General features: G+C 67.2%; 50 protein-coding genes (2 of these 50 cut by a window edge). 17 read left to right on the forward strand and 33 right to left on the reverse strand.

The annotated features are described in order from the left end of the window. Together WS61_RS14950 and WS61_RS14955 are read right to left on the reverse strand one after the other, a co-directional pair. A protein-coding gene (locus WS61_RS14950) for a hypothetical protein (protein ID WP_059501155.1) crosses the window boundary here: on the reverse strand, positions 1-260 show its 5' portion. The gene continues 139 nt to the left of window position 1, outside the view; the window shows 260 of its 399 coding nt (coding positions 1-260); the start codon lies at positions 258-260; the stop codon falls past the left edge of the window. A 175-nt stretch (positions 261-435) separates the two neighbouring features. Continuing rightward, positions 436-1,821, reverse strand: coding sequence for an MFS transporter (locus WS61_RS14955; protein WP_059501156.1), 1,386 nt, complete (start codon positions 1,819-1,821; stop codon positions 436-438). A 204-nt stretch (positions 1,822-2,025) separates the two neighbouring features. On the opposite strand from WS61_RS14955, the gene WS61_RS14960 reads away from it, so the two are divergent. After that, positions 2,026-2,940 carry a LysR family transcriptional regulator gene (locus WS61_RS14960; RefSeq protein WP_059501157.1) on the forward strand — a complete coding sequence of 305 codons (915 nt, stop codon included), beginning with the start codon at positions 2,026-2,028 and terminating at the stop codon, positions 2,938-2,940. Positions 2,941-3,032: 92 nt separating this feature from the next. On the opposite strand, the gene WS61_RS14965 is transcribed toward WS61_RS14960, so the two are convergent. The 5 genes from WS61_RS14965 to WS61_RS14985 form a co-directional block, all read right to left on the reverse strand. Then, positions 3,033-4,595 carry an amino acid permease gene (locus WS61_RS14965; RefSeq protein WP_059501158.1) on the reverse strand — a complete coding sequence of 521 codons (1,563 nt, stop codon included), beginning with the start codon at positions 4,593-4,595 and terminating at the stop codon, positions 3,033-3,035. A 102-nt stretch (positions 4,596-4,697) separates the two neighbouring features. After that, a complete protein-coding gene (locus WS61_RS14970) occupies positions 4,698-5,162 on the reverse strand; it encodes an Lrp/AsnC family transcriptional regulator (RefSeq protein WP_059501159.1) in 465 nt (154 codons plus the stop codon). A gap of 97 nt (positions 5,163-5,259) precedes the next feature. After that, entirely contained in the window at positions 5,260-6,018 is a 759-nt protein-coding gene (locus tag WS61_RS14975) for a dimethylarginine dimethylaminohydrolase family protein (RefSeq protein WP_059501371.1), read from the reverse strand. 209 nt (positions 6,019-6,227) lie between these two features. Beyond that, entirely contained in the window at positions 6,228-7,478 is a 1,251-nt protein-coding gene (locus tag WS61_RS14980) for a DUF1479 domain-containing protein (RefSeq protein ID WP_059501160.1), read from the reverse strand. Positions 7,479-7,588: 110 nt separating this feature from the next. Further along, positions 7,589-7,978, reverse strand: a complete 390-nt coding sequence (locus WS61_RS14985; protein ID WP_059501161.1) for a VOC family protein — start codon at positions 7,976-7,978, stop codon at positions 7,589-7,591. Positions 7,979-8,049: 71 nt separating this feature from the next. Here WS61_RS14985 and WS61_RS14990 point away from each other — a divergent pair, with 71 nt between their 5' ends. Continuing rightward, positions 8,050-9,027, forward strand: coding sequence for an AraC family transcriptional regulator (locus tag WS61_RS14990; RefSeq protein WP_059501373.1), 978 nt, complete (start codon positions 8,050-8,052; stop codon positions 9,025-9,027). 90 nt (positions 9,028-9,117) lie between these two features. Here the strand turns inward: WS61_RS14990 and gltA are convergent, their stop codons facing one another. The 7 genes from gltA to WS61_RS15025 form a co-directional block, all read right to left on the reverse strand. Further along, positions 9,118-10,419, reverse strand: coding sequence for a citrate synthase (gene gltA, locus WS61_RS14995; protein WP_034205185.1), 1,302 nt, complete (start codon positions 10,417-10,419; stop codon positions 9,118-9,120). 54 nt (positions 10,420-10,473) lie between these two features. Beyond that, the gene (locus WS61_RS15000; protein ID WP_034205186.1) at positions 10,474-10,746 is read right to left on the reverse strand and encodes a succinate dehydrogenase assembly factor 2; all 273 of its coding nucleotides are present in this window, start codon (positions 10,744-10,746) and stop codon (positions 10,474-10,476) included. A gap of 7 nt (positions 10,747-10,753) precedes the next feature. After that, complete coding sequence (locus WS61_RS15005; RefSeq protein ID WP_006479352.1) at positions 10,754-11,455, reverse strand: succinate dehydrogenase iron-sulfur subunit; 702 nt, start codon at positions 11,453-11,455, stop codon at positions 10,754-10,756. A 21-nt stretch (positions 11,456-11,476) separates the two neighbouring features. Then, the gene (gene sdhA / locus WS61_RS15010) at positions 11,477-13,252 is read right to left on the reverse strand and encodes a succinate dehydrogenase flavoprotein subunit (protein WP_059501162.1); all 1,776 of its coding nucleotides are present in this window, start codon (positions 13,250-13,252) and stop codon (positions 11,477-11,479) included. A 3-nt stretch (positions 13,253-13,255) separates the two neighbouring features. Next, complete coding sequence (gene sdhD / locus WS61_RS15015) at positions 13,256-13,624, reverse strand: succinate dehydrogenase, hydrophobic membrane anchor protein (protein ID WP_006487767.1); 369 nt, start codon at positions 13,622-13,624, stop codon at positions 13,256-13,258. A 4-nt stretch (positions 13,625-13,628) separates the two neighbouring features. Further along, positions 13,629-14,045: a succinate dehydrogenase, cytochrome b556 subunit gene (sdhC, locus tag WS61_RS15020; RefSeq protein WP_034205188.1), complete on the reverse strand. Its 417-nt coding sequence runs from the start codon at positions 14,043-14,045 to the stop codon at positions 13,629-13,631. Between the two features lie 168 nt (positions 14,046-14,213). After that, positions 14,214-15,038: a GntR family transcriptional regulator gene (locus tag WS61_RS15025; protein ID WP_082741959.1), complete on the reverse strand. Its 825-nt coding sequence runs from the start codon at positions 15,036-15,038 to the stop codon at positions 14,214-14,216. Positions 15,039-15,326: 288 nt separating this feature from the next. Between WS61_RS15025 and WS61_RS15030 the strand changes: the two genes are divergently transcribed. The 5 genes from WS61_RS15030 (at position 15,327) to acnA (ending at position 22,491) form a co-directional block, all read left to right on the forward strand. Next, positions 15,327-16,313, forward strand: coding sequence for a malate dehydrogenase (locus WS61_RS15030; RefSeq protein WP_006487742.1), 987 nt, complete (start codon positions 15,327-15,329; stop codon positions 16,311-16,313). Positions 16,314-16,497: 184 nt separating this feature from the next. Then, entirely contained in the window at positions 16,498-17,505 is a 1,008-nt protein-coding gene (locus tag WS61_RS15035; protein ID WP_059501163.1) for a CoA ester lyase, read from the forward strand. Positions 17,506-17,735: 230 nt separating this feature from the next. Continuing rightward, complete coding sequence (locus WS61_RS15040; RefSeq protein WP_059501164.1) at positions 17,736-18,251, forward strand: hypothetical protein; 516 nt, start codon at positions 17,736-17,738, stop codon at positions 18,249-18,251. A 22-nt stretch (positions 18,252-18,273) separates the two neighbouring features. Further along, positions 18,274-19,725 (forward strand): bifunctional 2-methylcitrate dehydratase/aconitate hydratase, encoded by a 1,452-nt coding sequence (locus tag WS61_RS15045; protein ID WP_059501165.1) that lies wholly within the window; start codon positions 18,274-18,276, stop codon positions 19,723-19,725. A 48-nt stretch (positions 19,726-19,773) separates the two neighbouring features. After that, positions 19,774-22,491 carry an aconitate hydratase AcnA gene (gene acnA / locus WS61_RS15050; RefSeq protein WP_059501166.1) on the forward strand — a complete coding sequence of 906 codons (2,718 nt, stop codon included), beginning with the start codon at positions 19,774-19,776 and terminating at the stop codon, positions 22,489-22,491. A 133-nt stretch (positions 22,492-22,624) separates the two neighbouring features. On the opposite strand, the gene WS61_RS15055 is transcribed toward acnA, so the two are convergent. The 3 genes from WS61_RS15055 to WS61_RS15065 are packed head-to-tail and all read right to left on the reverse strand — an operon-like array spanning position 22,625 to position 23,807. Further along, positions 22,625-23,056, reverse strand: a complete 432-nt coding sequence (locus WS61_RS15055) for a DUF1801 domain-containing protein (RefSeq protein ID WP_059501167.1) — start codon at positions 23,054-23,056, stop codon at positions 22,625-22,627. Beyond that, on the reverse strand, positions 23,053-23,484 hold the full coding sequence (locus WS61_RS15060) for an SRPBCC domain-containing protein (protein ID WP_059501168.1): 432 nt from the start codon (positions 23,482-23,484) through the stop codon (positions 23,053-23,055). The genes WS61_RS15055 and WS61_RS15060 overlap by 4 nt, the downstream gene beginning before the upstream one ends. Beyond that, complete coding sequence (locus WS61_RS15065; protein WP_059501169.1) at positions 23,484-23,807, reverse strand: helix-turn-helix transcriptional regulator; 324 nt, start codon at positions 23,805-23,807, stop codon at positions 23,484-23,486. Before WS61_RS15065 ends, WS61_RS15060 begins: the two co-directional genes overlap by 1 nt. Positions 23,808-24,459: 652 nt before the next feature. Here WS61_RS15065 and WS61_RS15070 point away from each other — a divergent pair. Next, positions 24,460-26,193, forward strand: a complete 1,734-nt coding sequence (locus tag WS61_RS15070) for a protease pro-enzyme activation domain-containing protein (RefSeq protein WP_059501170.1) — start codon at positions 24,460-24,462, stop codon at positions 26,191-26,193. A 67-nt stretch (positions 26,194-26,260) separates the two neighbouring features. Here the strand turns inward: WS61_RS15070 and WS61_RS15075 are convergent, their stop codons facing one another. The 5 genes from WS61_RS15075 to WS61_RS15095 all read right to left on the reverse strand — a co-directional run bounded on the left by WS61_RS15075 (position 26,261) and on the right by WS61_RS15095 (position 32,398). Further along, positions 26,261-27,679: an MFS transporter gene (locus WS61_RS15075; protein ID WP_095211743.1), complete on the reverse strand. Its 1,419-nt coding sequence runs from the start codon at positions 27,677-27,679 to the stop codon at positions 26,261-26,263. 253 nt (positions 27,680-27,932) lie between these two features. Continuing rightward, positions 27,933-28,769, reverse strand: a complete 837-nt coding sequence (locus tag WS61_RS15080; RefSeq protein ID WP_027782591.1) for an ABC transporter permease — start codon at positions 28,767-28,769, stop codon at positions 27,933-27,935. A gap of 37 nt (positions 28,770-28,806) precedes the next feature. Further along, positions 28,807-30,063 carry an ABC transporter permease gene (locus tag WS61_RS15085; protein ID WP_059501377.1) on the reverse strand — a complete coding sequence of 419 codons (1,257 nt, stop codon included), beginning with the start codon at positions 30,061-30,063 and terminating at the stop codon, positions 28,807-28,809. Positions 30,064-30,174: 111 nt separating this feature from the next. Further along, the gene (locus WS61_RS15090; RefSeq protein ID WP_059501171.1) at positions 30,175-31,221 is read right to left on the reverse strand and encodes an ABC transporter substrate-binding protein; all 1,047 of its coding nucleotides are present in this window, start codon (positions 31,219-31,221) and stop codon (positions 30,175-30,177) included. A gap of 76 nt (positions 31,222-31,297) precedes the next feature. Then, entirely contained in the window at positions 31,298-32,398 is a 1,101-nt protein-coding gene (locus WS61_RS15095) for an ABC transporter ATP-binding protein (protein ID WP_059501172.1), read from the reverse strand. Between the two features lie 107 nt (positions 32,399-32,505). Here WS61_RS15095 and WS61_RS15100 point away from each other — a divergent pair, with 107 nt between their 5' ends. Beyond that, positions 32,506-34,026, forward strand: coding sequence for a PLP-dependent aminotransferase family protein (locus WS61_RS15100; RefSeq protein WP_059501173.1), 1,521 nt, complete (start codon positions 32,506-32,508; stop codon positions 34,024-34,026). Positions 34,027-34,056: 30 nt separating this feature from the next. On the opposite strand, the gene WS61_RS15105 is transcribed toward WS61_RS15100, so the two are convergent. The 5 genes from WS61_RS15105 to WS61_RS15125 all read right to left on the reverse strand — a co-directional run bounded on the left by WS61_RS15105 (position 34,057) and on the right by WS61_RS15125 (position 39,687). Beyond that, on the reverse strand, positions 34,057-35,091 hold the full coding sequence (locus tag WS61_RS15105; RefSeq protein ID WP_059501174.1) for a lipase secretion chaperone: 1,035 nt from the start codon (positions 35,089-35,091) through the stop codon (positions 34,057-34,059). A gap of 3 nt (positions 35,092-35,094) precedes the next feature. Next, entirely contained in the window at positions 35,095-36,189 is a 1,095-nt protein-coding gene (locus WS61_RS15110; protein WP_059501175.1) for a triacylglycerol lipase, read from the reverse strand. A 221-nt stretch (positions 36,190-36,410) separates the two neighbouring features. Next, the gene (locus WS61_RS15115; protein WP_059501176.1) at positions 36,411-38,543 is read right to left on the reverse strand and encodes a TonB-dependent copper receptor; all 2,133 of its coding nucleotides are present in this window, start codon (positions 38,541-38,543) and stop codon (positions 36,411-36,413) included. An 83-nt stretch (positions 38,544-38,626) separates the two neighbouring features. Continuing rightward, positions 38,627-38,995 (reverse strand): DUF2946 domain-containing protein, encoded by a 369-nt coding sequence (locus WS61_RS15120; protein WP_059501177.1) that lies wholly within the window; start codon positions 38,993-38,995, stop codon positions 38,627-38,629. Between the two features lie 155 nt (positions 38,996-39,150). Further along, a complete protein-coding gene (locus tag WS61_RS15125; RefSeq protein ID WP_059501178.1) occupies positions 39,151-39,687 on the reverse strand; it encodes a cytochrome b in 537 nt (178 codons plus the stop codon). Positions 39,688-39,912: 225 nt separating this feature from the next. Here WS61_RS15125 and WS61_RS15130 point away from each other — a divergent pair, with 225 nt between their 5' ends. Further along, positions 39,913-40,551, forward strand: a complete 639-nt coding sequence (locus WS61_RS15130; protein WP_059501379.1) for a Pr6Pr family membrane protein — start codon at positions 39,913-39,915, stop codon at positions 40,549-40,551. Between the two features lie 65 nt (positions 40,552-40,616). Here WS61_RS15130 and WS61_RS15135 read toward each other — a convergent pair whose 3' ends face one another. Next, positions 40,617-41,351 (reverse strand): peptidoglycan DD-metalloendopeptidase family protein, encoded by a 735-nt coding sequence (locus tag WS61_RS15135; RefSeq protein ID WP_059501179.1) that lies wholly within the window; start codon positions 41,349-41,351, stop codon positions 40,617-40,619. A gap of 427 nt (positions 41,352-41,778) precedes the next feature. Between WS61_RS15135 and WS61_RS15140 the strand changes: the two genes are divergently transcribed. After that, entirely contained in the window at positions 41,779-42,099 is a 321-nt protein-coding gene (locus WS61_RS15140; RefSeq protein ID WP_011694691.1) for a hypothetical protein, read from the forward strand. A gap of 111 nt (positions 42,100-42,210) precedes the next feature. Here WS61_RS15140 and WS61_RS15145 read toward each other — a convergent pair whose 3' ends face one another. The 4 genes from WS61_RS15145 to WS61_RS15160 form a co-directional block, all read right to left on the reverse strand. After that, entirely contained in the window at positions 42,211-42,555 is a 345-nt protein-coding gene (locus WS61_RS15145; RefSeq protein ID WP_034205207.1) for a DUF4148 domain-containing protein, read from the reverse strand. 200 nt (positions 42,556-42,755) lie between these two features. Beyond that, a complete protein-coding gene (gene gndA / locus WS61_RS15150; protein ID WP_021160879.1) occupies positions 42,756-44,168 on the reverse strand; it encodes an NADP-dependent phosphogluconate dehydrogenase in 1,413 nt (470 codons plus the stop codon). A gap of 97 nt (positions 44,169-44,265) precedes the next feature. Continuing rightward, entirely contained in the window at positions 44,266-44,907 is a 642-nt protein-coding gene (locus tag WS61_RS15155) for a DUF938 domain-containing protein (RefSeq protein ID WP_059501180.1), read from the reverse strand. Further along, positions 44,904-45,806, reverse strand: a complete 903-nt coding sequence (locus tag WS61_RS15160) for an NAD-dependent protein deacetylase (protein WP_059501381.1) — start codon at positions 45,804-45,806, stop codon at positions 44,904-44,906. Before WS61_RS15160 ends, WS61_RS15155 begins: the two co-directional genes overlap by 4 nt. 1,195 nt (positions 45,807-47,001) lie before the next feature. Between WS61_RS15160 and WS61_RS15165 the strand changes: the two genes are divergently transcribed. Beyond that, positions 47,002-47,961: an LLM class oxidoreductase gene (locus tag WS61_RS15165; RefSeq protein ID WP_059501181.1), complete on the forward strand. Its 960-nt coding sequence runs from the start codon at positions 47,002-47,004 to the stop codon at positions 47,959-47,961. Positions 47,962-48,299: 338 nt separating this feature from the next. Then, positions 48,300-50,762 (forward strand): mechanosensitive ion channel family protein, encoded by a 2,463-nt coding sequence (locus WS61_RS15170; protein ID WP_059501182.1) that lies wholly within the window; start codon positions 48,300-48,302, stop codon positions 50,760-50,762. A 27-nt stretch (positions 50,763-50,789) separates the two neighbouring features. On the opposite strand, the gene WS61_RS15175 is transcribed toward WS61_RS15170, so the two are convergent. Next, entirely contained in the window at positions 50,790-51,623 is an 834-nt protein-coding gene (locus tag WS61_RS15175; RefSeq protein ID WP_059501183.1) for a CerR family C-terminal domain-containing protein, read from the reverse strand. A gap of 91 nt (positions 51,624-51,714) precedes the next feature. On the opposite strand from WS61_RS15175, the gene WS61_RS15180 reads away from it, so the two are divergent. The 4 genes from WS61_RS15180 to WS61_RS15195 form a co-directional block, all read left to right on the forward strand. Next, positions 51,715-52,833, forward strand: coding sequence for an HlyD family secretion protein (locus WS61_RS15180; protein WP_059501184.1), 1,119 nt, complete (start codon positions 51,715-51,717; stop codon positions 52,831-52,833). Continuing rightward, a complete protein-coding gene (locus tag WS61_RS15185) occupies positions 52,826-54,412 on the forward strand; it encodes an MDR family MFS transporter (RefSeq protein ID WP_059501185.1) in 1,587 nt (528 codons plus the stop codon). Before WS61_RS15180 ends, WS61_RS15185 begins: the two co-directional genes overlap by 8 nt. A gap of 13 nt (positions 54,413-54,425) precedes the next feature. After that, a complete protein-coding gene (locus WS61_RS15190; RefSeq protein WP_059501186.1) occupies positions 54,426-55,913 on the forward strand; it encodes an efflux transporter outer membrane subunit in 1,488 nt (495 codons plus the stop codon). A gap of 224 nt (positions 55,914-56,137) precedes the next feature. After that, on the forward strand, positions 56,138-57,671 hold the 5' portion of the coding sequence (locus WS61_RS15195) for a catalase (protein WP_059501187.1). Its footprint extends 2 nt past the window's final position; only the first 1,534 of its 1,536 coding nucleotides appear in the window; it begins with the start codon at positions 56,138-56,140; the stop codon is cut by the window's right edge — 1 of its three bases falls inside, at position 57,671.

A 57,671-nucleotide genomic window follows, 5' to 3' on the forward strand; every position in this document is an offset into this window, starting at 1 on the left:
CCGTCGGACCACACCGCAAGGGCGCGCAATTCGTCGATGCCGATCACGAGCCCGGGCCGCGCACCGTGCCCGCGTGAAAACAGCGCATCGACGCCCGCGTAATCGAGCACCGTGCCGGACGTCGTGATCATCGAAAATCCCGGCGAAAAGCGCGCCATCAGCATCGCGAGCCGCCCGGGCTCCGAGCGGCCCGACAGCCAGCGTTCGATATCGACGTGCGTGTCGACGACTTCATTGAAAAACGGATTCGGCAGATTCATGGGGTTCTCAGGTTCTCAGGTTCTCAGGTTCTCAGGTTCTTGGGTTCTTGGGTTCTTGGGTTCTTGGGTTCTTGGGTTCTTGGGTTCTTGGGTTCTTGGGTTCTTGGGTTCTCGGGTTCTCGGGTTCTCGGGTTCTCGGGTTCTCGGGTTCTCGGGTTCTCGGGTTCTCGGGTTCTCAGGGGCGGGATGAAACAGCTTGCACGGCCGGCGTGCGATGCGCGGGAAGCCGCACGACGCAGCCGAGCGGCAGCAACGTCAGCAGCACCGCCAGCCCGAAGCACCAGCGGTACGGGGCCGGCGACGGCGGGCCTGCATCGAGCGCCAGCAACGCATTCAGCGCACTGCCGAGCACGGCCACGCCGACACAAAAGCTCAATTGGCGGTTGATGTTCCAGAGCGCGCTCGCATCGCCCATCCGATCGGGCGACACATCGGCGAATGCCGCGCTTTGCGACGCGCTCGTGCACAGGCTGGCGCCGAATCCCATCGCGACGAACGCCGCGACGCGCATGGCTTCGACGCGCGCCCACGGCGTCGCGAGCAACGCGATGCCGACACAATCGATCGCGATTCCGCACGCGAACAATGGCTTCGCGCCATGGCGCGGAAAACAGCGGCGTGTCGTCGCGATCGCGAAGAAAGCCGCGATCGCCCACGGCAGCATCAGCGCGCCGACATGCGCGGCGCTCAATGCGAGGGCGTTCTGCAGATACAGCGACGCGACGAGATTGACGCCGGTAAAGACGCCCGGCACGCAGAGATAAACCACCACGCCGGCCCGCAACCACGGTTGCGCGAGCAGACGCAGGTCGAGCAGCGGGGAGGTCGCACGGCGCGCGTGTCGCACATAACCGATGCCGGCTGCCGCCGCGGCCGCCAGCATCGCGCACGGAAATGCCGTTCCGCCGGGCTGCCCCGCCGCGGTAAGCCCCAGCAGCAGCGCGACCAGCGCCGCCGCGCTCAGGCCGAGCCCGCGCCAGTCGAGCCGCGGAGGCCGCTCGCGTGCGCCGTCGCGCGGCAGCCATGCCAGCGCGAGCGCCCCGGTCGCAGCCGCAATCGGCACCATGGCGAAGAAGATCGCACGCCACGATCCGCGATCGACGATCGCGCCGCCGATCGCGGGCGACAATGCCGGCACGAGCAATGCGACCATCATCACGATCGACGTGAGGCGCGCGTGTGCGTGCGGCGGATACGCGCGATAGGCGATCGTCTGGCCGACCGGAATCAGCAGCCCGCCGCCCAGCCCCTGGACCAGCCGCCACACGAGCAGCGCGTCGATCGACGGCGCCGCACCGACGCCCGCGCAGCCGACCCCGAACAGCAGCAACGATGCGCCGAACACGCGCCGCTCGCCGCCGCGACGCGCCAACCACGTGCCGAACGGAATCACGACGGTCAGCCCGAGCACGTACATGTTGCCGACCCACGCAAGCTGCGCGACCGATGCGTGCAGCTCGCGCTGCAGCGCCGGATATGCGGCGTTCAGCATGAACATGTTCGCGAGATCGATCGCGAATCCGAGCAGATAGACGGCGGCGATTCTGGAGCGGTCTGGCATGGCGGCGGCCGGGGCATCACGAAACGCCGCAGTGTAGAGGCCGGCGACCGGGCCGGTAAGCGGCCGGATTCGACCGGTCCGGTCGAAAAATTTTGACAATCGGATCATGTGCGGCCACGCTGCAATGCTCGACGCATCGCACGCGACCGCACATTCGGGTACCCTTCGGGCGATTCCATGCACCGACAGGACCGTGCCCCGACCATGGTGAGCCTCGATCGTTTCGTCGTCTTCCGCGCCGTGGTCGAGGCGGGCTCGTTCACGGCCGCCGCGATCACGCTGAACCAGGCACGCGCGGCCGTCAGCTTCAACATCAAGCAGCTCGAAGCCGAGCTGGGCGTGACGCTGCTCACGCGCACCACGCGGCGCGTCGAGCTGACCGATGCCGGCGAGCGGTTCTACCGGCGCTGCCTGCGCGTGCTCGACGAAGCCGAAGGCGCGATCGACGAGGTGCGCGGCGAACATGGCGGGATGGAGGGCATCCTGCGCGTGACGTCGACGGTCGAATATGCGGCACGCATCCTCGCACCGGTGCTGCATGCATTTACCGCGCGGCATCCGGCGTTGCGCGTCCGGCTCGAAACGCATACGTCACAGGCGGACCTCGTGCGCGACCGCTTCGACGTCGCGATCCGGCTCGGCCGCCACAAGCACTTTCGCGAGCTGCCGTATCGCGGCGTCTGCCTCGGCACGTACGACGTGCTGCCCGTGATGGCGCCCGACCTGCCGGCACGCGCCGGCGTTCCGCAACCGGCGTCGCCGGACGCTTTGGCGCGCCTGCCGCAGCTCGGCCACAGCCGGCTCGAACGAATCGCGGAATGGACGCTCACCGATCGCGCGGGCAACGAACATGCGTTCCGGCCGCACGCGAAACCGCGCATCGTCGTCGACAACGCGTCGGTGCTGTGCGAACTGGCGCGCCAGGGCAGCGGCGTCGCGCTGCTGCCCGAATGGCTCGTGCGCGACGATCTCGCAAGCGGTGCGCTGGTCGACGCGCTGCCCGCATACCGCTTTCCGCGGCAAAACGTCTACGCGTTGTACGTCGCGGCGCGGCACGTGCCGCAGAAAGTGCGCGCGTGGGTGGATTTCATGAAGGCGCAGTTGCAGCAGACGCGCTGAACGCGCGGGGCGCGCGGGGCGGCGCGACACGTTTCAACGGCAGCCGGCCATCCGATTCGGCCGGCTCCATCGCCGCGCCACGCAGCGGGCGATCAGTGCGGCTGCCCATGCTGCACGGCCGCCGCGTCGACGGCCTCGACCGAGCGCGTGAGCCACGGCCCGATGTCCATCTCCTCGTAGCGCACGAGCCGGCTCTTGCGCGCGCGGCGATACGCCCACCAGATCGCGACGAACAGCGGAATCCACACATAGATCGACACCACCTCCATCCAGTCGATGCGCGCCGCGAAGAACGCCTGGTAATCCTGACCGAGCGAAATCACGATGCAGACCGCGATCGCGAACAGCGGCCCGAACGGAAACCACTTCGCGCGATACGGCAGTCGATCGAGCCGATAGCCCTGCTTCAGGAAGCCCTTGCGAAACCGGTAATGGCAGACCGCTATGCCGAGCCACGCGATGAAGCCGGTGATGCCGACCGTATTCAGCAGCCACAGATAGATGCGCTGGTTGTTGGTCAACGACGTGAGGAAACACAGCCCGCCGACGGCCATCGTCGCGTACAGCGCGTTGCGCGGCACGCCGCCCGGCGACAGCGTCGCGAACATGGCCGGCGCGCGCCCTTCCGATGCGAGGTTGTACAGCATCCGCGTCGCCGCGTAGGTACCGGAATTGCCGGCCGACAGCACGGCCGTCAGGATCACCAGATTCATCGCGCCGGCGGCGAGCGGGAACCCCGCGTGGCTGAACACCAGCGTAAACGGGCTCACGCCGATGTCGGTCACGTCGCTCTTCAGCAGGTTCGGATCGGTGTACGGTACGAGCAGGCCGATCACGAAGATCGCGAGCACGTAGAACAGCATGATCCGCCAGAAGATCTGCTTCACCGCGCGCGGAATCGTCGTGCGCGGGTTTTCCGATTCGCCGGCCGTGATGCCGACCAGCTCGGTGCCGAGGAACGAAAAACCCGCGATCAGCGCGACGCTCATCATCGCGTGCACGCCGCCGACGAACGGCGCGTCGCCGGTCGTGAAGTTGCGCCAGCCGACCGGATGGCCGGCGCCGGTATGCCCGCTGCCGGTATGCCCGCTACCGAGCACGCCGGCCGCGATCGACAGCCCGGCCGCGATGAACGCGATCACGGTGACGACCTTGATCAGCGAGAACCAGTATTCCGATTCGCCGAAGCCGCGCACCGACAGCGTATTAAGCAGGAAGATCAGCACGAGGAACCCCGCCCCCCACCACACGCCCGGCACCGCCGGAAACCAGTAGCGCATCACGATCTGCGCGGCGACCAGCTCGATCGCGATCGTCACCGCCCAGCTGTACCAGTAAGTCCAGCCGAGCGCGACGCCGAACCCTTCGTCGACGTACTTCTCGCCGTAGATCGCGAACGAGCCCGATACCGGCATCAGCGCGGCCATCTCGCCAAGCCCCGTGACGACGAAGTAGACCATGATCCCGATCGCGAGATACGCGGCGATCGCGCCGCCCGGCCCCGCCTGCGCGACGGACGCGCCTGACGCGACGAACAGCCCCGTGCCGATCGAGCCGCCGATCGCGATCATCGCGATGTGGCGGCCCTGCAGACGGCGTTTCAGCGTCGCCCCGGACGGCTCGGCCGTCTCCGCTGCCGCTTGCATGGCATCCATAGTGTTCATCCTGATGGTGACCCGGTCAACCGATTTGATTTGGAATGCAAATCGATCGACTCGGTCATTCGCGTTGAAAACGGCCCTGCCGGGCCGGTCGCCTCACACGACGCTGCGCTTGATCGCCTGCAGTTCGGCCGTCGTCACGATCTTCTCGATCCGGAATCGCGAGCTTTCCAGCCACGCGTTCGCGATTCGCCGGTATTCGTCGAGATCCTCGCACGCGAGCCGCACGAGAAAATCGAACGTGCCGCTGACGAGCCAGCAATCGAGCACGGCCGGATTCGTGCGCATTTCCTCCTCGAACGGCGCCTGCGAACGTCCGTGGTCAGCCAGTACGATCTGCGCGATCACGACGATCGGCTTGGTCGCGCGCGGCGCGTTGATCACCGCGCGGTACCCTTCGATCACGCCGAGCGCCTCGAGCCGCTCCACGCGCGCCTGGCAGGGGCGCGGCGTGAGATTCACGAGTTCCGACAGCTTGCGGTAGGAAATTCGCCCGTCGGTCCGCAGGATGTCGAGGATCCGGAGATCGATCTTGTCGAGCTGCATCTTCTTGTCGGTCATCCGCGTTCGCTCCGGTCGAGTCGTGGCTCATGCGCGGAACGTCTGCCGTTCCGCGCGGGGCCACATTATCCGGCCGAAGCGGTCGCGCGCCAATCGGCTAGAACCGCAGCGACAGGCAGGTCAGGCCGCCGTCCATCTTGCGGAACTCGCTCGTGTCGATCACGTGCAGCGGCATGCCGAGCGACGCGATCGCGTCATGCACGCGCGGATAACCGGCCGGCGTGATCAGCGTGCCGTTCACGCGCAGCGTGTTGCCGGCATATTCGTCCGCCGCGGAAATCGCGATACGCCGATAGCCGGCGAACGCCGGATGCGCGGCGAGCGCTTCCGTGACGAGCAGTGTGTCGTCGCCGAGCGCGTTGACGACCGATTTCAGGTGCAGGCCGGCGCCGACCGGCACCGCGACGACCGAGTAGCCATGGCGCGACACCAGCGCGTCGAACGCGGCGATGCCTTCCGCGTCGGTGCGGCTCGTCAGGCCGATGAAGAAGCGCTTGCCGACCAGCATCACGTCGCCGCCGTCGAGGCGGCCGGACTGCATCGGCAGCAGGTCGCGATGGGCGGCGAGCGCCGCTTCGATATGAACCGTCTCGCCGCGCCGGGCGGGCGCGCCGGGGCGCGTGATCACCGCGAATTCCGGCGTGACGACGGCGACGTCCTCGACGAAATGCGAATCGGGAAACGCATCCAGCGGCGGCAGTTCGGTCAGCTCGACGCCGAGCCCGCGCAGCGCGTCGCAGTATGCATCGAACTGCATGAGCGTCTTGTCGTAGTCGGGCGCGCCGAGCGCGGCGGTGGTGAGACCCGCGCCGCAGGACGGCGCGGGACGGCGAACGATCGCTTGCGTGAATTGCATCGACTCCTCCATGGTCTGCACCGCATCCGTGCGGCGCACGGGCGGGCGGCGTGGTGTCCGGACCATTATCGGAAGCCAAATTGTGCAATTCGCGTCGATTTCGGCGGCACCGGCAGCCGATTGCGTCGAATTGCGCGCACCACGCAGCGGATTCGGCAGACGGACCGCTCGCCGTGTCGGGCACGGCCGTTTCGCCTGCCGCACGCGCGTTACGCGCCGGGCTCGAATCCCATCTGCGCACGGCCGAGCGCCGTCAACTCGCCCTCCCCCGCGCGCCCGTCGAATTCGACCTCGAAATGATCGGCCGGGAAATCGGGCGGACTGTCGCCACGCAGGAACGCGGAGCGCTGGCGTTGCAGGTACGCATCGTTTTTCGCGCAGCCGGGCGCGGCGGCGATGTACATCACGTTGCTGTCGCCGCTGCCGCGATGCGCATCCTCGACCGCATGCACGACATCGCCGTGCCAGAACACCGCGTCGCCCGGCGCCATGTGCGGGATCGGCACCAGCGCGTCGAGCAGCAGCGCATGCCATTCGGGCCGGATCGACAGCGCGCGGCCGGGACGTGCGCCGCACAGGTCGTCGTCGGCGACGTCGTCCTGCAGCGCACGCAGCACGACATAGGCCATCGCGTTCGCGATCGGGATCAGCTGCAGCGTGCCGTCGCCGGGCCCCTGCGGCGTCAGCGCGGTCCAGCCCTGGAACGTGCGGAACATCGAGCACACGGCCGGCGACGGAATCTCCTCGACGTCGGGACGGAACGCCGCATCGAACGGATCGTAATCGCGCCAGCGGCCGGCCAGCACGTGACGATAGACCTGGCGAAAATTCGCGCCGAGCCAGCGCTCGACGGAGCCGCCGTCGACATGCGGCGACAGCCCAAGCGACGTCGAGCCGGGCGGCCGGCGGCGAATCCGGTCCGCATAGGCGGGCACCTGGTCGGGATCGAAATGCATACGTGCGCCGTCCGCATGCCGCCACAAGCGATTCAGGAACACTCGCGCCTGCGTGAGTGCCGGCGACTGGCGCGCGGCGACCTGCGGCTTCGACCAATAAACGCCGTAGATCTGCGGCTTGCCCGACGCGAGGTTGCCGAAATAGCGGTCTTCCGCGCGCGCGTGCAACCGGTCGGCGAAACGGTTCGCGTCCAGATACGCGCCGATTTCGTCGTTCCAGTCGCGCGCCTGCCGGGCATCGAACACGCCGCGGATCACGACCGCGCCATGCGTGCGAATCGCGGCAATCGCCTGCGGATCCACCTTTCCGTCCGCGATATCCGCGAACGGCACGGCCGGAATCACGTCGCGGCCATGTGCGTGCGCGCGGCGGATCGCGTCGACCTGCCGTGCGATATCGCCTTCCAGCTCGCGGAACGTGGCCGCATAACCGGGCAAATCGGCGCGCAGCGCCCGTTTGGCCGCGCGGATCGCGGCCGGCAGATCGTCAATCGTCAGTTGCATCGTCGTCTCCTCGCTGAAGCGTGTCGTGATGTGCTGTCAGCGTACGGTCGGCGCAGGGTCGCCATCACCACTATCCGGCCAATGATCGATACAATCCTGACAATCGTGCGTCACTCGCGACGATGGCAGACCACGCAGAGCTTGTTGCCGTCCGGGTCGCGGAAATAGGCGCCGTAGTAGTCGCGGTGATAGTGCGGCCGCAGGCCCGGCGGCCCTTCGCAGACACCGCCCTGTCGCAGCGCGAGCGCGTGACAGCGATCGACGTGGGCACGGGTCGGCGCATCGAACGCGATCGTGTGGCCATTGCCCGGTTCGGGCGGCCGGCCATCGAGCGGCTTGCCGAAGAAGAACAGCGGCCGCTCGGCGTCGGCCGGCATCCAGCCCGACCAGCCGTCCGGTTCGCGGAATTTCAGGCGCAGGCCGAGTTCAGCGAACAGCGGCGCGTAGAAGTCGTAGGCGCGCGCCGTATCGCCGACGCCCACGCAAACATGTGAAAACATGGCATCGCTCCGTGGTGACGATCGCTCACGATCATGCCACGATGCGCTGCCCGCCCCTGCCGGAGGCCGCGATGAAACCGCAATACGAACACGTGACGTTCGCACCCGGCTGTTCGATCCGCGTCTATCACCGTCAGCTCGCGCGCATTCCGTTCGAGTGGCATCGCCACCCCGAATACGAGCTGACGCTGACGCTCAACAGCCGCGGCCGGCGCTTCATCGGCGATCATGTCGCGCGCTACGCGGACGACGATCTCGTGCTCGTGCCGCCCAACCTGCCGCATACGTGGTCGTCGAACGCGCGCATCGATCGCGACGCGCCCGAGGTCGCGCTCGTCGTCTGGTTCGACGGCGACTGGGTGCGGCGGCTGGCCGACTGCTGCGCCGAATACGCGCCGCTGCGCTCGCTGCTGCGGCGCGCGGCGCCGGGCCTGCGCTTCGACGTGGAGACGGCCCGCGCGATGCGCGCGCGCCTGCCGCTGTTGCTCGATCCGTCGCCGCGCGCGAGGCTCGCGGCCACGCTCGACACGCTTGCCGATCTCGCGGAAGCCGGCGGCGAACCGCTCGCCACCGCGCACGCGTACGGCCAGCGCGACGGTGCGCCATCGCCGGCCGATCCGGCCGCGCCTGAAGCCGAACGCCTCGATCGCGTGCTCGACGCGATCGACCGGCATTTCCACGAACCGCTGCGCATCGACGCACTCGCCGCTGTCGCGCACCTGTCCGAACGCACGCTGCAACGGCTGTTCGTCCGGCACCTCGGCGAAAGTGTCGGCCGCTACGTGCAACGGCTGCGGCTCGCGCATGCCTGTCGCCATCTCGTCGGCACCGACTGGCCGATCGCGACGGTGGCCGCGCGCTGCGGCATTCCGAACGCCGCGAACTTCAATCGCCAGTTCCTCGCCGCGCGCGGCACGACGCCCGGCGCGTACCGGCTGTTCTTCAAGCAGCACGGCCACGCACCCGACGACGATGCGCCCGCACTCGACACACGGCCGCCGTCGCTGGAGCGCCGCGCCGGATCGGGCCAACGTCGGCCGCGCAAATGAAAACACCCCGACGGGCTGACCCGTCGGGGTGTCGTGGCGCTGCGATTGCCCGACGCGAGCGGCCTGCCGGCCGTTCGCGTCGCACACGGTTTAACGTGCGTTGAGCGGCTTCGCTTCGCGCGGCGTGTCGCCGATGAACAACTGGCGCGGACGGCCGATCTTCTGTTCCGGATCGGCAATCATTTCGTTCCACTGTGCGATCCAGCCGACCGTGCGTGCCATCGCGAAGATACACGTGAACATCGACGTCGGGATACCCAGCGCGCGCTGGACGATGCCCGAGTAGAAGTCGACGTTCGGGTACAGCTTGCGCGACACGAAGTATTCGTCTTCCAGCGCGATCTTCTCGAGCTGCATCGCGAGCTTGAACAGCGGGTCGTCGTGCAGGCCCAGTTCATTCAGCACTTCGTAGCACGTTTCGCGCATCAGCTTCGCACGCGGGTCGTAGTTCTTGTACACGCGGTGACCGAAGCCCATCAGCTTCACGCCCGAATTCTTGTCCTTCACCTGCTTGATGAATTCGGGGATGTTGTCCGGCGAACCGATCTGCTCGAGCATGTTCAGCGCGGCTTCGTTCGCACCGCCGTGCGCCGGGCCCCACAGACAGGCGATACCGGCCGCGATACACGCGAACGGGTTCGCGCCCGACGAACCGGCCAGGCGGACCGTCGACGTCGATGCGTTCTGCTCGTGATCGGCGTGCAGAATCAGGATACGGTCGAGCGCGCGGACCAGCACGTCGTTGACCTTGTACTCTTCGCACGGGTTCGAGAACATCATGTGCATGAAGTTCGCGCTGTACGACAGTTCGTTCTTCGGATAGACGAACGGCTGGCCGATGCTGAACTTGTACGCCATCGCGACGAGCGTCGGCAGCTTCGCGATCATGCGGATTGCCGACACTTCGCGGTGACGCGGATCGTTGATGTCGAGCGAGTCGTGATAGAACGCCGACAGCGCGCCGACGGCCGCCACCAGCACCGCCATCGGGTGCGCGTCGCGACGGAAGCCGCGGAAGAAGAAGTGCATCTGTTCGTGCACCATCGTGTGCTTCGTGACGGTGTCGACGAATTCCTTCTTCTGCGCGGCGTTCGGCAGTTCGCCCTTCAGCAGCAGGTAGCAGCTTTCGAGGAAGTCGGCGTTCTGCGCGAGGTTGTCGATCGGGTAGCCGCGGTACAGCAGTTCGCCCTTGTCGCCGTCGATGTACGTGATCGCCGAATTGCACGAAGCCGTCGACATGAAGCCCGGGTCGTACGTGAACTTGCCGGTCTGGCCGTACAGCTTGCGGATGTCGATCACGTCCGGGCCCATCGTGCCCTTGTAGATCGGCAGTTCGACGCTCGGCGAGTTGTCGCTGAACGATAGCGTGGCTTTAACATCAGACGGAGTCATGGCACATCCTCAATCGAAATAAAGAAACGGGATTCGATAACGGGCGGAACGTGATTACACGTTGCGCAGCATCTCCAACAGCCGGTGAACATCCGGGCTGTCTAGGTCGCCTTCTGGTTCCTTGCGCGCGAGGAGCAAGTCCATCAGGTCGTTGTCGCTCAGATCGAGCAGGCGCGACAACGCGCCTACGTCTGCATCGGTGAGGTCATGCTCGTATCTGCCGAAGAAACGCTCGAACACGATGTCGTTCTCCAGCAGACCCCGCCGTGCGCGCCAGCGAAGGCGCGCACGGCGGTGCGGGTCGGATTGATGCGAATCGTCGCTCATCTCAACCTTAAACCGCGCGGCGAACCATCAGTTCCTTGATCTTGCCGATCGCCTTCGTCGGGTTCAGGCCCTTCGGGCAGACGTCGACGCAGTTCATGATCGTGTGGCAACGGAACAGACGGTACGGGTCTTCCAGATTGTCGAGACGCTCGCCGGTGGCCGTGTCGCGGCTGTCCGCGATGAAGCGGTAAGCCTGCAGCAGGCCGGCCGGGCCGACGAACTTGTCCGGGTTCCACCAGAAGCTCGGGCACGATGTCGAGCAGCTCGCGCACAGAATGCACTCGTACACGCCGTCGAGCTCGTCGCGCTCTTCGGGCGACTGCAGGCGTTCCTTCTCCGGCGGCGGCGCGTCGTTGATCAGGTACGGCTTGATCGAGTGATACTGGTTGAAGAAGTGCGTCATGTCGACGATCAGGTCGCGCACGACGGGCAGGCCCGGCAGCGGGCGCAGCACGATCTTCTGCGGCAGGTCGTTCAGGTTCGTCAGGCACGCGAGACCGTTCTTGCCGTTGATGTTCATCGCGTCCGAGCCGCACACGCCTTCGCGGCAGGAACGGCGGAACGACAGCGTCTCGTCCAGCGCCTTCAGCTTGACCAGTGCGTCGAGCAGCATGCGTTCATGCTGGATCTCGAGCTCGTACGTCTGCATGCGCGGCGCCGCGTCCTTGTCCGGATCGTAGCGGTAGACTTCAAAAATGCGTTTTGCCATTTCGGATTCCTTTGACTCGGCTTAGAACGTGCGCGGCTTCGGCGGCACGGATTCGACCGTCAGCGGCTTCATTTGTACCGGCTTGTAGTCGAGGCGATCGCCTTCGCTGTACCACAGCGTGTGGCGCAGCCAGTTCTCGTCGTCGCGGTGTTCGTAGTCGCTGTGCGCGTGCGCGCCGCGGCTTTCCTTGCGCGCTTCCGCCGACACCATCGTCGCGCGGGCGACTTCGATCAGGTTCTCCAGCTCGAGCGCTTCGACGCGCGCGGTGTTGAACACCTTCGACTTGTCCTTCAGGTGGATGTTTTCCACGCGCGCCTTCAGGCCGGCCATCTGCTCGACGCCTTCCTTCAGCAGTTCCGACGTGCGGAACACGCCTGCGTGCTTCTGCATCGTCGAGCGGATGTCGTTCGCGACGTCCTGCGTGTATTCGCCCGACGTCGACTTGTCGAGCTTCGCCAGGCGCGCCAGCGAGAATTCGCCTGCGTCGGCCGGCAGCGGCTTGTGTTCCTTCTGGTTCTTCACGTGCTCGACGATGTGGTTGCCGGCCGCACGGCCGAACACCACGAGGTCCAGCAGCGAGTTCGTGCCGAGGCGGTTCGCGCCGTGCACGGACACGCACGAGCATTCGCCCACTGCGTAGAAGCCGTTGACCGGTTCCTTGTGATCGCGCGACGTGCCGACGACCTGACCGTGGATGTTGGTCGGGATGCCGCCCATCTGGTAGTGGATCGTCGGGACGACCGGGATCGGTTCCTTGATGCAGTCGACGTTCGCGAACTTCAGCGCGATTTCGCGGATCGACGGCAGACGCTTCATGATCGTCTCGGCGCCGATGTGCGACAGGTCGAGCAGCACGTGATCCTTGTTCGGACCGACGCCGCGGCCTTCCTTGATTTCCTGGTCCATCGAACGCGACACGAAGTCACGCGGCGCCAGATCCTTCAGCGTCGGCGCGTAGCGCTCCATGAAGCGCTCGCCGTTCGAGTTGCGCAGGATGCCGCCCTCGCCGCGCACGCCTTCGGTGATCAGCACGCCCGCGCCGGCCACGCCGGTCGGGTGGAACTGCCAGAACTCCATGTCCTGCAGCGCGATGCCCGAGCGCGCGGCCATGCCGAGGCCGTCGCCGGTGTTGATGAACGCGTTCGTCGATGCCGCGAAGATCCGGCCTGCGCCGCCCGTCGCGAACAGCGTCGTCTTGCCTTCCATGATGTAGACGTCGCCCGTCTCCATTTCGAGCGCCGTCACGCCGAGCACGTCGCCGTCCGCGTCGCGGATCAGGTCGAGTGCCATCCATTCGACGAAGAACTGCGTCTTCGCCTCGACGTTCTGCTGGTACAGCGTGTGCAGCAGCGCGTGACCGGTACGGTCGGCGGCCGCGCAAGCGCGCTGGACCGGCTTCTCGCCGTAGTTCGCGGTGTGGCCGCCGAACGGGCGCTGGTAGATCGTGCCGTCCGCGTTGCGGTCGAACGGCATGCCGAAGTGCTCGAGCTCGTACACGACGTTCGGCGCTTCACGGCACATGAATTCGATCGCGTCCTGGTCGCCGAGCCAGTCGGAGCCCTTGATCGTGTCGTAGAAGTGGAAGTGCCAGTTGTCTTCGCTCATGTTGCCGAGCGACGCACCGATGCCGCCTTGCGCGGCGACCGTGTGCGAACGCGTCGGGAACACCTTCGACAGCACGCCGACCGACAGGCCCGCGCGCGACAGTTGCAGCGCTGCGCGCAAGCCGGAGCCGCCTGCGCCGACGATCACGACGTCGAACTTGCGGCGCGGGAGGGAAGTTTTGATTGCAGCCATTCTTTACACTCTCCAGAGAATCTGCGCGGCATAGCCCGCACATGCGAGCAGCCAGACGATGGTCAGCGATTGCAGCAGCAGGCGCACACCGACGGGCTTCACGTAGTCCATCCAGATGTCGCGCACGCCGACCCATGCGTGGTAGAAGAGGGAGAGCAGCATCACGAAGGTCGCGAGCTTCATCCATTGCGCGGCGAAGATCGATGCCCAGCCTTCGTACGAGAAATCGTGCGCGCCGAAGAAGAGGACGAGCAGAATGACCGTGTAGACCGCCATGATCGTGGCGGTGACGCGCTGCGCGAGCCAGTCGCGCAGGCCGTAGTGTGCGCCGACGACGAGGCGCTTCGAGCCGATTCGGTTATTGGCTGCCATTTTCTTAGAATGCTCCGAACAGTTTGAGTGCCATGGCGATCGTCAGCGCGATCGAGACGACAAAGACGACGACGGCCGTCCGCTTGCCGCCTTCCTTCGAGACGGCGTCGTGGTTGACGTCCATCAGCAGGTGGCGAATGCCGGCGCAGAAATGGTGGAAGAAGGCCCACGACAACGCGAGGACGATCAGCTTGACGACGATGTTGGAGAGGAAAGCCTTGAAGACTTCGAAGCTGAGCTCGGAGGTGAGGCTCTGGTCGAAGAGGAACAGCAGGAACGGCAGGAACAGGAACAGCAGCGCGCCGCTGATACGATGGAGAATCGACAATGTCGCCGCCAGCGGCATGCGATATTTCAACGTGATGTCGCCGATTCCGATGTTCCGGTATTCCGGCCTCGGCTTTCTTACTGCGTCAGTCATGCTAGACCCCTACTATGTTGTCACACTAATCCGCGATTTTAGCGCCTTTTTATATCGCGCTGCAGCGAAAGTCTGCTCTGGATAATTGCGCGAACAAGAACAAAGGCGGCTCGAAACGTGCTTCGCGAGCGTGGGAAACGCGAATGCACGCGGCTGAGCCGAACGTCGTCAGCTCAAGTCATTCTGATAGTAGTACCCGGTTGTGACATACCAGCCGCGACGCACCTCCACCGGCCGGTCCCCGTACGTATAGGACACGCGCTCGACCGACAGCAGCGGGAAGCCCGCCGGCACGTGCAGCAGGTCGGCCACCGCCGGATCCGCCGCCACCGCGCGGATCTTCTCCGTCGCGCGGATCATCCGCGTACCGAACTCCGTCTCGAACATCGCGTAGAGCGGCCCCTTGTACTCGCTCAGCCGCTCGAACGTGAGCCCGCGGAACATCGCGCCCGGCAGCCAGATCTCGTCGAGCACCGTCACTTCGCCGTCGAATTCCAGCAGGCGGCGCACCTGCACGACCGGATCGGCGGGCTTCAGGTCGAGCTGCCGCGCGATCTCGGCCGGCGCGCGCAGGCGCCGGCATTCGAGCAGACGGCTCACGTGCGGGTGCTCGGCGCCGTCGTCGGCCAGCAGACGCAGGAAGCGGAATTGCGCGCGATCCTCGTTGTGCGTTGCAACAAAAGTGCCCTTACCCTGCCGCCGGACCACGAGGTTCTCGGCGGCCAGCTCGTCGATCGCCTTGCGCACGGTGCCCTGGCTGACCTTGTAGCGGGCCGCGAGCTCCACTTCGCTGGGGATGATCTCACCGGGCTTCCATTCGCCGGATTCGAGACTTTGCGTGATCAGTGACTTGATCTGCTGGTATAACGGGCTGAACGTCGGCGACGCGGACGCCGCGGGCGAGGCTGCGGGATCGCCCGCGCCCGGCTGCCCTGGGCCGCCTGCGCCGGTCTGATTCGCGGTGTTCGCCTGGTTCGATGTCATGGCGCGCATTTCATCACAAACCGCACTTTTTCGTCCACTCAATTTCCGCAAAACATCTGTCTTATATAAGACATATGATACCGTTTGACTTTGCGCGTGACGGCTCCTACACTCCCGGTCGAGCAAGGGTTCGCGGGTGCAACAGCGCGTCCCCGGCTACGTGCCTCGGCCGTCTCCAGGTTCACCGCGTCCGCCATCGCGAGTCCTCCGCCCTGCTTCAATGCAACGCTACGCACAACGCGCATAGAATGGCGTTTTCGCTCGCGTCCAACGCTTCACCCGTCCTGGAGATTTTCAATGGCTAAGCCCGCAAAGCGCGTTGCCGTCACCGGCGCCGCAGGTCAAATCGCTTACTCCCTGCTGTTCCGCATCGCGAACGGCGACCTGCTCGGCAAGGATCAGCCGGTCATCCTGCAACTGCTCGACCTCCCGCAAGCCCAAGCCGCCGTCAAAGGCGTCGTGATGGAACTCGACGACTGCGCGTTCCCGCTGCTCGCGGGCGTCGTGATCACCGACGATCCGAAGGTGGCATTCAAGGATGCAGACGTCGCGCTGCTGGTCGGTGCGCGTCCGCGCTCGAAGGGCATGGAGCGCAAGGACCTGCTGTCGGCGAACGCCGAGATCTTCACGGTTCAGGGCGCTGCGCTGAACGAAGTCGCCAGCCGCGACGTGAAGGTGCTGGTCGTCGGCAACCCGGCGAACACGAACGCGTACATCGCGATGAAGTCGGCGCCGGATCTGCCGAAGAAGAACTTCACGGCCATGCTGCGCCTGGACCACAACCGCGCGCTGTCGCAGCTCGCCGCCAAGTCGGGCAAGCCGGTCGCGTCGATCGAGAAGCTCGCCGTGTGGGGCAACCACTCGCCGACGATGTACCCCGACTTCCGCTTCGCGACCGCCGAAGGCGAATCGCTGCTGAAGCTGATCAACGACGACGTGTGGAACCGCGACACGTTCATCCCGACCGTCGGCAAGCGCGGCGCGGCGATCATCGAAGCGCGCGGCCTGTCGTCGGCCGCGTCGGCAGCCAACGCGGCGATCGACCACGTCCGTGACTGGGTGCTCGGCACGAACGGCAAGTGGGTCACGATGGGCATCCCGTCGGACGGCTCGTACGGCATCCCCGAAGACATCATCTACGGCGTGCCGGTCACCTGCGAAAACGGCGAGTACAAGCGTGTCGAAGGCCTGGAAATCGACGCGTTCTCGCGCGAGAAGATGGACGGCACGCTGGCCGAGCTGCTCGAAGAGCGCGACGGCGTCGCCCACCTGCTGAAGAATTAAGCCTCACGCATCGCGCCGGGCGGCCTTCGGGGGTGCCCGGCTTCGGCACGGGCCGGCACGCCGCCGGCCCTGCCGATCGATCCGATCCGCGCACGTTTTGCCGCCCGCGCCCGCCGCGCGCCGGCCCAGAACCTGCCCGAATCCGATTTTCTCCACGTTGACCCGCTTCCCTGACGTAGACGAGATGGCCGCGCTCACTCCTGCACAAGTGCTGTACGACGGGGCGTCACCGCCCGCGATCCTGCCCTGCTGCGATCACTACGCGGGCAGCGAGAAGCTGATGCGCAAGTCGCTCGCACTGCAGGCCGAACTGGGCCCCGTGTTCGACGTCACGCTCGACTGCGAGGATGGCGCGGCCGTCGGCCAGGAAGCCGCGCACGCGGCGCTCGTCGCCGATCTGCTCGGCAGCGCCGAGAACCGCTTCGGCCGCGTCGGCGTCCGCATCCACGACTTTTCCCACCCGCACTGGCGCGACGACGTGCGCATCGTGCTGCGCGCATCCCGCGTACCCGCCTACATCACGCTGCCGAAGGTCGCGAACGCCGCCGACGCGGCCGAAATGACCGCGTTCATCGAAGGCACGCGCCGCGAGCTCGGCATCGCGCAGCCGATCGCGGTCGACGTGCTGGTCGAGACGCACGGCGCGCTCGCGCAGGCGGCCGCCCTCGCCGCGCTGCCGACGGTCGGCACGCTGAGCTTCGGGCTGATGGATTTCGTCTCCGCGCACCACGGCGCGATCCCCGATTCCGCGATGCGATCGCCCGGCCAGTTCGACCATCCGCTCGTACGCCGCGCGAAGCTGGAAATCGCCTCGGCCTGTCACGCGCACGGCAAGACGCCGTCGCACAACGTGACGACCGAGGTGCGCGACATGGGCGTCGTCGCCGGCGACGCACGCCGCGCGCGAGACGAATTCGCATTCACGCGGATGTGGAGCATCCACCCCGCGCAGATCCGCCCGATCGTCGACGCGTTCGCACCGCGCACCGACGAAGTCACGCTGGCCGCCGAGATCCTGCTGGCCGCGCAGGCCGCCGACTGGGGCCCGACGCGCCACGGTGATACGCTGCACGATCGCGCGAGTTATCGTTATTACTGGTCGGTGCTGCGCCGCGCGCGGGCCACCGGCCAGCCCGTACCGGACGAGGCCGCGCCGCTGTTCGGCCCGGCCGCCGCGGGCGCCGCGCATTGAGTGTGCGCCGCCGGCCGATACACGAGTTTCATGCATTCGCGGTTTCGCGAACCGGATAGACGTTTGCGAAACGACAAAAAACGTAACGGAGCCCGAAAACCTGATGTATGCGCGGCCAAATAGGTGAAAATAGCGGCCGCTGCGCGCTTTCGGGGCGCGTGCAGTTTCAAACCGGCCGGCGGTTTCGATTGCCGGCCCTTGTCAACTGATTATCGAAAGGTTCTGACTCCATGAAGAAACTCCTGATCGCTACCGCCATCGGCGCCTTGTCCGCCACGATGCTGGTGTCGGCTCCGAGCGCGTTTGCCCAGGGTACGGCCACCACGACCGCGAAGAAGGCCACGGCCAAGCGCCCGGCGCCGGCCAAGCGCATCATCCCGCGCAGCAAGAAGGCGCAGGCACGCGCGGCCGCCAAGGTCGATCCGGTACCGGACGGCGCGGTCAAGTGGTCCTGCAAGGAAGGTCTGTCGTTCGACCTCGCCGGCGACATGAAGCGCGACCAGGTCGTCACGGTTCACTGGGCGAAGAAGAACTACAAGCTGCCGCGTCAGGCCACGACGACGGGCGCCGACACGTTCTACGATCCGGCAGCCGGCTTCAAGCTGGTCGTGATCCCGAGCAAGGCGATGCTGTTCTCCGACGCAAACGGCGGCGAGCGCCTCGCTGACGAATGCGTCACGCCGGAAATGGCACAAGGCGGCGCAGCGCCGACGCAGGCGAACGAACTGAAGCCGGCAACGAACTAAGCACGTTCCTCCCGGCCCCTCGATGTCCGCCCCGGTCTCCAACGCCCGCCCTGCTCCGGATACGGTACTCGTCGACATCGTCGACTACGTGCTGAACCCCGGCATCGACAGCGCGCTCGCGCTGGAGACGGCGCGTCATTGCCTGATCGACACGCTCGGATGCGGACTCGAGGCGCTGTCCTACCCTGCCTGCACCAAGCTGCTCGGCCCGGTCGTGCCCGGCACGATCGTACCGAACGGCGCGAAGGTGCCCGGCACGTCCTTCCAGCTCGATCCCGTCCAGGCCGCGTTCGGCATCGGCGCGATGATCCGCTGGCTGGACTTCAACGACACCTGGCTCGCCGCCGAATGGGGTCATCCGTCCGACAACCTCGGCGGGATCCTGGCGACGGCCGACTGGCTCTCCCGCACGGCCCGCGCGGCCGGCCGGAAGCCGCTCACGATGCGCGACGTGCTGGTCGCAATGATCCAGGCCCACGAGATCCAGGGCTGCCTCGCGCTCGAGAACGCGTTCAACGCGGTCGGGCTCGACCACGTGCTGCTCGTGAAGGTCGCGTCGACGGCCGTCGTCGGCCGGCTGCTCGGGCTCACGCGCGACGAGCTGATCAACGCGGTCTCCCATGCGTTCGTCGACGGGCACGCGCTGCGTACCTACCGCCATGCGCCGAACACCGGTTCGCGCAAGTCCTGGGCGGCCGGCGACGCCACGTCCCGCGCGGTGCGCCTCGCGCTGATCGCGAAAACGGGTGAAATGGGCTATCCGTCGGCGCTCACCGCCAAGACCTGGGGCTTCTACGACGTGCTGTTCGACGGCAAGCCGTTCCGCTTCCAGCGCCCGTACGGCACGTACGTGATGGAAAACGTGCTGTTCAAGATTGCGTTCCCCGCCGAATTCCATGCGCAGACGGCCGCCGAGGCCGCGCTGCAACTGCACGCGCAGCTCGCCGCGGCGGGCCGCACGACCGACGACATCGCGCGGATCACGATCCGCACGCATGCGGCCGCCATCCGCATCATCGACAAGCAGGGTCCGCTCGCCAATCCGGCCGACCGCGACCACTGCATCCAGTACATGGTCGCCGTGCCGCTGCTGTTCGGCCGGCTGACCGCGGCCGACTACGAAGACGCGGCCGCGGCCGACCCGCGCATCGACGCGCTGCGTGCGAAGACCGTGTGCGTCGAGGATCCGCAGTTCACGAAGGATTATCACGATCCGGACAAGCGATCGATCGCAAATGCGCTGACGATCGAGTTCACGGACGGATCGAAGCTTGCCGAAGTGGCGGTCGAGTACCCGCTCGGCCATCGGCGGCGCCGTGCGGACGGCATCCCGCTGCTGGTCGACAAATTCCGCACCAACCTCGCCCGCCGCTTCCCGGCCAAGCAGCAACAAGCGATTCTCGACGTGTCGCTGGACCAGGCAAAGCTCGACGCGATGCCGGTCGATGAGTACGTCGACTTGTATGTGATATAGCCCCCACAGGACACGTTGTTTCCTAGCCTCAAACCCAGGAAAATCACCATGGCCCACAATCTCCACAAGACCCTCAAGGAATTCGACAGCGGTTCCGGCAAAGGCAAGTTCTACTCGCTGCCGCAACTCGGCAAGGAACTGAAGACGAAGATCGAGCGCCTGCCGGTGTCGATCCGCATCGTGCTCGAGTCCGTGCTGCGCAACTACGACGGCAAGAAGATCACCGAAGAGCACATCGAGCAGCTCGCGAACTGGAAGCCGACCGCGAAACGTGTCGACGAGATTCCGTTCGTCGTGTCGCGCGTCGTGCTGCAGGACTTCACGGGCGTGCCGCTGCTGGCCGACATCGCGGCCATGCGCGGCGTCGCCGAGCGCACGGGCAAGAACCCGAAGAAGATCGAGCCGCTGGTGCCGGTCGATCTCGTCGTCGATCACTCGGTCCAGATCGACTACTTCCGCCAGAAGGACGCGCTCGACCTGAACATGAAGCTGGAATTCCAGCGCAACAACGAGCGCTACCAGTTCATGAAGTGGGGCATGCAGGCGTTCGACACGTTCAAGGTCGTGCCGCCGGGCGTCGGCATCGTGCACCAGGTGAACCTCGAATATCTCGCGCGCGGCGTCCACAAGAAGACCGACGGCGCCGATACCGTGTACTACCCGGACACCCTCGTCGGCACGGACAGCCACACGACGATGATCAACGGCATCGGCGTGGTCGGCTGGGGCGTGGGCGGCATCGAGGCGGAAGCCGGCATGCTCGGCCAGCCGGTGTATTTCCTGACGCCGGACGTGGTCGGCGTCGAGCTCAAGGGCAGGCTGCGCGAAGGCGTGACGGCCACCGACCTGGTGCTGACGATCACCGAAATGCTGCGCAAGGAGAAGGTCGTCGGCAAGTTCGTCGAATTCTTCGGCGAAGGCACGCAGTCGCTGTCGCTGCCGGACCGCGCGACGATCGGCAACATGGCGCCGGAATACGGCGCGACGATGGGCTTCTTCCCGGTCGACGAAAAGACGATCGAGTACTTCGAAGGCACGGGCCGCACGAAGGCCGAGATCGCCGCGTTCGAAAACTACTTCAAGGCGCAGAACCTGTTCGGCATCCCGAAGGCCGGCGACATCGACTACACGAAGACGGTGACGCTCGACCTGGCGACGGTTGCCCCGTCGCTGGCCGGCCCGAAGCGCCCGCAGGATCGCATCGAGATCGGCAACGTCAAGTCGACGTTCACCGACCTGTTCTCGAAGCCGGTCGCGGAGAACGGCTTCGCGAAGAAGGCGGAAGACCTGAACACGCAGTACACGACGAGCAACGGCGTCGACGTGAAGAACGGCGACGTGCTGATCGCCGCGATCACGTCGTGCACGAACACGTCGAACCCGAGCGTGCTGCTGGCTGCCGGCCTGCTCGCGAAGAAGGCGGTCGAGGCCGGCCTCACGGTCGACCCGAAGATCAAGACCTCGCTCGCGCCGGGATCGCGCATCGTCACCGAATACCTGACGAAGACGGGCCTGCTGCCCTACCTGTCGAAGCTCGGCTTCGAAGTCGCGGCCTATGGCTGCACGACCTGTATCGGCAACGCGGGCGACCTGACGCCGGAACTGAACGAAGCGATCACGAAGAACGACATCGTCGCGGCGGCCGTGCTGTCGGGCAACCGTAACTTCGAAGCGCGCATTCACCCGAACATCCGCGCGAACTTCCTCGCGTCGCCGCCGCTCGTCGTCGCGTACGCGATCGCCGGCAACATCACGCGCGACCTGATGACCGAGCCGGTCGGCAAGGGCAAGGGCGGCCGCGACATCTACCTCGGCGACATCTGGCCGACGAGCGACGAAATCCACGCGCTGCTCAAGTTCGCGCTCGATCCGAAGAAGTTCGAGGACAACTACTCGAAGCTGACCAAGAAGGGCGACCTCTGGAGCAAGATCGAGGGCGAATCGGGCGAGGTCTACGACTGGCCGAAGTCGACCTACATCGCCGAGCCGCCGTTCTTCGGCAACGACTTCTCGATGGAGCCGGCTGCATCGATTCCGACGGTCAAGGGCGCGCGTGCGCTCGGCATCTTCGGCGACTCGGTCACGACCGACCACATCAGCCCGGCAGGCTCGATCAAGGAAGATTCGCCGGCCGGCAAGTGGCTGAAGGAAAACGGCGTGCAGAAGGCCGACTTCAACAGCTACGGCTCGCGCCGCGGCAACCACGACGTGATGATGCGCGGCACGTTCGCGAACGTCCGGATCAAGAACCTGATGATCCCGGCGAAGGCCGACGGCACGCGCGTCGAGGGCGGCCTGACGATCCACCAGCCGAGCGGCGAACAGCTGTCGATCTACGACGCAGCGATGAAGTACGTCGACGCCGGCACGCCGACCGTCGTGTTCGCGGGCGAGGAGTACGGCACGGGCTCGTCGCGCGACTGGGCCGCGAAGGGCACGCAGTTGCTCGGCGTGAAGGCCGTGATCGCGCGCAGCTTCGAGCGCATCCACCGCTCGAACCTGGTCGGCATGGGCGTGCTGCCGCTGCAGTTCAAGGGTGCGGACAGCGTCCAGTCGCTCGGCATCACCGGCGAAGAGACGTACGACATCGAAGGCCTCGGCGACGACTTCAAGCCGCAGCAGGACGTCACGCTCGTGATCCATCGCAAGAACGGCGAAACCCAGCGCGTGCCGGTGCTGCTGCGCATCGATACGCCGATCGAAGTCGACTACTACAAGCACGGCGGGATCCTGCCGTTCGTGCTGCGCTCGCTGCTCGCAGCGTAAGCGCGCAGCCGTTGCAGGCGCCGCAGCCGCCTCGCGGGCGGTTGCGGCCGATTTGGATGCCCGACCTCGTGTCGGGCTTTTTTTCGCCCGTGCTTTACGTGGCTGTACGCGGCTTTACGCGCCCTTAAGTGCCTTAAGCCGCCTTGTCTGCGCGCGCCTTCGCGCCCGAGCCTCGCGCGTTCTTCTTCAGGTGCGTACGGTTGTATTCGATCGCCGCGCGCACGAGATTCTTCAACGCCCGCTTGTCGAGCTTGTCGCCTTCGAACAGATCGATCGCGCGTCGCGCATTGCCGTCGAGGCCGTCGTTGAACAGCTTGTCCGGATCGGGGAGCTGCGCGCCGTGCATGAACGTCACTTTCACCTTGCCCTTGTGCGCGTTCGCGACCGCGATCGTCCCGTCGCACGACCAGACGGGGCTGCCCATCCATTTCCATTCCTCGACGATGCCCGCTTGCGCCGCAAGGATCGTCTGGCGCACGTCGGCCAAGGTCTTGCCGCGCCAGTCGGCGATGCCCGCGATCAGCGCATCGATGCGCGCCGACGGCGTGAGGTCCGGTGCACTCATGCGCGGGCCTCCGTGCCTTCGTCGGGACGCGACAGCACCTGTGCGAGCGAGTCGAAGAACCGTACCCAGCCGTACTGCGCGCCGCGGTACGCCTGCTCCTGGTCGGGGCGGAAGCCGACCTGCTCCATGCGCAGGTGCGTGCCGGCCGGCGTCGGCGTGAGCGTCCACGTCACGATGCTGTCGAGCCCGTGCGCCGCCCACGTATAGGACAGCGTGCGATGCGGCTCGATCGTGAGGACCGTGCAGTCGACCGAGCCCCAGTCCGCGCGGAAATGGAAGGCATGGCCCGCGACGGGCGCGAAGTCGCTCTTCATGAGCCACACCTCGATCAGGTGCGGTTGCGTGAGCGCGCGCCAGATCTTCTCCGGCGGATGGGGCAGCTCCCGGTCGACGACGACGGAGCGCGTTTCGGTAGTGGCTTGGTTCATTACTGGTCCATCCTTTTGAGCAGATCTTCGAGGGCATCGAACCGGCTCTGCCAGAAGCCTGCCATCTGGCTCGTCCAGTCGATCAACGGGGCCAGCGCTTTCGGCTGCGCGCTGTAGTGCGTCTGCCGGCCTTCGTGACGGTCGTTCACGAGTCCGGCCTGCTTCAGTACGCCAAGGTGTTTCGACACGGCCGGCTGCGAGACGCCCGCATGGGCCGTCAGCGCGGCAACCGTCAGTTCCCCCTCCGCGCACAGCCGCTCGAAAAGCGCGCGGCGCGTGGGATCGGCAAGCGTTCTGAAAAGCGTGTCCTGAGCAGTTTGCATGTCGTCCTTCGATTCATAACCGATCGGTTATGAATCGAAGGATATCCGCTGATCGGCATACGTCAAGGCAGAATTTCGCGCACCACGCGGATCGATCTCTGCACGACCGCCACGTGCGCCGCACCGGCTCGAGCCGACGCCGGAGATTCGAGTCTTTCCTCTAATTCACGATTACGACGTGCGATCCGAAAGCCGCCTGCAAGACTGGCCGATGCGCCGTTCCACAGTTCGGGAAACGTTCGGGGTCGGCCGGCTCCGTTCGCGTCCCTGCGCGAATCGGTTCCTGACGAGTCGCTTCCAATGACCACATAGTGCGATCCGACGTACAGCCATTGACACGCAAACGCCATGCATCCGCGCGGCGCGCCCGTCCACGACCGCGCACATTCCGATGCTGCAACGAGCGACGCGTGCGCGGGAGCGACGCGCGTTGCCACGCCTTCGCACCGCGAACCGGTTCCGCTCACCGGCGCCGCCACTCCCGGCGCGCACGGCGCCGCGCATGCACTCATGCGCCCCCGTTGTCAGAACTGACAGCTATGGAAACTGGCAGCTACCCGAACGGCACCGACGCCCTACGCTCGTCACCGCTCGCGGCCCCACAAGGGCCGGGGGTTCCAGTAACGTCGCCTCTCCTAAAAAAGGACTCCCGATGAAAAGGAACGCCTGGTTTGCCCTTCCCCTTCCGTCGCCCCGCCGCCTTGCGTGCGTGGCACCGCTCGTGTTCGCCGCCGCGGCGGCGCACGCGGCGACGGATTGGGTCGATACCCATACGAAGGCCTTTCTGACCGGCCCGCAGTTGATGGCGCGCAGTGCGGCGCCGTCGCTCGAACTCGCGGCCGGCGAGACGACCGACGTCGTCGTCAGCCTGAAGCTGCGCAACGCCGCCCAGCTCAAGCAACTGGCGCGCGACGTGAACCGGCCCGGCAGCGCGCATTACCGCCAGTACCTGACGCACGAGCAGTTCCTCGCGAACTACGCGCCGACCGACGCGCAGGTGAAGTCGGTCGTCGACTATCTGCACAAGAGCGGCTTCGTGAACGTCGAAGTCGCGCCGAACCGGCTGCTGGTTTCCGCGCACGGCACGGCTGGCACGGTGAAGACCGCGTTCAACACGTCGCTCGTGCACTTCCAGTACGCGGGCCGCTCGGGCTTCGCCAACACGTCGACCGCGCAGGTGCCGCGTGCACTCGGCGACGTCGTCGGCTCGGTGCTCGGGCTGCAAAGTGTCGCGCGTGCGCGGCCGATGCTGCGCGTCGGCAACGTGGCGAAGCCGCAGGCGCTCGCGGCCGGCACGGCGACGGGCCACTACCCGAAGGAATTCCCGGGCCTCTACAACGCGACCGGCGTGCCGACCGCGGCCGGCGTGACCGTCGGCATCATCACGATCGGCGGCGTATCGCAGACGCTGCAGGACCTGAAGCAGTTCACGTCGAGCAACGGCTACGGCACGGTCGCGACGCAGACCGTCAAGACCAACGGCACGGGCGGCAGCTACACCGACGACCAGGACGGCCAGGGCGAATGGGATCTCGACAGCCAGTCGATCGTCGGCTCGGCCGGCGGCCAGGTCGGCAAGCTGGTGTTCTACATGGCGGACCTCAACGCCGCCGGCAACACGGGCCTCACGCAGGCGTTCAACCGTGCGGTGTCGGACAACACCGCGAAGGTGATCAACGTCTCGCTCGGCTGGTGCGAAACCGATGCGAACGCGGACGGCACGCTCGACGCCGAGGAACAGATCTTCACGACGGCGGCCGCGCAGGGCCAGACGTTCTCGGTATCGTCCGGCGACGAAGGCGTGTACGAGTGCAACAACCGCGGCTACCCGGACGGCGCGAACTACACGGTGTCGTGGCCGGCTTCGTCGCCGCACGTGCTCGCGATCGGCGGCACGACGCTCTACACGACGTCGGCCGGCGCGTTCTCGAAGGAGACGGTGTGGAACGAAGGGCTCGATTCGAACGGCAAGCTGTGGGCGACGGGCGGGGGCGTCAGCACGATCCTGCCGGCGCCGGCGTGGCAGTCGGGCAGCAACCGTCAACTGCCGGACGTGTCGTTCGACGCCGCGCAGAGCACGGGCGCGTACATCTACAACTACGGCCAGTTGCAGCAGATCGGCGGCACGAGCCTCGCCGCGCCGATCTTCACGGGCTTCTGGGCGCGGCTGCTCGCGGCGAACGGCACGGGCCTCGGCTTCCCTGCCGGCAACTTCTACGCGGACATTCCGGCGAACCCGTCGCTCGTGCGCTATGACGTCGTGTCGGGGAACAACGGCTATCAGGGGTACGGCTACAACGCAGGCACCGGCTGGGATCCGACGACCGGCTTCGGCAGCCTGAACATCGCGAACCTCAACCAGCTGATCAAGTCCGGCGGGTTCTGAGCGATGCATGAAGACCGGCGCGCGGCAATGGTTGCCGTGCGCCGGCTTGGATGGATCGTGCCGTGCCCTACTCCGTCGCCGGTTCCTTTACGCGCTCCGACACGACCGGTGCGCCGGCCCGATGCGACGGCGCGAACAGCCGCAGCCCGCTCGCGACGCTCGCCGCGCCCGCAAAGCCCGCCCCGAGCATCAACGCAAGCGTCGGCCCGTGGCGCCCCGCGATCCCGAACGACAGTGCAACCAGCGCCGCGCCCGTCGCCTGCCCGATCAGCCGCGCGGTCGCGATGATCCCGCTCGCGCCGCCGCTGCGCTCGGGCGGCGCGCTCGACATCAGCGCTTTCAGGTTAGGCGACTGGAAGAAGCCGAAGCCCGCGCCGCACAGCATCATCCGCCAGCCGATATCGACGACGCCCGGCGACACCGGCAGCGCGGCGAGCGACACCATGCCCGCACTCAGCAACGCCAGGCCGATCGCACCGAGCAGCCCGGGCGGATAACGATCCGACAGCCGCCCCGCGATCGGCGCGGCGAGCGCGACGATCGCCGACCACGGCGTCATCAGGAACCCCGTTTCGACCGCGTTGCGATGCAGAACGGTTTCGAAATAGAACGGCAGCGACACGAATGCGAGCCCCTGCGCGGCGAACGCGCACACGGCGGTCAGCGCGGACAGCGTGAACACGGGCCGACGGAACAGGTCGACCGGCAGCATCGGCGCCGGATGCCCGGCATGGCGGCGGATCAGCAGCCAGCCGAACGAGAAGGCTATCGCGGCCGCCGCGAACACGACCGTCAGCGGCCCGCGCTGCGCGAATTCGCCGAGCGCGAAGATCAGCGACGCGAACGTGATCACGTTGAACAGCGCCGCAACCGGATCGAACGCATGCTTGCCGCGCGCCGTCTGCGGCAGCGACGGAATCGCCACGGCGAGCGCGCACACGCCGAGCGGCACGTTCACCGCGAACAGCCACGGCCACGCGGCCACCGACAGGATCAGCGACGCGATCGTCGGCCCCACCGCGAACGACACGCCGACGACGAGCGCGTTGAAACCGACGCCGCGCCCGAGCCGGTGCGCGGGAAACAGGCCGCGGATCAGCGCGACGTTGACGCTCATGATCGCGCTCGCGCCGAAGCCCTGCACGATGCGCGCGGCCGTCAGCGTCGGCAGCGTCGACGCGAGCGAACACCCGAGCGACGCCAGCGTGAACACCGCCAGCCCGGCGACATACACGCGCTTGTGGCCGACGATGTCGCCGAGCGACGCGAACGGCAGCAGCGTCGCGACCATCGCGAGCTGATAGGCATTGATGATCCACACGGACGCGGCCGGCGACGCATGCAGGTCGGCCGCGATGGCGGGCAGCGCGGTGTTCGCGATCGCGGTGTCGAGCGTCGCGAGCGCGACGGCCAGCAGCACGGCGGACATCGCGCGCCAGTTGACGGCCGGCTCGTGCGCGCCGGCGGGGGAAGCGAATTCGGACAAGATGGGCTCGGCTGACGAGCGACGCGCAGCGTCGCGGATTGAGCGGCGCGGCACCGCATCCTCCGTGCAACGGCAACGGAGCGCGCGGCGCCGCGAGCCGTATTGTTGCAGAGCCGCATCGAACGTGCAGGCGGCCGCCTCGTCAGTCGGCAAAATGAAAGCTTCGCCACGCCGCGCCGGGTGCGCGGCATCGTTGAAAACGCAACGATCGGCGGCCTTACGGCCCGCCGAACGGGGCGGCCGGCGCCGCTATTTACGACACCGCACGCCGCGCATTGCGGCCGCGCAGCCATTCGAGCGCGAGCAGCAGGCTCGTCGAGAAGACGATCAGGATCGTCGCGAGCGCGGCGATCGTCGGGCTGATGTTCTCGCGAATGCCCGTAAACATCTGGCGCGGCAGCGTCGTCTGGTCCGCGCCCGCGAGGAACAGCGTGACGACCACTTCGTCGAACGACGTCGCGAATGCGAACAGCGCGCCCGACATCACGCCCGGCGCGATCACCGGCAGCGTCACGCGGAAGAACGTCGTGACCGGATTCGCGCCGAGCGACAGGCTCGCGCGCACGAGATTCTGGTTGAAGCCCTGCAGCGTCGCGGCCACCGTCGTCACGACGAACGGCACGCCGAGCGCCGCGTGCGCGGCGATCAGCCCCGTGTACGTATTCGCGAGCCCGAGCGGCGCGAAGAACAGGTACATGCCGACACCGACCACGACGACCGGCACGATCATCGGCGACAGCAGCACGGCCATCAGCAGCCCCTTGCCGCGGAAGTCGGCCTTCGTCAGGCCGATGGCCGCGAGCGTGCCGAGCACGGTCGCGACGACGGTCGCCGACGGCGCGACGATGAAGCTGTTCTTCGCGGCCATCCGCCACTCGTCCGATGCGATCAGGTTCTCGTACCAGCGTGTGGAGAAACCCGGAATCGGATAGACGAGGAACGTGCTCGACGAGAACGACAGCGGCACGATCGCGAGCACCGGCAGGATCAGGTACAGCAGCGTCAGCACGACGAGCACGCGCAACGCGACGTACCACGCGCGCTCGACGAACGACATGTGCGGCGCGAACAGCGGCCTGGCGAGTTTCATGGTGGGCATCCCCTTCCCGTTTCCCTGTGCCCGGCGCTCAGCCGAGGCTCACGTTGGTGCGCGTGAAGCGCCCGTACACCGCGTACAGCACGAGCGTCGCCGCGAGCAGCAGCCCGCCGAGCGCGCACGCCATGCCCCAGTTGATCGTCACGTTCGTGAAGTACGCGACGTAGTAGCTGACCATCTGGTCGTTCGGCCCGCCGAGCAGCGCGGGCGTGATGTAGTAGCCGATCGCGAGGATGAAGACGAGCAGCGCGCCCGCGCCGACGCCCGGATAGGTCTGCGGCACGTACACGCGCCAGAACGCGGCAAACGGATGGCTGCCGAGCGACACGGCCGCGCGCTGGTAGGTCGGCGGAATCGACTTCATCACGCTGTAGAGCGGCAGGATCATGAACGGCAGCAGGATGTGCGTCATCGAGATGTACACGCCGACGCGGTTGAACAGCAGCGTCAGCGGATGCGAGATCAGCCCGCTGCCGAGCAGCGCCTTGTTGACGAGCCCTTCGCTCTGCAGCAGCACGATCCATGCGGCGACGCGCACGAGCACCGAGGTCCAGAACGGAATCAGCACGAGAATCATCGCGAGGTTCGCGCGCCGCTCCGACAACGTCGAGATCCAGTATGCGAGCGGATAGCCGAGCAGCAGCGCGAACAGCGTGACGGCGATGCCGATCACGAACGTGCGGCCGAAGATCGCGAGGTAGATCGACTGGTCGGGATCGGCCTGCACGATGCGGCCGAAGCCATCCTGCTTGTGATCGAGCGCCGCGAGCAGGTAGAACGGCGACACCTGGCTGCCGTTCTTCGCGATCGCCTGCCAGTACGCAAGCTCGCCCCAGCGCGCATCGAGGTCGATCAGCTTGGCGCGCGTCTGCGCAGGCGTCGGCGCCGCGTCGCCGTCGCCCTTCAGCGGCATCGCACGCGCCGTCTTCGCGACGAGCGAGCGATAGCCGGGAATCTCGGTGTTCAGCCGCCGTGCGAGCGCGCCCATCGCCTCGCTGTCGGCCACCTTGGTCATGTCGGCCGCGAGCGCGACATACGCGGCGTCCGCCGGCGGCGTCTTGCGGTCCCAGCCCGACAACGCGGCGACCGTGTTCGGCAAGGCGGTCGCGATCTCCGGGTTCTGCACCGCGCGCGTGAGCAGCGTGCCGATCGGCACGACGAAAATCAGCAGCAGGAAAATCGCGAGCGGCGCCACCAGCAGCAGCGCCATCGTGCGCTTGCGGGCCTCGGCGGCCTTCAGCTCGCGCTTGAGCGCGGCGGTCGACGGCGAGGAAGGCGCGATCGTCATCGTATTCAACGGTTCTCTCCGGCCGGGCACGTTCCGGCGGAATGCCGCGCGACGCGATCGACGCGTCGCGCGGCCGGTTGCATCACGGCACCCGTGAGGATGCCCGACCGGTTACTTCGTTGCCCACGCGGCGAAGCGCTGTTCGAGCTCGTCGCTGTGGTCGGTCCAGAAGCCGATGTCCTCCAGCACCGCGTTCTTGCCGTTGGCCGGCGAGTTCGGCAGGTTCGCGAGCGTCTTCGCGTCGAGCGACTTGATCGCGGCGATGTTCGCCGGGCCGTACGCGATGTGCTGCGCATACGCCTGCTGCGGCTTCGGCGTCAGCGTGTACGCGATGTACTGCTCGGCGAGCGCCTTGTTCGGCGAGCCCTTCGGAATCGCCCAGTAGTCGAGGTCGTAGATGCTGCCGTTCCACACGACCTTCAGGTTCTTGCCTTCCTTCTGCGCGGCGTCGATGCGGCCGTTGTACGCGGTCGACATCACGACGTCGCCGGCGACGAGGAACTGCGGCGGCTGCGCACCCGCTTCCCACCACTGGATGTACGGCTTCAGCTCGTCGAGCTTCTTGAACGCGCGATCCTGGCCGGCCTTCGTGCCGAGCACCTTGTAGACGTCCTTCGTCGCGACGCCGTCGGCCATCAGCGCGAATTCGAGGTTGTAGCGCGCGCCCTTGCGCATCCCGCGCTTGCCGGGGAATTTCTTCACGTTCCAGAAATCGGCCCAGCCGGTCGGCGCCGACTTCAGCTTGTCCGCGTTGTACGACAGCGCCGTCGACCACACGAAGAAGCCGACGCCGCACACCTGCGGCGATTCCGGGATCAGGTCGGATTTCTTCGCGATCTTCGACCAGTCGAGCTTCTCGTACAGCCCTTCGTCGCAGCCGCGGTTCAGGTCGCCCGATTCGACTTCGACCACGTCCCAGTTGACGTGCTTCGCCTCGACCATCGCCTTCACCTTCGCCTGCTCGCCGTTGTATTCGACGGCCGTGACCTTGTTGCCGGTCGCCTTCTCGAACGGCTGGTTGAATGCGACCTTCTGCGCGTCGCCGTTCGCGCCGCCGAAGTTGACGACCGTGAGCTCGGCAGCCGTGGCCGATGCGCCGAACGCGGCCAGTGCCAGCGCGAGCGCCGTGCGGCGCGCGGTGAAGCTTGCTCGTTTCATGATGGTTCCTCTCCTCTCGTGGTGGAAGTGGGCTTTGTTGTTGACGACGTGCTGCGGAAAACCAGGTAAACCGTGCTCACGCGAATACGCGCAAATGTTCGGGCGAGAACGCAAGCGAGACGGGCGCGCCGGGCGAAAACGCGTCGAGCGCGCCGGTGCCGAGCGGCACCTTCACGAAACATTCGTCCTGGCCGGGCAGCGCGCAGCGCATGCGCACGTGATCGCCGAAATAGATGAGGCTGCGCGCCTCGCCGCTCACGCAATTGGCGGTGCCGTTCGCACCATTCGCGCCGTGCGCCGCGAGGCTCATGCGCTCGGGACGGATGCACGCGACGGCCGCTGCGCCCTCGGCGGCTTCGCCGATATGGCGGCCGACGAGCTTCGTGCCGTCGTCGAGCCGGAATTCGCAGAATTCGCCGTCGACGCGCGCGATGGTGCCGCGCAGCCGGTTGCTGTCGCCGATGAAGTTCGCGACGAATTCGTTGCACGGCGATTCGTACAGGCGGTCGACGGTGTCGAGCTGCTGCACGATGCCCTTGTCGAACACGGCGACGCGGTCGGACATCGTCAACGCCTCGCCCTGGTCGTGCGTCACGTACACGAAAGTCACGCCGAGCTTTTCGTGCAGCGCCTTCAGTTCGTACTGCATGTGTTCGCGCAACTGCTTGTCGAGCGCGCCGAGCGGCTCGTCCATCAGCACCAGCTTCGGCTCGAACACGAGCGCGCGCGCCAGCGCGATGCGCTGCTGCTGGCCGCCCGACAGTTGCGCCGGATAGCGTTTCGCGAAGCGCTCCATCTGCACCATCCTCAGCGCATGCGCGACGCGCTCCGCGCGCTCGGTGGCGGGCAGCTTGCGTACCGTCAACGGATACGCGACGTTCTGCTCGACCGTCAGGTGCGGAAACAGCGCGTAGTTCTGGAACACCATGCCGATGTTGCGCTTGTGCGGCGGCACGTTGTTCAGCAGCTCGCCGTCGAGGCGGATCTCGCCGCCCGTCGGGAATTCGAAGCCGGCGAGCATCATCAGGCAGGTCGTCTTGCCCGAGCCGGACGGCCCGAGCAGCGTCAGGAATTCCCCGCGGCGGATGTCGAGGTCGAGCGATTTGACGACGAGCGTCTCGCCGTCGTAGGTCTTCCGCACGCCGCGAAAGCTGACGATCACATCATCGGACTTCATCGTGCTGTCCCCCTGGCTCCGCGCAATTGATTTTGAGATGCGAGTCACTATACGGCGCGCACGGTTCTACAATAGGGAACCATTTCAATATTCCAAGTAGGACCACTTTGGATACCGTGATCGTCGCCGACTGGCTCTCCGCCCGCATCGACCGCAGCTCGCCCGAACCGATGTACCGGCAACTGCTGCAACTGTTGCAGCAGGCCATCCTGACCGGAGAATTGGGGCCGGGAACAAAGCTGCCGAGTTCGCGCACGCTCGCGGGCGACCTGTCGATCGCGCGCAATACGGTCCTGCATGTGTACGACCAGTTGACGGCCGAAGGCTATGTGCTGACGACGACCGGCAGCGGCACCTACGTGGCCGACACGCGGCCGGACGCCGCCGCGATCCGCGTGCCGGGCGCCGCGCCGTCGTCGGTCGCGGACGAACCGCCGCAGCCCGACGCGCAGGGCAGCCTGTCGATGCGCGGGCGGCAACTGATCGAGCATGCAGGCGTCTCGCGGCGCCAGTGGGGCGCGTTCATGCCAGGGGTGCCGGACGTGTCGGAATTCCCGAGCCGCACGTGGAGCCGCCTGCAGGCGCGGCTGTGGAAGGAGGCCAATCCGGAGCTGCTGACCTATGCGCCGGGCGGCGGCTACCGGCCGCTGCGGCGCGCGCTCGCCGATTACCTGCGCGTCGCGCGCTCGGTCAAATGCTCGCCGGACCAGGTGATCATCACGACGGGCATCCATCAATCGATCGATCTCGCGGTGCGGCTGCTGTCCGACATCGGCGATCGCGCGTGGGTCGAGGAACCCTGCTACTGGGGCGTGCGCAGCGTCCTGCAGGCGGCCGGCCTCACGCTCGCGCCGGTGCCGGTCGACCAGGAAGGGCTCGACCCGCGCGCGAGCGACATGCAGCGTCCGCCGCGGCTCGTGCTCGTCACGCCGTCGCATCAGTACCCGCTCGGGATGGTGATGAGTCTCGCGCGGCGCCGCATGCTGCTCGAATATGCGCGCCAGCACCGCTGCTGGATCATCGAGGACGACTACGACAGCGAATTCCGCTACGGCAGCCGCCCGCTCGCGTCGCTGCAGGGGCTCGACGATGGCGGCCGCGTGATCTACGTCGGCAGTCTCGGCAAGATGCTGTTCCCGGGGCTGCGGATGGGCTACATGGTCGTGCCCGAGCATCTGGTCGACACCTTCCGCACCGGGCTGTCGGAGCTGTATCGCGAAGGCCAGTTGATGCAGCAGGCCGTGCTCGCCGAATTCATCATGGACGGCCATCTCACTTCGCACGTCAGACGAATGCGCACGCTGTACGGCGAGCGCCGGCAACTGATGATCGACGCGATCCGCGCGCGCTTCGGCGACGCGCTGCCGGTGATGGGCGACGAAGCCGGCCTGCATCTGGTGCTCGGCCTGCCCGACGCGTGCGACGATCGCGCCGTCACGCAGAGCGCATTCGACGCGGGCGTGATCGTGCGCCCGCTCACCAGCTACTACAGCAACCTCGACACCGCGCGACAGGGCCTGCTGCTCGGCTATGCATGCGTCGCGCACGAAGGCATCCGCCCCGCGTTCGACACGCTCGCCGATACCATCGAGCACCATCTGCCGCGGGACATCACGCGCGCGGCATGAAGCCCGCCGCATACGGCGACACCCGATTCGTCAATGCGCGCTGCCCGCTCCACGATCGAGCGATGCCGCGCGCACGGCTTCGCCGGGCTTCGTGAACACGCGCTGCCGCAGCGCGGCAATCTGCGCGTCGCGATCCTGCGGCGACAGACCGGCCGATTCGATCTGCGCACGCTGCGCCGCATAATCCGCGTAACGGCTCTGCCACGACGCATCGTCCTGCTGCATCTGCGCGACGCGTGCCGCCGCCTCGGGGCCGAGCGTCTGCGTCAGTTGCGCGCGCATCGCATCGGGCGTCGCGCCGCTCTTCTGCAATTGCGCGATCTGGTCGATCGCGGCGCGCTGCCGGTCCACCCGCTGCTGCGCCGCGCGTTCGTCGGCCGGCATCTGCTGTTCGAGCGCCGCGAGCCGCTCGGCCTTCTGCGCATCCGTCAGTGAGCGATCCTGAACGATCTTCAACCGTGCCAGGTCGTAGCGCTGCCGCCACTGCTCCGCACCGAAGAACGGCTGGCTCCAGTCGCCGAGCGTGCGGTACGCGATCGACGCGCGCTGATCCAGCGCAAGCTGCAACGCGCCCAGGTCCGACTTGTCGGCCGCTCCGGCATCGCGCAACGTCGCGAGCGCATCGAGATACGCGCGATACCGGTGCCACACGTCGAGCGCCTCGACCTGCGCAACCGTGCCGTCGAGTTGCGCGGCGATCTCGCGGACGACGAACGCATCGAGCGCGGACGCGCTCAGGTCGCTCTGCGCACTCAGGCAATAGTCGAAGAAATCGCGCACCGCGCGCGACTTCGCGAGATGCCCGCCCGCATCGAGCGGCAACCGTGGCGCGCTGGAACCGGCGAGCGACGGCGGCAGGCCCGCACTCGCCGGCACGGCGGGATGCGGTGCGGCAGCCGCCACGCCGCCCACCGCTGCCGCCGCCGGCGCATCGCCCGCGGCGCCCGTGCCGCGATGCGATCCCGCACCGCTCCACATCGCGACGCCGGCAACCGCCGCCAGCCCCGCGACACCATAGATCGCCACGCGCCGCGCCAGCGGCGCGCGCCCTTCACGTGCCGCCATCGATCACACGCCCGCGAGCTTCAACCGGTTCGCATGCGTGCGGATCACCGCGACCGGATCTTCCGCATACGCGCCGCGCACGCCGAGCAACTGGTTGATCTCGTCGAGATGGTTCCACTTGTAGCTCGTGCTCAGCACCTTGCCGTACAGCGCGCTGCACTTCGACACGAGCCCGTCGTTCTGGCCCGAGCCGCGATTGATCATCACCGCGCCCGTGCCATACAGCGCGAGCGTCGACAGGTCGAGCGCGTTCGCCGGATCGACGACCGGAAGGGTGCTCGTGTCCGTCGCTCCCGTCACGCCGAGCACGGAAAGCGTCGGCTCGATCGCCGTGCCGGCCCACGAATACAGCAGATGCGTGTTGCCGCCGACGGTTTCCGTCGACGCACCGGTCTGGCAGCTTCCGGGCGCGCCGAGGCCCGCGCTCGGATAGTTCTGGTTGTAGGTGGCGGCTTGCGCGGTGGTCAGCGTCTTCAACGACGCGAGCGCGTCCTGGTTCGTGTTGTGATTGCTGCTCGTCAGGATGCCGAACACATTGACGAATGCAGCGATCACCGTGGACGACAACCCGGTCGGATCGTACGCGAGCACGCCCTGCACGAAATCGGCGAACTCGGAGCCGCGATGCGGCGTGCCGATCGTCGTCACCGACGCGACGAGATCGGGCGCGACGGCCGCGACATAGCGCGACGCCAACCCACCCTGGCTGTGACCGACGAGATTGACCTTGGTCGCGCCGGTCGCGGCGAGCACCGTCTTCACGTACGCCAGCAACTGTTCGCCGCGCCCGTTCGGGCCGTCGTCGCTCTGGAAGCCCGACAGGTTCGCGACGTAGACGGTCGCGCCATGCTGCTGCAGGTCTTCCTGGATGCCGTACCAGTACTCGAGTACGCCCGCATACTTGTCGGTGCCGGTCAGCCCGTGCACGAGAATGATCGGATAGCGCGTCGTCGCATAGTCGTCGACTGGCGCGGTTGCCGCCATCGCCGTGCGCGTCGTCGCGAGCGTCATCAGCGCGGCCGTCCCCGCGAACGGCGCGACGCTCATCGCGCATGCCACTGCCCCTGCCATTACCCTGGAACGCATCGATCTGGCCATGCATGTTCTCCTGATTATTGTGCTGCCGGTGCGAATGACACCGGATCGACACGCATGCCGCATCGCGCGCACCGTGTGTGTCGACTGCGGGAGTGAAGCACGACTCGCGAACGTTTGCGCCCCTACTAGATACGGTTCTCTAATCGGTTGACGCGCACCGCCCGTTCGGGCGGTGCGGCGTTCCGGCAGACGCATGCTGCGATGCACATGCGCGATGCGCGCTAGAGCTTCGCGCTCACGCGCACCCACGCGGTACGCCCCGGCTCCAGCACCGGCGCGTTCGCCGGGTAGCCGAAGCCCGCGTTGCCGGCGAGGTTCAGATGCTCGGTGTAGGCCTTGTCGAGCACGTTGTCGACGCCCACCGAGATCTGCACGGTCTTGCTGAGGTTGTACTGCGTATGCAGCGACAGCACGCCGAATCCGGCGCTCGGGCCGAAGTCCTTGCCGACCACGTTGCCCTCGTTCGGTGCGTAGCGATGCTGCGGCGCAACGATGCGCCACAGGCCGCCCGCCGACCATGCGCCGCGCGTGTATTCGACCCCGATGCGCGCCTCGAGCGGCGGCATCTGCGGCAGCGGATCGCCGCTCGCCACGTTGCGCCCCCATGCATACGCAAGCGACGTCTCGACGCGCAGCGGCGCGACGGGCCGCCACGACACGCCGGCTTCGCCGCCCATGATCTGCGCGTTGACGTTGGTTGCCTGCGTGGTCGGCCCCATCATGCCGGCCGCATAGTTGAACAGGATGAAGTCCTGTACGTAGCCCGCGTACGCCGACACCCATGCATCGAACCGGTCGCTCCTGTATTGCGCGCCGATATCGAGCTGGGTGGTCTTCTCCGGCTGCACCGCCGAGAACGCGTTGACCGAGCCGGCCGGCCCGCGCGTCGCGGAGAACAGTTCCCAGTAGTCCGGATAACGCTCCGCGTGGCCGATCCCCGCGTACCACGTGACGGGCAGCGACGCGAGATCGCGCTCGTAACGCACGAAGCCGCTCGGCAGCACTTTCGTCCGATCGTCGTCGAAGGTCGGGTTCGGCTTGCTCGTCATCATGCCGCGCTGCATCGCACGCTTGTCGCGTGCGCTCGCATAGTCGACGCGCGCGCCGCCGATCACGCGCGATACGTCGCTCGCATACCACGTCAACTCGCCGAACACACCCGCGTTCCACATCGTCGCCTGCGCACCCCACGGCTGGTTGCGGTAGTTCTGCTGCCCCATCGACGCGCGAGAATCGAGCCGGTTCGATTGCGCATCGGCGCCCGTTTCGAGCTTGAAGTCGTCGCCGAAGCGAAACGTCGCGGCCGCACGCGCGCCGACCGTGCGGCGTCGCACTTCCGAGGCCATTCGCATCGGCATGCTGCTCGTCGGGTCGGGTTGCCGCAACGTATAGTTGTCCATCACGTGATCGGCTTCGTTGTAATACACGCGCGCCTCGATCCGGTCGAGCACGTCGCCGAGATGCCGCTTGTCGAACGACAGGCCGAACGTCTCGCGGCGGAAATGCGCGCCGTCCATCCCGCGGCCTGCATAGCGCGCATAGCCGTCGCCGGTGCCGGCGGTCAGCTCGACGCGCGTATGGTCGTCGGGGGTCCAGCCGAGTGCCGCATCGGCGTTCCACTTGTCCCACTGCGACGGCACGGTATTGCCGTTGCCGTCCTCGTAGTCCTGCGAATGCGCGTGGTTCGCGGTCACGCGGCCATAGACGTCCGGCGTGCCGGCGCTCAGGTCGAGATTCTGGTCGTTGCGGCCGAACGACCCGCCGACGAGACTGCCGTCGAAGCGCATGCCGGGGCGCTCGAAACGCGGCGTCACGCGCTCGAACAGCACGGTGCCGGCCGACGCGCCCGGACCGTACAACACGGTCTGCGGCCCCTTCACGACGGTGACCTTGTCGTAGCTTTCCGGCGCGATATACGACGTCGGCGCGTCCATCCGGTTCGGGCACGCGCCGAGCGTCGGCATCCCGTTCGCCAGGATGTTCAGCCGCGACCCGAACATCCCGCGCAGCACGGGGTCGCCGTTCGTGCCGCCGCTGCGGATCGACGTGAAGCCGGGAATCGTCTTCAGGTAATCGGCGCCGTCGCTCGCCGGCAGCGGCTGGCGCGGCGCCTTCGGATCCGTGACGACGACGAGCGGCGTCGACAGCGGCGACGCGACGACTTCGACGGGCGGCAACAGCGTGGCGGCGGCGTCCGCCGTCGCGCCGGCCGCATGCGGGGTGTCGGCCGCGGCGGCGCTCGCGGCCAACGCGCTGGCGGCCAGCGCGGGAACGGTAAGTTTCAGCATGCGCGGCAGCGGTCGCGCACCGGCATTGCGTGACGCACACGGCGCACGCAACTGGAAATTGGTCATGATTGAAAGCCCGAGTGACGCCCTCCACGCGGCCTCGACGGGCCGCACGGATATCGGCGGAAGTAGAAACGGCGGGAAACGCGTCAGGCGCGCTCGGGCGGTGCGCGTGGATAGGCGCGCGGATAGCGGTCGCTGCGCGCCGCGACGGCAGGCGACGCGACGGCGGAAGCGGAAACGACGGAAATGGAGTTGACCGATGCGGCGGCAGGCGCGCCGATGGCTGGGCTATGCGCGAAGAAGCCGCAGTAGCCGCACGCGTCGAGATGCAGTGCATGACCGTGCATGCCGCCCGTATCGGACGAACGATGCGCACCATGCTCGGTACTGCAGACGATCGCATCGGGGGTGGCCGCCTGCGCGATACGCCACTGCGACACCAGCGGCGCCGCGATCGCGATCCAGATCGCGAGCAGGCCAAGCCAGGCAGTCAGGTGACGATGTCGGTGCAGCATGCGCGGCGACGAGTAAGCGGAATGTAAAGGCAGCCGAGATGTTACAGAATGTTCAACGCGGTGAACAGTGCTGGCGAAAGTAAACGAACCGGGGGCGCATGGTTGTCAACGCAACCATGCGCCCCCGTGTGCTGCATGCTCCGGAAACGGGACGATCAGGGCGTCATGCGCCGCAGCACGTCGTCGCGCCGGATGAAGTGATGGTAGAGCGCGGCCAGCGCATGCAGGCCGATCACGAAATAGAACGCGTTGCCGATCAGCTCGTGCGCTTCCTTGATCGTCGGCCGCAGCGCCTTGTCGGGGCCGAACAGCGTGAACGACACGCCGAGCCAGTCGAGCGACACCGGCTTGCCGCCCATGTTGACCATCATGATGCCGAGCAGCGGCTGCGCGATGATGAACACGTAGAGCGCGACATGCGCGAGCTTCGACAGCCAGCGCAGCAGCGCCGCCTGCGGGATCGCTTCCGGCACGCGGCTGACGACCCGCCACAGCACGCGCAGCACCGACAGCACGAGGACGAACGTACCGGCCGTCAGATGCACGTTCATCCAGAACGCACGGCTGTCGCTGCCTTTCGGTCCGCGAATCTCGATGGCCAGGTAGGCCAGCGCGACCAGCACGAAGATGGCCCAGTGGAAGAAGATCGCGGGCGAGCTGTAGCGCGTCTGTTTCGCGAGGATGTTTTTCATGCTTCGTCTCGTGTTGTATTCGGGGAGGGCGCCAGCTGCAACCGGCCGACGCCTGGCAACGCTGTGGCGATTGTAGCCGCATGGGCGTCCGGTTTTGCACGGCGCGATCAAATATCCGACGAATCGTCGACGCGCGCCGCACAAGGCCGCCCTATGGAAAATCCGCATCGCGCACGCAGGCGGCTGTGGCACGATGAAGCTTTGGTGCGACGGCGCGCGGGCATCATGAGCAAAGCGTTCTTCGTTGCGGCCTACCGGCTGATCGCCGCGTTGCTCGCGGTGTCCACCACGCTGCACAGCGTCGCCGACTACTGGCGCCTACCGAATTTCCATCTCGGCAACTATCTCAGCTACTTCACGCAATTGAGCAGCCTCTACGCGGCCGCGATGCTGGCCGCGGGGCTGTGGCGCATCGCGCGCCCCGGCTCGGCCCGCTACGAATCGATGCGCGGCGCGGCGGTGCTGTACGTGCTGATCACCGCGATCGTCTACGAGCTCCTGCTCGCACGGCTCGATGCGCTGCGCCACGTCACGCCGGCGTTCAACAACTGGGTACTGCACCGGATCGTGCCGCTCGTGATGCTGTGCGACTGGCTGTATGTCGAACCGCGCTCGCCGATTCCGCGCCGCAGTGCATTCGCGTGGCTCGGCTTTCCGGTCGTCTATCTCGGCTATACGCTCGTGCGCGGCGCGGTGGAGAACTGGTATCCCTACCCGTTCGTCGATCCGCGGCCGCACGGCTACCTGCCCGTCGCGATCCAGTGTTCGCTGATCGCGTTCGGCGCGGCGGCGCTCGCATTGGGCATTTGCTGGCTCGGCAATCGTGCGACACAGTCTGCCAGCGCGACGCTCAAGGAAGGATGAAGGGGAACGGGTGAAAGAGGTAGGAACGTGTGCGCCACCCGGCGCACACGTGGCGATGCCGGCGATCAGCCGCCGTTGCGCGGCAGGAAGTTCATCGGATCGACAACCTTGCCATTCTGACGGACCTCGAACTCGAACGTCGAACGACCGCTCGCGTCGGTGCCCATTTCGGCGACCGGCTGCCCCTGGCGCACCGCGTCGCCTTCGTTGACGAGCAGCTTGCCGTTGTGCCCGTAAGCCGTGATGAGCCCGTTGTCGTGCTTCAGGATCACGAGCGGACCGTACGCCTTGACGCCGGAGCCGGCGTACACCACGCGCCCGTTTGCCGCGGCCCGCACCGAATGGTCGGGCCCGGATGCGGCGATCACGACGCCGCGCGTCTTGCCGGCCGAGAACGGCGTCGCGACGATGCCCGTGGCCGGCCATGCGAGCGAGCCCGGCTGGGCCGCCGCCGCGGGAGGCTGCCCGTACGAGGCCGCGGCCGGCGGCGGCGCGACCCGCAGCACCTGGCCCGGCGACACGGCGTCGGTGGGCGCCATGTGGTTCCAGCTGGCCACGTCCTGCACGCGCTGCCCGTAGGCGTTCGCGATGCCCGCCAGCGTATCGCCCGGGTTCACGCGGTAATAGCCGGCAATCACGCCCGGCGTCGCAGCCGACGTGGGCGCCGGTTGACGCGTGGGCTGCCAACTGTCGGTCCACGGCGTCATCGTGCAGCCCGCAAGCGCGATGGCCGCGGCAACGAGCGCCGCCTGCGGCAGCCAGCGCGTGAGCGCGTCGTGGATGGGAATAGTTTCTCTCAAGGGTCCTCCCGGATTTGCCGTCGTTGCGCCGCCCACCGCCCCCCGGCAAGCGACGCACGATGTCCGGCCGAACGGCCGGATCAACCAGTATCCGACCGCTGTCGCGGCCGTCAGTTTCCACAGCGGGACGTCGGCGCGAATGAGCTCACCGGCCCCTTTTTCGCGCGTCCCGATCGGCAAAGATACCATTTGTCGCGGTCGAGGCCCCGACAGTTGGCGGATCCGGAAACAATCTTGCGGCGTCGCGCGGGCGCGCCGGCGGGCCGCGAGCCGTGCCAGGCGGGCCGCTCGGCCGGGGCTTCGAAGGTTTCCCTGCGGGGTGCCGTCATCCTCGCCGACCGTATCGGCCCCGTCATATTCTCCGCTTCGATCGCCGCCTATACTCGACGATGCGCAGCGCGATCCAACGACAACGAGGAGCATGACAATGAATAACGCGACGTTTCTCTCCGTGCAGCTCGACGCCGACGATTTCGCCGGTTCCAGCGGTCTGGTCGAATTGCTCAACCGGCACCTGCTGTTCGCGACCGACGTCGCCGAAGCGGCCGATGCGCTCGTCCAGTTGGCGAGCGTCACGCACCTGACGGGCGCCACGCGCCACAGCGTCGAGTTGCCGGTCCTCGCGATCGAACGGCTGCGCGACGCACTCGATACGCTGAGCGGTTACGACGAAACGTGGCTGCAGGTACTGGAACCCGCCGAAGCGCTGTTTCGCGATATCGGGCGCGGCAGACGCCCGCTGCACTGAACGGCGGCGCATCGCGCGCCGCCAATGAAAACGGCCCGACGTACCGCTATGCGGTACGTCGGGCCGTTGTACTACAGGGGGTCGGATGCGGTCGCCAGCGCGGCCGTACCATTAACGACCCTTGTAGACCGGTGCGCCGTCCGAGATGCGCTTGACTTGCCAGCCGGTCTTGGCCGCAGCCGGTGCGCCAGACTCCTGGCCGGCGGCCGGTTGTGCACCGTAGCCGGTCGTGTCGGCCGCAGCGACGTTCTGTTGCGGGTTCACACGGGCTTCGGCAGCCTGGATGCCTTCCGGATAGTTGGTCCGGTCGCTGCCCAGCTTGTAGCCGGCCTGTTGCAGCTGGACCAGCTCGGCCTTCACCTGTGCACGGGTGACGGGCGCGTTCTGTTGGGCGAACGAGACGGCGGGGACGGCGAGGACAGCAGCAGCAGCGAACGTTGCGATCAGCGATTTCATGATTACCTCCGGGATTTTTTTGCTCCGCCGCACACACCATGTCTGCAGCGATGGAACAGAGTTTAGTCCCGTCAGCACCTAGGGAAAACCATGAAAGAGCGAAAACACTGTTTCCCCGGAGCCAACAATGTCGGCATCCGGGATAGAAAAACCCTATTCAAAGAATAGATTTTCGCAACAATGCCGCCGCCGCACGCCGGTTACGACCAGTTCGCGTGGAAGCTGCCCGGCTTGTCGGTGCGCTCGAACGTATGCGCGCCGAAGAAGTCTCGCTGCGCCTGCACAAGGTTCGCCGGCAGCCGCTCGGAACGGTAGCTGTCGAAGTACGCGACCGCCGACGCGAACGCCGGGACCGGCACGCCGGCCTTCACCGCGGCCACCACGACGTCGCGCAGCGACGCCTGGTAGTTCGCGGCGATGTCCTTGAAGTACGGGTCGAGCAGCAGGTTCGCGAGCGCCGGATCCTTCGCGTACGCGTCGGTGATCTTCTGCAGGAAGCGCGCGCGGATGATGCAGCCCGCGCGGAAGATCTTCGCGATCGTCCCGAGATCGAGGTTCCAGCCGTATTCTTCCGACGCCGTGCGCAGTTGCGCGAAGCCCTGCGCGTACGAGATCACCTTGCTCAGGTACAGCGCGCGGCGCACCGCTTCGACGAACGCGGCACGATCGCCGTCGAACGGCGCGGCAGCCGGGCCCGACAGGATCTTGCTGGCCGCGACGCGCTCGGTCTTCAGCGACGACAGCACGCGCGCGAACACCGACTCCGTGATGAGCGGCAGCGGCACGCCGAGATCCAGCGCATTCTGGCTCGTCCACTTGCCGGTGCCCTTCTGCGCGGCGCGATCGAGGATCACGTCGACGAGATGCTTGCCGGTCTCCTCGTCCTTCTTGCCGAAAATCTTCGACGTGATCTCGATCAGGTAGCTGTCGAGCTCGCCCTGGTTCCATTCGGTGTACACCGCGCCGAGTTCGTCGTTGGTCAGGCCCGCGACGTCCTTCAGCACCGAGTAGCTTTCGGCGATCAGCTGCATGTCGCCGTATTCGATGCCGTTGTGAACCATCTTCACGTAGTGGCCCGCGCCGTCCGGCCCCATGTACGCGACGCACGGCTCGCCGTCCGACGGCGCCTTCGCGGCGATCTGCTTGAGGATCGGCTCGACGAGGTCGTACGCGTCGCGCTGGCCGCCGGGCATGATCGACGGGCCGCGCAGCGCGCCCTCTTCGCCGCCCGACACGCCGGTGCCGATGAAATGCAGGCCCGACTGCGCGAGTTCCTGGTTGCGGCGGATCGTGTCGGTGAAGTGCGTGTTGCCGCCGTCGATCAGCACATCGCCCTTCTCGAGCAGCGGCTTGAGCGATGCGATCGTCGCATCGGTCGCTTCCCCGGCCTTCACCATCATCAGGATCCGGCGCGGCGTTTCGAGCGACGCGACGAACTCCTCGAGCGTATAGGTCGGCACCAGATTGCGGCCGGGGAATTCGGCGATCAGTTCGTCGGTTTTCTCGCGGCTGCGGTTGTACACCGACACCGCGTAACCGCGGCTCTCGATATTGAGTGCGAGATTGCGGCCCATCACCGCGAGCCCGATCACACCGATTGCTTGTTTGCCCATTAGTCAATTCTCCGGAAAAAACGGGGCGCGACCCGAGCCGGGCCGCGCGCACAGGCGAAAGGATAGTGGAAACCCGGCGGCGCTGCCCGCTTGCGTGTCATTGCTCCGCGTGCGGCAGGCGCCGGAACACGACGCTCAGGTTGTTCGCCGGCATCTCGACGACCTCGATGCAGTCGAGCCCGCGATCGAGGCCGAGCGCGACCACGGTCTCGAGATCGCGCACGCCCCACGACGGGTCGCGGCTGCGCAACTGCCGGTCGAAGGCTTCGTTCGACGGCGCCGTATGCCGGCCTTCGCGACGGTACGGACCGTACAGGAACAGCACGCCGCCCGGCCGCAGCACGCGCGACGCACCCGCGAACAGCGCGTCGGTGCAGGCCCACGGCGAGATATGGACCATGTTGATGCAGACGATCGCGTCGAGCGCCGCGACCGGCCACGGCGTGTCGCGTACGTCGAACGCCAGCGGCCCGGCGACGTTCTCGAGGGCCGCATGCGCGACCCACGCGGCAATCGAACGCCGCGCGTGCGCATCGGGATCGCTCGGCTGCCAGTGCAGGCCCGGCAACGCCTGCGCGAAGTGCACGACGTGCTGCCCCGTGCCGCTCGCGATTTCGAGCACGCTGCCGCTCGCGGGCAGCACACGGCGCAGTACGTCGAGGATCGGGCCGCGATTGCGTTCGGCCGCCGGCGCCGACAGCCGTGCGGACGGATCGGGCGAAGTAGCGGCGCCGGTCACGATGCATGCTCCTTCGTGTCGCTGTTGCGCCCGAGCCCCAGCCGCGCCACGAGTGCGTCGAGCGCGGGGGCGCAGCGCGCCTCGACCTTCAGCGTCAGCATCGGGTCGGCGCGCGTACGGCCGAGATTGAGTGCGGCGACCGGCTTGTGCTGCGCCTGCGCCCACACGCAGAAGCGGTAGCCGGAATACACCATCAGCGACGAGCCGACGACGAGCAACGCGTCGGCTGCCTCGAGCGCCTGCGACGCCAGCGCCACGCGCTCGCGCGGCACGTTCTCGCCGAAGAACACGACCGCCGGCTTCAGCAGGCCGCCGCACGCGGGGCACGCCGGGATGCGGAACGTATCGAGCGCGGTCCATTCGAGATGCGCGTCGCCGTCCGCGGCCGGCTCGGCCTGCGCGCCCAGCAGCTCGGGATTGTCGGCTTCGAGCACGGTCTGGATCGCGGCCCGCGCATGATGTGCGCCGCATTCGAGGCAGGTGACGCCGTCGATGCCGCCGTGCAGCTCGATCACGTCGCCGCTGCCCGCGCGCTGATGCAGGCCGTCGACGTTCTGCGTGACGAGGCGCTCGATCCGGCCCGCGCCGCCGAGCCGCGCCAGCGCGACATGCGACCCGTTCGGCCGCGCGCGGCCGACGACCGGCCAGCCGATCATGCTGCGCGCCCAGTAGCGGCGCCGCGCGGCGTCGGAGCCGAGGAATTCGTGAAGCTGAATCGGCGGCGAGCGCATCCATTGGCCATTGCGGTCGCGGTAACCGGGAATGCCGGAATCGGTGCTGATGCCCGCGCCGGTCAGCACGAGCAGGCGAGGATGACGCTCGACGAACGTCTGCAGCGCATCGAGCGCGGCCGGATCGGCGTCGACGATGGAAGAATCGGGCAAGGCGTTATCGTTCATGTTGGCAACGTGATCGGTCGCGCCGGCAGGCCGTGCGCCCGCACGGGCCGCCACGCACGCCAGCACATGATACAGAATGCCGTGCGATCGGGCTGGCCGCCGCCATGGCACGCGGGCACGCAAAAAGACGCCCGCCGCCGCTCGGCGACGGGCGCTTCAACAATTGATCCATCGGGGTAGTGGATCAACTGACAGCACAATGTTGCGACGTCCGTCATGCCGCGATCGACGGACGTTCCCCCTGACTCCGCGTGCTCCGCCCGGCCGCGCACGTCGGCGCGTCGCCGGCTTTCCCGACCCGATCCCGTTCCGTGCGCTCGTCGTGCCCGCGCAATGCGCGACGTGCAAACGCATGCGCCGCGCGACGACGTCGTTGCGCCAAGGTATGACGATTCCGGGATCCGGCCGGGACCATCCGCCTGCACGCGGTTCGCCGCCGACGGCCGACCGGCAACGGTCGGACTCGTGCGTCACGCCTGCACGCCATCGTTCGGAACGAAACCGATTACCCGGATGAAACGGAAAGCCGCTCGCTCACGTCGCCGCAATCAACGGCGAAGCGAATACCCTGGCAGGTCGGCGATTCATGTTTGCAACACGATGCGTTGCGTTTCGGTCTTTTTTCATTCTCTTGTCCCCGTGTTCGATATGTCCGACCCACTGAAGCGATTGCCGAGCCGACTGCACCCGCGATCGCACTCACGGCCCATACAACCATGCAAGGAGCGCACCATGCTTCATGCGGCAAGGCCTCGCGGGCCGCGGGCAGGCATCGCGCGCCGTCGGAAAGCGCGAACGTTTCGAAACTGAAACGCACCGCCGGCATCGTCGCGTCGTCGCCGTGCGGCGTGGCCGATCACCTTACGCCCCACATCCGACGTCGCGCCGCGATCGGACGCGACCGGCCGGCCTCACCCGTTCCCGCGATTCGCCACCGCCGGGCCGGAACCCGCACGCGCCGCATGTCCGACACGAAGCACCGGCTGGATATCGGCTCCCGCACGCCGGTCTATCGCACCAGTCGCGACCGCGCATCGCAGTGCATGGCGTCACGACCGGACTCGCGCCGCACGGCGCGACGCTGCGGGTCAGGCAGCGCGAGGCTTGGCCGTCCCGCTCGTGCATCGCGCAAACACGCTAGCATTCGGACACTGAACGCCGCGCGTTCCCGCTGCCTCGCCGCCAAGGATTCGCCATGACCATCCCCACTCCCACCCGCCCCGACGTCGCGCATCGTGTCTTCTCGGCGGGACGGCTGTCGATCGGCCTCACGCTTCCGCTGCTTCGCAGCGGCCGCATCGTCGCGGACTTCAACGAACAGCTCGAACTCGCGGCGCTGGCCGATTCGCTCGGCTTTCGCGCGCTGTGGATTCGCGACGTGCCGCTGAACAGCGCCGACTATCCCGACCCGGTCGGCCACCTCGACCCGTGGGTACTGCTCGGCGCGCTGGCGTCGCGCACCCGCGGGATCGCGCTCGCCAGCGGCGCGATCGTGCTGCCGCTGCGTCATCCGCTGCATATCGCGAAAGGCGCGCTGTCGGTCGCGACGCTGTCGGGTGGGCGCTTCATCCTCGGGCTCGGCTCGGGCGACCGGCCGCCCGAATATGCGGCGTTCGGCGTCGACGCGGAAACCCGGCGCGACCGCTATCGCGCGCACTGGGACGTCGTCGCGGCCGCGCTCGGCGTGCCGTCGCGCGTGCTGCCCGACCACGCGCCGCCCGATGCGCCCGAATTCACGCTGCTGCCGCGCGGCGGCGATGCGGTGCCGATGCTCGCGGTCGGCTCGGGCGGACAGAGCGTCGACTGGATCGCCCGGCATTCGATCGGCTGGATGACGTATCACCGCGATCCGGATACGCAGCGTGCCCGCTATTCGATGTGGCGCGCGGCGGTCGACCGGCTCGCGTCGCCGGAATTTCGTGCATTCGGCGTATCGATGCGGCTCGATCTCGCCACGCATCCCGATACGCCGGCCACCGCGCTGCCGCTCGGTTATGCAACCGGGCGGCGCGCGTTGGTCGACATCCTGCACGAGATGCGCGCGGCGGGCACGCACCACGTCACGCTGAACCCTGGATCGGACCGGCCCGTGCGCGACGTCATCGAAGAAATCGCCGAGCATGTCTTGCCGGTATTTCATGACGAGCGAGCGTGATTCGTCAGGAATCCCGATCCATACGATGCGGTGCAAGCGTCGGTCGTGGCCGGACGAACGCTCGCGCCGCGGCGCCTCGCCGATCGGCACCGGCGTACACGCGTTACAGACGCCTTACGACCAGGCAAGCAGGACGTTCCCGCCGATATCGGACGATCGGCAGCCTGCATCCGGCACACGGCTTGCGCGCATGCCTCGCCAACGCCCGCGCCGCCTCGCTTACGCCCGATCGAACAGCCGGCGACGGAACTATTCGGTTCCGATCGCGATCATGTTAACTTCCGTCCATCATTCAGCCTCGCGGGCCGCGTGACGAGACGCACCCGCATGCCCACGCCATGCGACATATCCTCCTCGGCTGGCTGCTCGCCGCCGTCGTCTCGGCCGCCCACGCGGCCACGCCTGTGCCGGCCGCCGCGTCGGCCGCCTCCGACGCCGCGCCCGCGCTGACGCAGCAAGAGGCGCGACAGGCACTGAATGTGCTGGAAAACCCGCGCGAGCGCGCGCAGGTCGAAACGACGCTGCGCGCCATCGCGGCCGTCGGCGCGCTGAGCGCGCCCGCCGTGCCGGCAAGCGCGGCGTCTGCGGCCAGCGGCGCATCGGCTGCGGCGGCGCCGGCCGCGCTCACGTCGAACGGGCTCGCATCGATGCTCGTCCGCCAGGGATCGCGCTGGGCCGCCCAGATCGGCAACGCGCTGCAGGAATCGTTGCGCTCGCTGCTCGACATCGGTTCGGTGGGAAGCTGGTGGCACGACAAGCTCGCGCGCGCCGACCAGCGTGCGGATCTGACTCGCACGCTCGGGATCCTCCTCGCGGTGCTGCTGCCTGCGCTCGTCGTCGAATGGCTCGCGAAGCGGCTGCTGCGACGTGCGCTGGCGACGGTGGCCGCGCGCCGCGCCGATGCATCGCGCAGCCCCGCGCCCGATTCCGCCGCATCGGACGAGGATCACGCGCCGCCGCCCGACACGTCCACCCCGCCCGACACCGCGGCCGCCAATGCTGCGGACACCGCGCCCTCCCCAAGCCGAGGCCACGCGCGCCGGCACACCACGCTGCTGCACCGGATGCCGCGCGCGCTCGTCAGTCTCGCGCTGCGCGCGGTGCCGCTGCTCGTGTTCGTCGGTGTCGCGAGCCTGACGATGTCGTTGCTCGTCGAAGCAGGCACGCCGATCGAATCCGCGCTCGAAGCATTGATCGACACCTACGTGATTTGCCGGCTCGTCACGATCGTCAGCCGGCTGTTCTTCCAGCCCGACGCACGGCAATTGCGGCTGCTGCATATCAGCGATGCATGGGCCGAGTTCGCGCAACGCTCGATCGCGCGGATCGCGATCGTGGTCGGCGCGTGCACGGCGGCCGTCGAGATCGCCGCGAACTTCGGCCTGACCGAAGCAGGCCATGTCGCGCTGCTGAAGGCCGTCGCGCTCGTCGGGCACGTGATGATCTCGGTGCTGATCCTTCAGTGCCGCCGGCCGGTCGCGGCCCGGATCCGTGCCGCCGGCGCGGATCGTCCGACCTTCACGGTCGTCGGCAACGCACTCGCGGACGCGTGGGCGCCCGTCTCGGTCTTCATCGTGATGGCACTGTGGTTCGTGTGGGCGCTCGACGTCCACAACGGCTACCGCGTGCTGATCACGCTCGGCGGCCGCTCGATCGCCGTGATGATCGCGATGCGGATGGTGTCGATCGTCGTGTTCGGCGCGCTCGCGCGGCTGTTCCAACGCCGCGAGGACGAGCGCACGCTCGTTCATCTGCACGCGTACCGCTATTACCCGCTGCTGCGCCGGATCGTGTCGGGCGCGCTCGGCGTCGTGACCGTCCTGTTGCTGCTGCAGATCTGGGGCGTGCCGATCTTCCGCGCGTTCGAGACGGGTACGATCGGCCACCGGCTCGCCTCCGCGCTGGTGACGATCGCGATCGCGGCGATCGTCGCGCTCGTCGTGTGGGAAGCGGCCAACATCGCGATCGAGCGCCGCCTGCAACGCTGGACGCGCGAAGGCAACCTGGTGCGGGCCGCGCGGCTGCGCACGCTGCTGCCGATGCTGCGCTCGCTGCTGTTCGTGATGATCGCGCTCGTCGTCGTGCTGACGGGCCTCAGCGAACTCGGCGTGAACGTCGGTCCGCTACTGGCCGGCGCCAGCATCTTCGGCGTCGCGCTCGGTTTCGGCTCGCAGAAGCTCGTGCAGGATTTCATCACCGGGATCTTCCTGCTGATGGAAAACGCGATGCAGGTCGGCGACTGGGTCACGCTCGCCGGCGTATCGGGGACGGTCGAATACCTGTCGATCCGCACCGTGCGGCTGCGCGCCGGCGACGGGTCGCTGTACACGATCCCGTTCAGCTCGGTGACGACCGTCAACAATACGAATCGAGGGCTCGGCAACGCGGCGGTCAAGGTCAGCATCGCGTACGACGAGGACATCGATCGCGCGATCGCGACGCTGAAGGAAATCGGCGCCGCGTTGCGCGACGACCCGAAGTACCACGACGGCATTCTGTCGGACTTCAGCTACTGGGGCATCGACCAGGTCGACGGCGCGGCGCTCGCGCTGGCCGGACAGATGCAATGCACGGACTCGGCGCGCTGGAGCGTGCAGCGCGAATTCAACCGGCGGATCGCGGAGACGTTCCGCGAACGCGGAATCCGGATCGCCAATCCGCAGCGCAGCGTCGTGGCCTATGCGGACGGATCGCGGCCGGTCGGCCACGATGAAAACGACCTGCGCGCCAACACGCGGAATGCCGCCGATACGGCAGCCCGGCCGCCGTCGCCCGACGCAGCGGAGCGCAAGCCGGGTTGATCGTCGGGAGCAAGTAATCCGTCGCGCTCAACGCGCGGCAGGCTTCTTCACGCGGGCCGTGCTTTTCGCGGCGGGAGGCGCCGCCACCGGCTTCGCCGCGCGTTTCGCCGCGGCACCCCGCCCGCGCTTCGGCGCGGACTCCCCCTCGGCGGCACCCGCATCGCGCTGCGCATGCCATTGCTCGAGCAGCACGCGCGTCTGGTCGGCGATCGTTTCGGTCACGAGCGCCGCGCGCGCGCCGTCGAACGCCTCCCATCCGAGCAACTGCAGCGCCGAACGCTGCGCGATGTGGAACACCGTGAGCTGCCCGAACAGGCTCAGCGCGCGCAACCGCGTGACGGAATCGTCGGCCGGCCGCCCCGTGATGCGGCCGATCAGCTCGGCGCACACGTCGTTCAGCGGCTTGCGCATGCGCGTCATCAGGATTTCGCTCGCGCTCGCCGGTTCCTGGCCGCCCTGCTCGCGCGCGAAGAACATCCGCTGGTTCATCGTCTTCGGCGCGGTGAACATCCGGTCCGACAACGCACGCAGCAGCCCGATGAACGCTTCGATCAGTTCGTCGACGCTCGCGTGAGCGTCGAGCATCGCACGCGCATGGCCGACCGCCGGCGCGAACACCTGCCAGCCGCTCTCGGCGATCGTCTCGACGCACGCGCGGTACACGCCTTCCTTGTTCTCGAAGTAGTACTGGAGCGCCGGCGCGTTCACGCCCGCCCTCGCGGCGATCTCGCGCGTCGACGCGCCCGCGAACCCGCGCTCGCCGAACAGTTCGATCGCCGCCTCGATGATCCGCTGGCGCGTTTCGTCGCCGCGCGCGTAGCCGCCCGCCGACGTGCGGCGCAGCTTCTTCGCTTCGTTCATGCCTTCCTCGTCATTCGATCGATCGACATTCTACTTGACACAATTTTATCAACTGGAATAATTCTTCCACTTGGAATAAATTGGATCCCGCATGTCGACGCCACAAGACCCGCCACAGAAAGCAGATCGTCAGGAAAACGGAACAACGCCGCGCAACGGCGGAACGAAGCGGCGCATCCTGCTCGCGGTCGCCGTGCTCGCGGCCGTCGGCGGCGCGGTGTGGCTCGGCCGCTGGTGGACGATCGGCCGCTTCATCGAAAGCACCAACGATGCGTACCTGCAAGCCGACAGCATGACTGCCGCGCCGAAGGTCGCCGGCTACGTGACCGACGTCTACGTGCGCGACAACCAGCCCGTCAAGGCCGGCGATCCGCTCGTACGGCTCGACGTCCGGCAGTACCAGGTGGCGCTCGCGCAAGCGCTGGCGACCGTCGACGCCCGCCGCGCCGATATCGCGCGCGCCGAAGCCGACATCAGCCAGCAGCGCGCGAATCTCGAACAGGCCGACGCACAGGCGAAGGTGTCGCGGATCAACGCGCAGCACGCGAGCGACGAGTACACGCGCTATGCGCCGCTCGCGGCGACCGGCGCCGAAACGCACGAACGCGTGGCCGACCTGAAAAGCACGCGCGACCAGGCGCGCGCGACGCTCGCCGCGAACAACGCGTCGATCGCCGCCGCCCGCACGCAGATCGCGTCGTTCACCGCGCAGCTCCAGCAGGCGCGCGCGCAGCTCGAGGCCGCGCAGGCCAGCGCCGCCCAGGCGCAGCTCGACCTCGACAACACGATCGTGCGCAGCACGCTCGCGGGCCGCGTCGGCGACCGCACGGTGCGCGTCGGGCAATACGTGCAGCCCGGCACGCGCCTGCTGACCGTCGTGCCGGTCGACTCGATCTATCTCGTCGCGAACTTCAAGGAAACGCAGATCGGCAACATGCGCGTCGGCCAGCCCGTCGAGCTGCATGTCGACGCGCTGCCGGACGGCCCGCTGTCCGGCGTCGTCGACAGCTTCGCGCCCGGCACCGGCGCGCAGTTCGCGCTGCTGCCGCCCGAGAACGCGACCGGCAATTTCACGAAGATCGTCCAGCGCGTGCCCGTTCACATCCGTCTCGCCGCGAATGCCCGCGCGCAACGCATGTTGTTGCCCGGGCTGTCGGTGACGGTCGACGTCGATACGCGTTCGGCCCGCGACGAGCAGCATCATGGCTGATACGCCCGCCACGATACCCACGCCGCCGCACGAAGGCCGCGCGAGCGTGACCGACTGGATCGCGGTCGCGGCCGGTGCGCTCGGCGCGCTGATGGCGACGCTCGACATCTCGATCACGAACTCTGCGCTGCCGCAGATCCAGGGCGAAATCGGCGCGACCGGCACCGAAGGCACGTGGATCTCGACCGGCTACCTGATGTCGGAAATCGTGATGATCCCGCTCGCCGCATGGCTCACGCGCGTGTTCGGGCTGCGCAATTTCCTGCTGACGAACTCCGCGCTGTTCATCGCGTTCTCGATGATCTGCGGGTGGTCGCATTCGCTGCCGATGATGATCGCCGGCCGGATCGGCCAGGGCTTCACCGGCGGCGCGCTGATCCCGACCGCGCAGACGATCATCCGCACGCGCCTGCCGCTGTCGCAGTTGCCGGTCGGGATGACGATGTTCGGCCTGATCGTGCTGCTCGGGCCGCTGTTCGGCCCCGTGCTCGGCGGCTGGCTCGCGGAGAACGTGGACTGGAGCTGGTGCTTCTTCCTGAACCTGCCCGTCTGCCTGCTGCTGATGGCGCTGCTGGTGTTCGGCCTGCCGTCGGACCGACCGCAATGGAGTGCGTTCTTCAACGCGGACTGGCTCGGCATCCTCGGCCTCGCGATCGGCCTGAGCTCGCTGACCGTCGTGCTCGAGGAAGGCCAGCGCGAACGCTGGTTCGAATCGCAGATGATCGTCACGCTGAGCATCGTGTCGTTGGTCGGGATGATCCTGATCGCGTTGTCGCAGCGCTTCGCGAAACGGCCGATCATGCGGCTGTCGCTGATGCGCAACCCGCGCTACGCGAGCGTGATCGTGATCGTGTCCGCCGTCGGCGCCGGGCTGTATGGCGTGTCCTACCTGCTGCCGCAGTTCCTCGCGATCGTCGCCGGCTACAACGCGGAACAGGCCGGCGCGATCATGCTGCTGTCCGGGCTGCCGGCCTTTCTCGTGATGCCGATCCTGCCGCGTCTGCTCGGCAAGGTCGATTTCCGCATTCTCGTGATCACGGGGCTGCTGCTGTTCTGCCTGAGCTGCATGCTCGACATCAGCCTGACCGCGCAGAGCGTCGGCCACGATTTCGTGTGGTCGCAACTGATCCGCGGCCTCGCGCAGATGCTCGCGATGATGCCGCTCAACCAGGCGTCGATGGCGGCCGTCGCGCGCGAAGACTCGGGCGATGCGGCCGGGCTCTACAACATGGCGCGCAACCTCGGCGGCTCGATCGGGCTCGCGATCATCGGCACCGTGATCGATCGGCGCACGACCTTCCATACGGCCGCGCTGCGCGAATCGGTGACAGCGAACTCGCCCATCGGTCAGGATCGACTGTCGGCCTATGCGGCCAACTGGTTCGCGCACACCGGCGATCTCGCGTATTCCAACATGCGCGCGCTCGGCCAACTGGCGCAGCAGATCCAGATCCAGGCCGTCGTGATGACCTATTCCGAAACCTTCTATCTGCTGGGCCTCGCACTGCTCGCCTGCGTGCCGCTCGCGCTGCTGCTGAGAACGCCGCGCGGGCCGCAACCGATGTCGTCCGGCCATTGACCCGTCATACGCGATGAAATTCTTCCCCCTGCTCCGCCGCCCCGCACTCACCCTGTGCGCGGCCGCGTGCCTGCTCGCCGGCTGCACGGTCGGCCCCGACTACCGCGGCGCGCCCGCCGCACCCGATGCACCGATCTTCGTGCGTGCGCCGGCCAACGGCGTCGACACCACCGCACCCGCGCCGAGCGCGTGGTGGCACGCGCTGAACGATCGGCAGCTCGACGAGCTGATCACCGCGGCGCTCGTGTACAACCCCGATCTGCACGCCGCGCAGGCACGCCTGCGCGCGGCACGTGCGCAACTCTCGCAACAGCGCGCCGCGCAGATGCCGAAATCGTCGGCCACCGTCGCGACCATCCGCATGCGCGAACCGGACGTCGGCGCGCTCGGTTCGCTGCTGCCGTCGAGCGGCTCGGGCCAGTCGGGCGGCACGTCGCCGTCGCTCGGCGGCTCGGGGCCGCTGCAACTCTATTCGGCGGGCTTCGACGCGACCTGGGAAATCGACCTGTTCGGCGGCACGCGCCGCGCGGTCGAAGCCGCTTCCGCGCAGGCCGAAGCCGTCGATGCCGATCTCGCCGACACGCAAGTGTCGATCGCGGCCGAAGTCGCGAATGCTTATGTCGACCTGCGCGACCAGCAGCAACGACTTGCGTTGTCGCGGCGCACCGCGCAATTGCAGCAGCAGATGCTCGAACTCACGCAGCAGCGCCGCGCGCGCGGCGTCGCGGCCGATGCGGACATCGAACGGCTGACGACGCAGGTCGAGAACACGCGCGCGTCGCTGATCCCGCTCGATGCGCAGGTAACCGAATCGCTCGACCGTCTCGCGATCCTGACGGGCTGCGCGCCGGGCGCGCTCGACGCCGTGCTGTCGACCCCGGACGCAGCGTTGCCGACGCTGCCCGGCAGCGTCGCGATCGGCGACCCGGCCACGTTGCTGAAACAGCGCCCCGACATCCGCGCGGCCGAACGCCGGCTCGCGTCGAGTCATGCGCAGATCGGCGAGCACGTCGCCGACTATTTCCCGAAGGTGACGTTGCTCGGCGATCTCGGTTTCAGCGCGACCGACCCCGGCCACCTGTTCCGCAAGCAGAATTTCACATGGATCGGTGCGCCGTACCTGCAATGGAACATTCTCGACTTCGGACGCACGCGCGGCGCGGTACGCGCGGCCGAAGCGTCGCGCGACGAAGCGGAAGCGAATTATCAGAAGGCCGTGCTCGGCGCATTGCAGGATGCCAACACCGCGCTGCAGCGTTACGGGCATCAGCGCGAGCACGTCGTCGCGTTGACGAAGGTGCAGACGTCGGCCGTGCATTCGCGCGCGCTGATGGACCAGCGCTATCGCGCGGGCGTTGCGTCGATGATCGACCTGCTCGATACGCAACGCGAAGCGCTCTCCGCGCAGCAGAACGTGATCGCCGGGCAAGCCGAACTGATCAAGAACTACGTGTCGGTACAGAAGAGCCTCGGGCTCGGATGGCAAACGAGCGCCGGTTGACGGCGCCGCCAGAAATCATGCACGACCGATGCATCATGCGCGCCGCAACGATTCCCTGCGCGCGCAACGATACGGTTTCGTTTCGTGCGCAACGAAGGGTTCGCGCGGCATCGACCCCACGGCTATCGAAAACATATCGAATATCAATTAGCCAATCGTCTGACGATCTCTTCTAATTCAGTCGGCTTCCCCACCACCGATCGGATTCAAGGAGTTCCATCGTCATGTCCTCATCTTCCCATCGCGTGCTGCGGCACGCAGTCGCCGCGATCTGCGTGGCACTCTCCGCTGCTCCGCATGCCGCCGAACTCACGCGCGACACCGGCGCGCCCGTGGGCGACAACCAGAATTCGCAAACGGCCGGCCCCGCCGGCCCGGTGCTGCTGCAGGACTCCGCACTCATCGAGAAACTGCAGCGCTTCGATCGCGAGCGCATTCCGGAACGCGTCGTGCATGCACGCGGCACCGGCGCATTCGGCGAGTTCGTGCCGAGCGCCGACATCTCCGACCTGACGAAAGCGAAGGTCTTCACGCCCGGCACCCGCACGCCCGTGTTCGTGCGCTTCTCCACCGTGATGGGCTATCGCGGCTCGCCCGAGCAGGCGCGCGACCCGCGCGGCTTCGCGGTGAAGTTCTATACGCAGCAGGGCAACTGGGACATGGTCGGCATCAACTGGCCGGTGTTCTTCATCCGCGACGGCATCAAGTTCCCCGACTTCGTGCACGCGAACAAACCGAGCGCGGTGACCGGCGTGCAGGATCCGAACCTCGCGTTCGACTTCTTCGCGCACACGCCCGAAGCGACCCACATGCTGACGATGCTGTATACGGACGCCGGCATGCCCGATTCGTATCGCCGCATGGACGGCTTCGCGGTGCACGCGTTCAAGTTCGTCAATGCGCAGGGCGACGTGCACTACGTGAAGTTCCACTGGAAGAGCCAGCAAGGCGTGCACGGCCTGCGGCCGCAGGAGATCGCCGCATCGATCGGCCGCGACTGGAACATGATGACGAACGACCTGTACGGCGCGCTGAAACAGGGCGATTTCCCGAAGTGGGATCTGTACGTGCAGGTGCTCGCGCCGAAGGACCTGAACCGCTTCGACTTCGACGCGCTCGACGATACGAAGGTCTGGACCGGCGTGCCTGAACGCAAGATCGGCACGATGACGCTCAACCGCGTGCCCGACAACTATTTCCAGTCGACCGAGGAATCGGCGTTCGCGCCGTCGCGGCTCGTGCCGGGCATCGAACCGTCCGAAGACCGGATGCTGCAGGATCGCCTGTTCGCGTACGCCGACACGCAGATGTACCGGCTCGGCGCGAACTACATGGATCTGCCGATCAACCGCCCGGTCGTACCGGTCGTCAACAACAACCAGGACGGCAAGATGAATGCCGGCGACCGCAAGGGCGAGGTGAATTACGAACCGTCGACGCTGAACGAACTCGCGCAGGATCCGCAGTACAAGTCGGTCCGCATGGCACTCGGCGGCACGACGCAGCAGGAAGCGATCCGCAAGAAGCTGCCGTTCCGTCAGGCGGGCGAGTACTACCGCAGCCTGTCGCAGCAGGACAAGGACGACCTCGTCACCGCGCTGTCCGGCGATCTCGGTCAGGTGAAGAACGCGCACAACCAGTACGCGATGCTGTCGTACTTCTACAAGGCCGACGCCGATTACGGTACGCGCCTCGCGCAGGCCGTTCACGCGAACGTCCAGCAAGTGCAATCGCTCGCGGCGAAGCTGAGCGACAACT

Source organism: Burkholderia sp. ABCPW 11, from assembly GCF_001523445.1.
Taxonomy (GTDB): domain Bacteria; phylum Pseudomonadota; class Gammaproteobacteria; order Burkholderiales; family Burkholderiaceae; genus Burkholderia.

What these genes read in the sequence shown, in the direction of transcription:
- WS61_RS15000 (WP_034205186.1), bottom strand. Translation starts at nt 10,746, where the DNA reads ATGAGCGACGATTCGCATCAATCCGACCCGCACCGCCGTGCGCGCCTT.
- sdhA (WP_059501162.1), bottom strand. Translation starts at nt 13,252, where the DNA reads ATGGCTGCAATCAAAACTTCCCTCCCGCGCCGCAAGTTCGACGTCGTG.
- sdhC (WP_034205188.1), bottom strand. Translation starts at nt 14,045, where the DNA reads ATGACTGACGCAGTAAGAAAGCCGAGGCCGGAATACCGGAACATCGGA.
- WS61_RS15165 (WP_059501181.1), top strand. Translation starts at nt 47,002, where the DNA reads ATGACCATCCCCACTCCCACCCGCCCCGACGTCGCGCATCGTGTCTTC.
- WS61_RS15095 (WP_059501172.1), bottom strand. Translation starts at nt 32,398, where the DNA reads ATGAAGTCCGATGATGTGATCGTCAGCTTTCGCGGCGTGCGGAAGACC.
- gltA (WP_034205185.1), bottom strand. Translation starts at nt 10,419, where the DNA reads ATGACTCCGTCTGATGTTAAAGCCACGCTATCGTTCAGCGACAACTCG.
- WS61_RS15190 (WP_059501186.1), top strand. Translation starts at nt 54,426, where the DNA reads ATGAAATTCTTCCCCCTGCTCCGCCGCCCCGCACTCACCCTGTGCGCG.
- WS61_RS15105 (WP_059501174.1), bottom strand. Translation starts at nt 35,091, where the DNA reads ATGGCGGCACGTGAAGGGCGCGCGCCGCTGGCGCGGCGCGTGGCGATC.
- WS61_RS15055 (WP_059501167.1), bottom strand. Translation starts at nt 23,056, where the DNA reads ATGAGTGCACCGGACCTCACGCCGTCGGCGCGCATCGATGCGCTGATC.
- WS61_RS15180 (WP_059501184.1), top strand. Translation starts at nt 51,715, where the DNA reads ATGTCGACGCCACAAGACCCGCCACAGAAAGCAGATCGTCAGGAAAAC.
- WS61_RS15065 (WP_059501169.1), bottom strand. Translation starts at nt 23,807, where the DNA reads ATGCAAACTGCTCAGGACACGCTTTTCAGAACGCTTGCCGATCCCACG.
- WS61_RS15140 (WP_011694691.1), top strand. Translation starts at nt 41,779, where the DNA reads ATGAATAACGCGACGTTTCTCTCCGTGCAGCTCGACGCCGACGATTTC.
- WS61_RS14975 (WP_059501371.1), bottom strand. Translation starts at nt 6,018, where the DNA reads ATGCAATTCACGCAAGCGATCGTTCGCCGTCCCGCGCCGTCCTGCGGC.
- WS61_RS15130 (WP_059501379.1), top strand. Translation starts at nt 39,913, where the DNA reads ATGAGCAAAGCGTTCTTCGTTGCGGCCTACCGGCTGATCGCCGCGTTG.
- WS61_RS15110 (WP_059501175.1), bottom strand. Translation starts at nt 36,189, where the DNA reads ATGGCCAGATCGATGCGTTCCAGGGTAATGGCAGGGGCAGTGGCATGC.
- sdhD (WP_006487767.1), bottom strand. Translation starts at nt 13,624, where the DNA reads ATGGCAGCCAATAACCGAATCGGCTCGAAGCGCCTCGTCGTCGGCGCA.
- WS61_RS15090 (WP_059501171.1), bottom strand. Translation starts at nt 31,221, where the DNA reads ATGAAACGAGCAAGCTTCACCGCGCGCCGCACGGCGCTCGCGCTGGCA.
- WS61_RS15145 (WP_034205207.1), bottom strand. Translation starts at nt 42,555, where the DNA reads ATGAAATCGCTGATCGCAACGTTCGCTGCTGCTGCTGTCCTCGCCGTC.
- WS61_RS14970 (WP_059501159.1), bottom strand. Translation starts at nt 5,162, where the DNA reads ATGACCGACAAGAAGATGCAGCTCGACAAGATCGATCTCCGGATCCTC.
- WS61_RS15045 (WP_059501165.1), top strand. Translation starts at nt 18,274, where the DNA reads ATGTCCGCCCCGGTCTCCAACGCCCGCCCTGCTCCGGATACGGTACTC.
- WS61_RS15160 (WP_059501381.1), bottom strand. Translation starts at nt 45,806, where the DNA reads ATGAACGATAACGCCTTGCCCGATTCTTCCATCGTCGACGCCGATCCG.
- WS61_RS15025 (WP_082741959.1), bottom strand. Translation starts at nt 15,038, where the DNA reads ATGCGCGCCATGACATCGAACCAGGCGAACACCGCGAATCAGACCGGC.
- WS61_RS15125 (WP_059501178.1), bottom strand. Translation starts at nt 39,687, where the DNA reads ATGAAAAACATCCTCGCGAAACAGACGCGCTACAGCTCGCCCGCGATC.
- gndA (WP_021160879.1), bottom strand. Translation starts at nt 44,168, where the DNA reads ATGGGCAAACAAGCAATCGGTGTGATCGGGCTCGCGGTGATGGGCCGC.
- WS61_RS15175 (WP_059501183.1), bottom strand. Translation starts at nt 51,623, where the DNA reads ATGAACGAAGCGAAGAAGCTGCGCCGCACGTCGGCGGGCGGCTACGCG.
- WS61_RS15185 (WP_059501185.1), top strand. Translation starts at nt 52,826, where the DNA reads ATGGCTGATACGCCCGCCACGATACCCACGCCGCCGCACGAAGGCCGC.
- WS61_RS14960 (WP_059501157.1), top strand. Translation starts at nt 2,026, where the DNA reads ATGGTGAGCCTCGATCGTTTCGTCGTCTTCCGCGCCGTGGTCGAGGCG.
- WS61_RS14965 (WP_059501158.1), bottom strand. Translation starts at nt 4,595, where the DNA reads ATGGATGCCATGCAAGCGGCAGCGGAGACGGCCGAGCCGTCCGGGGCG.
- WS61_RS15030 (WP_006487742.1), top strand. Translation starts at nt 15,327, where the DNA reads ATGGCTAAGCCCGCAAAGCGCGTTGCCGTCACCGGCGCCGCAGGTCAA.
- WS61_RS15035 (WP_059501163.1), top strand. Translation starts at nt 16,498, where the DNA reads ATGGCCGCGCTCACTCCTGCACAAGTGCTGTACGACGGGGCGTCACCG.
- WS61_RS15040 (WP_059501164.1), top strand. Translation starts at nt 17,736, where the DNA reads ATGAAGAAACTCCTGATCGCTACCGCCATCGGCGCCTTGTCCGCCACG.
- WS61_RS14990 (WP_059501373.1), top strand. Translation starts at nt 8,050, where the DNA reads ATGAAACCGCAATACGAACACGTGACGTTCGCACCCGGCTGTTCGATC.
- WS61_RS15060 (WP_059501168.1), bottom strand. Translation starts at nt 23,484, where the DNA reads ATGAACCAAGCCACTACCGAAACGCGCTCCGTCGTCGTCGACCGGGAG.
- WS61_RS15005 (WP_006479352.1), bottom strand. Translation starts at nt 11,455, where the DNA reads ATGGCAAAACGCATTTTTGAAGTCTACCGCTACGATCCGGACAAGGAC.
- WS61_RS15085 (WP_059501377.1), bottom strand. Translation starts at nt 30,063, where the DNA reads ATGACGATCGCGCCTTCCTCGCCGTCGACCGCCGCGCTCAAGCGCGAG.
- WS61_RS14955 (WP_059501156.1), bottom strand. Translation starts at nt 1,821, where the DNA reads ATGCCAGACCGCTCCAGAATCGCCGCCGTCTATCTGCTCGGATTCGCG.
- WS61_RS15170 (WP_059501182.1), top strand. Translation starts at nt 48,300, where the DNA reads ATGCGACATATCCTCCTCGGCTGGCTGCTCGCCGCCGTCGTCTCGGCC.
- WS61_RS14980 (WP_059501160.1), bottom strand. Translation starts at nt 7,478, where the DNA reads ATGCAACTGACGATTGACGATCTGCCGGCCGCGATCCGCGCGGCCAAA.
- WS61_RS15080 (WP_027782591.1), bottom strand. Translation starts at nt 28,769, where the DNA reads ATGAAACTCGCCAGGCCGCTGTTCGCGCCGCACATGTCGTTCGTCGAG.
- WS61_RS15070 (WP_059501170.1), top strand. Translation starts at nt 24,460, where the DNA reads ATGAAAAGGAACGCCTGGTTTGCCCTTCCCCTTCCGTCGCCCCGCCGC.
- WS61_RS14985 (WP_059501161.1), bottom strand. Translation starts at nt 7,978, where the DNA reads ATGTTTTCACATGTTTGCGTGGGCGTCGGCGATACGGCGCGCGCCTAC.
- acnA (WP_059501166.1), top strand. Translation starts at nt 19,774, where the DNA reads ATGGCCCACAATCTCCACAAGACCCTCAAGGAATTCGACAGCGGTTCC.
- WS61_RS15120 (WP_059501177.1), bottom strand. Translation starts at nt 38,995, where the DNA reads ATGCTGCACCGACATCGTCACCTGACTGCCTGGCTTGGCCTGCTCGCG.
- WS61_RS15115 (WP_059501176.1), bottom strand. Translation starts at nt 38,543, where the DNA reads ATGACCAATTTCCAGTTGCGTGCGCCGTGTGCGTCACGCAATGCCGGT.